Source organism: Mycobacterium talmoniae (genome assembly GCF_001854525.1).
Lineage (GTDB): Bacteria > Actinomycetota > Actinomycetes > Mycobacteriales > Mycobacteriaceae > Mycobacterium > Mycobacterium talmoniae.
In genome coordinates, this window is the sequence record NZ_MLQM01000003.1 from 56,590 (window position 1) to 103,470 (window position 46,881).

Here is a 46,881-nt window from a genome sequence, read left to right on the forward strand (position 1 = left end):
GTGACAGCGTGGCCCCCTTGGTTAGCCAAACGTCCGGCCCTCGCCCCGGTAGGACGGCACCGATTCGACGATGCGGTCCCGGTCGACGACGTGCACGGTGTCGAAGCGTTCCAGCAACTCGCCGGCCTTGGCGTGGCGCAGCCACACCCGGTCGCCGATACGCAATCCGGCGGCCCCGACGACGGGGGTTTGCACCTCGCCGGCGGCCTCGGTGCCGATCAGCTTCAATCCCGGGGTCGCCAGCTTGGGCAGCCGGGAGCGGCCCGGCGGCCCCGACGCGATGTAGCCGCCGCCGAACAACGTCGCGATCTTTGGTGTCGGCTTGCGGACGACCGGAAGCGCGAAGTACAGCGCCGGTCGCGACTCGAACGCGTCGTAGCGGTCGAAGATGCCGGACATGTACAGGCCCGACCCGGCGGTCACCTCGGTCACGCACGGGTCGGCGGAACTGATTTCGAGGCTGCCGGTGCCGCCGGAGTTGACGATCTGCAACGCCCCGGCGGCCTTCTCCACGGCCTCGACGACCACCGAGCGCCGCCGTGCGAGTTCGGCCGCCGACGCCTTCTTCATCAGCCGTATTGCTGCCGACGTGTCCTGCAGCCCGGCGATTTGGGCTTCATAGAACATCACCCCGACGACGCGGAAGCCTTGCGCCAGCGCGGTTTCCGCGAGCGCCCGGGCGTCCGCCGGGGTGCGGATCGGTGAGCGTCGCACCCCCAGGTGCAGCGGCCCGATGCGCAGCGAGGCGTCGACGTCCAGACAGACCCGCAGCGGCGCGGGCCCGGCGGCGGACCGGATCAGCGTCAGCTGGTCGGCGTCGTCGACCATCAACGTGATCGCCTCGCAAAGCGCGGCGTTGGCGCCCAGGTCGGCCAGCGCGCCGCGGTCGATGCTCGGATAGCCGAGAAGCACGTCGGGCACGCCATTTTCGGCGAGCCAGATCGCCTCGCGCACCGAGTACGCCATCACGCCGGAAAAGCCCGGGCACTCAAGCGCCTGCCCGAGCGCCCAGCGGCAGCGCACCGATTTGCTGGCCACCCGCACCGGCTTACCGCCGGCCCGGCGCACCAGGTCGGCGGCGTTTTGCCGGAACGCACCCAGGTCGAGCGCGGCCAGCGGCGGGTCCAGCGCAGCGGTGGCCCGGGTGAGCGCATCCAGATCGGTCACGCCGAGGCCTTTCGCCGCCGGCGGGTGGTCTTGGCATAGCCGCGCAGGTAGTCGGTGAACCGGGCGAGCCGTTCCCGCGCGGCCGTGCCGTCGCCGTCCACCAGCCAGCGCAGTGTGACGCCGTCGAGCATCGCGAGCACTTCGTCGGCGAGTTCGTCTACCGGGTGCAACCAGGTCGAGTTGGTGCTCGTCGCCGCCAGGGACAGCAGCGAGGACACCGCGGCCTGAGACACCTCGTACTGGCGTATTGCTACGTGGTTCAGCGCGGGATTGCGCAGCGCCGCGGTGGTGATCTCATAGGTCAGCAGCTGCGCGTCGCGGGTGGCCTCAATGCCCTCCCACAGCCCGTCCAGCGCGCACTGCAGGGCCGCGGCGAGGTCTTCGGCGTCGTCGAAGCCGCGCGCGCCGGACGCGGCGGCCAGCAGGTCGGTCACGATGCGCTCGGCCAACGCGACGAACAGGTCGTCTTTGTCCGCGAAGCAGTAGTGCACGACGCCCAGCGCGACGCCGGCCCGTTCGGCCACCCGCCGGATCGTGGTGGCCGCAACGCCTTCGGCGACCGCGATGTCGAGGGCGGCCGCGACCAGCTGGGCGCGGCGCTCGGCCTGCGGGAGTCGCGATCTCACGCCCTCCATCAAACATCTGGACGCACGTCCAAGTCAAGGCTTGACTTGGACGACTGTCCAACTCATAGTGGAGGCCGTGACCACCTGGACGAACTGGGCCGCCACCGCCAGCGCGCGGCTCGCCGGCGTCGAATCGCCGGGGACCGTCGCCGAACTGCAGGACGCGGTGCGCAGAGCGACCGAATGCGGGTTGCGCGTCAAACCCATCGGATCGGGTCACTCGTTCACGGCGATCGGGGCCACCGACGGCGTTCAGCTGCGACTGGACGATCTCACCGGCATCGTGGCCGCCGACCGCGATAGCGGGCTGGTCACCGCGCGCGCCGGCACCCGGCTCCGGGCGCTCAACGAGGCGCTGTGGCAGCGGGGTTTGGCGATGACCAACCTCGGTGACGTTGATGTGCAGACCATCTCGGGCGCGGTGTCCACCGGCACGCACGGCACCGGCGCACGGCTGGGCGGGATCGCCACCCAATTGCGCGCCCTGGACCTCGTGCTGGCCGACGGGTCGCTGCTGCACTGCAGCGCCGAGCAGAATCCGGATGTGTTCGCCGCCGCCCGCGTCGGGCTGGGTGCGCTCGGGGTGATCGCCACGGTCACGCTGCAGTGCGAACCGGCCTTCGCGCTGTCGGCCGTCGAGGCGCCGGAACCGCTCGATGCGGTGCTGGCCGGCCTTGACGCGAACATCGACAACAACGACCACTTCGAGTTCTACTGGTTTCCGCACACCCGCTGCGTGCTCACCAAACGCAACAACCGGGTGCCGCCGGGCACCCCGCTGCGCCCGCTGGGCCGGTTGCGGCACTACGTTGACGACGAGCTGTTGTCCAACAAGGTCTTCGACGGTATCCAGCGGATGACGACACGCTGGCCGGGCCTCATCCCGCGCGCCAACGCGCTCTCCGCGCACGCGTTGTCCGCCCGCGAGTACATCGACCGCTCCTATCGGGTCTTCGCCTCGGTGCGTTCGGTGCGGTTTCGGGAGATGGAGTACGCGGTGCCACGGGCGGCCGTTGCGCAGGTGCTGGCCGAGATCGACCAGTATCTGCGCCGCAGTGGGGAGCTCATCGGGTTCCCGGTCGAGGTGCGCTTCGCCGCGGCCGACGACATCTGGCTGTCCACCGCCACCGGGCGCGACAGCGCCTACATCGCGGTGCACCAGTACCACCGCCGCGACCACCGCGCGTATTTCGCCGCGGTCGAGGCGATCGCCCGGTCGATGGACGGTCGACCGCACTGGGGCAAAATGCACAACCGCACCGCCGAGGACCTGCGCCCGGCCTACCCGCACTTCGACGCGTTCGTCGCACTGCGCGACAAACTCGATCCCGCACGGGTATTCGGCAACGAGTACCTGACCCGCGTGCTGGGAGGTTGACCCGATGACCACCGAATACCGGGTGGGGCGCGGCATCGCCGACATCACCGGCGAACCCGCCGAGTGCGGCATGCTCGGCTACGGCGTACGCACCCAACAGACCACCGGGCTGCACACCCGGCTGCGCGCCCGGGCTTTCGTCATCGCCGCAACCGAGATGCGGGTGCTGCTGGTGGTGTGCGAGCTGCCGTTGATGCTGGACAGCGTGCACCGTGAGGTGCTGCGACGGCTCGCCACGACCTACGGCGAGCTGTACACCCTCGACAACGTGATGCTCACCGCGACCCACACCCACTGCGGTCCGGGCGGATACGCCGACCACTGGCTGTACAACTCCAACACCGGAGGCTTTCGGCCGCAAACCTTCGGGGCGATCGTCGACGGCATCCTCGAGGCCGTCACCCGGGCGCATGCCGACCTGGCGCCGGCCACCCTGTCCGTCGCTATCGGCGAGTTGCACGACGCCAGTATCAACCGGTCGCCGTCGGCGTTTGCGCGCAACCCGGCAGCCGAGCGGGCCCAGTTCCCGGACGCGATCGACCCGCAGACCACGCTGTTGCGCATCGAACGCGGTGGCCGACTCGCCGGCGTGATCAACTGGTTCGCCACCCACGGCACCAGCATGACCAACCGCAACACCCTGATCAGCAGCGACAACAAGGGTTACGCCGCCTACCGCTGGGAGCGGCTCGACCGCGGCGTCGACTACCTGGCCGACGATCCGCCCGACTTCGTGGCGGCGTTCGCCCAGACCAACACCGGGGACATGTCGCCGAACCTCAACCGCCGGCCCGGCAGCGGGCCCACCGAGGACGAGTTCGAGAACACCCGCATTATCGGCACTCGGCAGACCGTTGCCGCAGCCAAGCTGGCCGTCGACGTCGGCGTCGACGTCGTCGGCGGCCTCAACGCCCGCGCCACCTACGTCGATCTGTCCGACTTCGCGGTGCAGCCCGAGTTCAGCGGCGATGGGCGCGAACACCGCACCGGGCCGGTGATGGCCGGCGCCGCCGCGCTGGCCGGCACCGAGGAGGGACTCGGGCCGCTGTATCCGCTGTTGCGCCAAGGTCGCAACCCCGTCGTCGACGGCCTGGTCCGGCAGGTGGTGTACCGGCTGTCGCCGCGGCTGCGGGATGCTCACGCGCCCAAAGGCGTTGTGGTGGGCGGACGCCGACTGAACAAGGTGCTGCCGCTGATGGCCGAACGCGCTCCGGTGCAGCTGCTGCGCATCGGCCACCTGTACCTGATCGGCATCCCCGCCGAGGTGACCATCGTCGCCGGGTTGCGGCTGCGCCGCACCGTGGCCGACATCGTCGGCGCCGAACCGCGTGACGTGTTGGTCGCCGGCTACAGCAACGGCTATGTGCACTACGTGACCACCCCGGAGGAGTACGACGAGCAGCGCTACGAGGGCGGTAGCACCATGTTCGGCCGCTGGCAGCTGCCGGCGCTGCAGCAGGTGGTGGCCGACCTGGCCGCGGCGATGCGCGACGGGCGCCCGCCAGCGGCCGGCTCAGCCCCGGTTGATTTGTCCCGCAGGCGGCGGGCCCGGCGACGTCGCGCCGCGGACATGCCGGTGGATGGGCGCCGGTTCGGTGACATCCTCGAGGCCCCGCACGCCCGCTACCGCCCGGGCGCGACGGTCCGGGCGGTGTTCGCCGGCGCCCACCCGAACAACGACCTACGCCGCGGCGGCACCTATCTGCGGGTGCAGCGCGAAACCGACAGCGGCTGGAGCACCGTCGCCGACGACGGCGACTGGTCGACCACCTTCCGGTGGCACCGCACGCGACGACGGGCGTCGGTGATCACGGCGACCTGGACGGTGCCGGCGGACACCCCGCCCGGCCGATACCGGCTGCGCTACGACGGCGACGCCCGCGAATCCGACGGCGCAATACGGGCGTTCAGCGGGACGACCGAGCCGTTCGAGCTTCTGGCACCGCGTTAGCCCCACCGCGCCGAGCGTGCGCTGGTGGCGGGATTTCCGCGAAAACTCCGCCGTGGTTGCACGTTCGGCGCGTCGACGCTACGCCACGGCGACCCGAAAGCACCACACGTTATTGAACCGGGCGCAGCACCACCACCCCGGGCACGGTTTGCAGGTAGTCGTGCAGCGGGGTGTCGACGACTTTGTTGTTGGCCTGCAGTGAGGACGCGTTGCGGAACACCGGCCCGCCGGGCGTGTCGATGAAGATGCCGACATGGGTAACGTCGAGGCCGCCGTCTTGGGCGTACGCCCCAAGGTAATCACCGGTGCGTAGCCGGGCCAGCACGCCGCCGTCGACCTGCTGGCTAGGGATGTAGGACAGGGTGCGCGACACCACCGGCAGGCCGGCCAGGTACACCCCGCCCGAACCCTTCTGGTTGAGGTTCTTGGTCACCTGAATCGCGTGCGGGCTAACGCTCTTGGTGACGTCGGTGGCGACCGCCGGCGCAACCGCGGACCAGTCGGTGAAGAAGTGCTTGCGGTGCGCGAATTCGACAACCCCGTCCCGATACCGAACCCCGGCAAGGCTGTTGAGGAACTCGTCGCGGTTGCGGGATCGTTTCAGGGCTTCGACGTAGTCGGCGTAGGTGAAACAGTCCACCTTTTGCAGCTCCACGACAAACACCTCGAGTTCGGTCGCCGAACCGATGAGCGTGTTTGCGCCATAGGGGGTGCCCAGGAACTGCCGCGACAGTATGTCCGAGCGTTCGGTTGGGGCCGCGGCGGCGGCCTTCGTGCTGGCGACCAACAGATTTTGCAGGATCTGCTCGCTTTGCTGGGAGATGCGGACCGGCGGCGACGCCGCGGCGGTGGGCGCAGGCAGCGCGGTCACCAGCAGACTGATCACGACCACTAAACAGGGCAGCCACCCGGGGCTGCCTCGCCGGGTGCGCGTCCGGTGTGCGCGGACCGGCATAATGCTGCTCCTTACCGCGTGCGCCGGCTTTCGCGCTACTCTACGTCGTCGGGTCGAGAACCCGCCGACGAAAGCTGGGGCCGCTACGTGCAGGCCATCGCCGGGAAGTGAACACAAGTGAGCGACGATCGTGTCCACATAGCTGAAGCGGGGTCCGCCGCCCCGAGGAACCGCATCCGGCGGCACGCCACCCTGCTTGTCCTGGTCACGGCCATGATGACCGTCGTCGGCTGCGCGCACTCGGCCCGGCCCGCCACTCCGACGGCCACGACCACCACCGCCACGCTCGCGGCCGCGCCGCCGCGACCGGCACTCGACACCGCGCAACCGGGGTTGGCCTCCGACCCGGCGCGGCTCGCCGACGACCTGGTTGCCGACGAGCGGGCGCTGCGCAACCCGTCGTCGTCGGAGCAGGTGTTGACGGCCGCGGCGCGTCGTCAACAGGCGGCGTACCGTGCCATCGGCGCGCACCCCGACTGGGACCCGATCACCCGGCCACGCATTCCGGCGCCGCTGCTGGACAGCTACGACCGCAATGTCGACGCGCGCCGTGAGCTGCTGGTGATGAGCCGTCCCAAAGACACGCTGCCCGCCTGGCGCATCGTGGCCCCGACACCCGCTGAGGAACTCGTGGGCTACTACCGGCACGCGGAATCGGCGACCGGCGTCGGCTGGGCCTATCTGGCGGCGATCAACCTGGTAGAGACCGGTTTCGGCCGCGTCGCGGGGGTGAGCACCGCCGGCGCGCAAGGGCCGATGCAGTTCCTCCCGTCAACATTTGCCGCCTACGGCGACGGGGGCGACATTTACTCGCCGCAGGACAGCATCATGGCGGCCGGTCGCTACCTGGCCGCCAACGGCTTCGTCGACAACCCCGATAACGCGCTGTACCGGTACAACAACTCCAATCAATATGTGCGGGCGGTCGACGACTACGCCGCGGTGCTCGCCGCCGACCCCGCGGGGTTTGCTGGCTACTACCGGTGGGACGTCTACTACACCACCACCGCGGGTGACGTGGTGCTGCCCGTCGGTTACTCGGCGACCGCGCCGATCCCGGTCGCGGATTATCTGGCCACCCACCCGCAATAGATGGCAGTCAACCACCGTTACCGCCCGTGGGCGCACCATCAGCGAACTCACAGCGTCCAGAAAACCGGATACTGCCGCACCGCGTCGAAGCTGCCGGTTAAGGTCTGCTGGTGCGCAGAGGTTTGTTAGCCAGGGGCCGGGGGCGCTGGCTGGCCGTCGCGGTGTCCCTGGGCGTGTCCGCCGCCATGCTCTACGCCCAACACAAAGAGTCGCCGTGCTGCGCGCCGGCGCCGGCCGCACCCGCGGCCGCCCAGGCGGCCGGGCCGGCGAAGCCGCCGCACGTTGCGACTCCCGCGGCGAATCTGTTGGCGGCCAGCGCGCCGGTCATGGCCCGGGACTTTCAGTTCGAGTTGCCCCGCGGTGTCGCGCCAGAGCAGGGTCTGCAGGTCAAGACCATCTGGGTGGCGCGGGCCATCAGCGTGATGTTCCCCGAGATCACCACGATCGGCGGTGCCCGGCAGGATCCGCTGAAGTGGCATCCCAACGGGTTGGCGATCGATGTGATGATCCCGAACTACCACAGCGACGAGGGCATCGAACTCGGCAATCAAATCGCCGGGTTTGCCTTGGCGAATGCGAAACGCTGGGGTGTGCTGCATGTGATCTGGCGGCAGGGGTTCTACCCCGGCATCGGCGCACCCAGTTGGACGGCGAACTACGGTTCGGAAACCGCCAACCATTACGACCACGTCCATATCGCCACCGAGGGCGGCGGATACCCGACCGGCAACGAAACCTACTACCTGACCTCGATGAATCCGGCGCCGCCCGGCTGACCCCGGCGACCGCGCCACCGGCTCAGAGCGCGTCGGCCGCCGCACGTCCGGCGGCGCGTCCGGAGAAGATGCACCCGCCCAAAAAGGTGCCTTCCAGTGCGTTGTAGCCGTGCACGCCGCCACCGCCGAAACCGGCCACCTCACCGGCCGCATACAGGCCTTCGATGGCTTGGCCGCCGTGGCCCAGGGCCCGCGACGCCAGATCGGTTTGGATGCCGCCCAACGTCTTTCGGGTCAACACGTGCAGTTTCACGCCGATCAGCGGGCCGGCGTCGGGGTCGAGGATGCGGTGCGGCGCGGCGGTACGCCCGATCCGATCACCCAGGTAGCGCCGCGAGTTGCGGATCCCCTGCACCTGGGCGTCCTTGCTGAACGGGTTGCCCACCTGCAGATCCCGGGCCGCGATCTGCGCGCGGATACCTGCCGGGTCCAGCAGCGGCTCACTGGTCAGCGCGTTCATCCGGCCGACGAGTTCCTCCAAAGTGCTGGCCACCACGAAGTCGGCGCCGCGCTGTTTGAACGCCTCCACCGGCGCCGGCGCGCCCTTGCTCAGCAACCGCTCACGCAGGAAGGCTTTGCGGTTCTTCGAGGTGATGTCCGGGTTTTGTTCGGACCCCGACAGCGCGAACTCCTTCTCGATGATCTTCTGGGTCAAGATGAACCAGGAGTGGTCATACGGCGCGATGTCGGGGGTGGTGCGCAGATAGCGCAGCGTGCCCAGGGTGTCGTAGCCGGGCAGGAACGGCTCGGGCAACCGGCGACCCAGCGCGTCGAACCACATGGACGACGGCCCGGGCAGGATCCGGATGGCGTGGTTGGGCCAGATCGGAGCCCAATTCTGGATACCCTCGGTGTAGTGCCACATCCGGTCCCGGTTGACCAGCCGTATCCCGGAGTCGGCGGCGATGTCGAGCATGCGGCCGTCGACGTAGGCCGGCACCCCGGTGATCATCGACCCCGGCGGGGTGCCCATCCGCTCGGGCCAAAAGCGGCGGACGATCTCGTGGTTGCCGCCGATGCCGCCGGTGGTGATGACCACGGCCTGTGCCGACAACTCGAACTCCCCGACCACGTCGCGGTTGGACGCGACCCCGCGTGCGCCGTCGTCCGGCGCCAAAAGCGTGCCTTTGACTCCGGTCGCCGCGCCGGCGGTGAAGACCAGTTCATCGACGCGGTGCCGGTGATGAAAGGTCACCAGCCCGCGGGCGGCGGCTTGCTGCGCGGAGTTGACGAAGGGTTCGACGATGCCGGTGCCGGTCCCCCAGGCGACGTGAAACCGCGGCACCGAGTTGCCGTGTCCGGTCGCGGTGAGGTCCCCGCGTTCGGCCCACCCGACCGTGGGCAAAAACCTGATCCCCAGGTCGTGGAGATACCCGCGCTTGTCGCCGGCGGCGAACTCCACGTAGGCCCGCGCCCACCGGACCGCCCAGAGGTCCTCGTCGTCGAGGCGGTCGAACGCCGCGCTGCCCGACCAGTCATTCCAGGCCAGCTCGAAGGAGTCGTTGACCCCCAGGTGCCGCTGCTCGGGTGAGTCGACGAAAAAGATCCCGCCGAACGACCAGTACGCCTGACCGCCCAGGTTGGCGGCGTTCTCCTGGTCGACCAGGGCGACCTTCTTGCCACGGCGAGTCAGCTCATGGGTGGCGACCAGCCCGGCCAATCCGGCACCGATCACGATCACGTCAGCGTCCATCGACAACTTCTCCTCCGCTTCCGGCACCTGGTACCGCCACCGGCACGCTGTCGATACGATAATGTATCGGATACGGTTCTGCATATACGGGGTGAGCGATGGTATCGAAGATCACGTCCGCGGCCGGCAAGCCGGCCCGGGTCACCAAGCGCCGCGCCGAGACCCGGGCGCGGTTGCTGGAGGCCGCCTACCGGGTATTCGCCGACAAGGGATTCGGGAAGGTCCGCATAGACGAGGTGTGCACCGCGGCCGGCTACACCCGGGGCGCGTTCTATTCGCAGTTCGACACCCTCGACGAGCTGTTCTTCACCCTGTATGACGAGCGGGCGGCGCTGATCGCCGAGCAGGTCAGCGGCGCCATCGTCGCCACCGACGACGGGTTGGGTGTGGATTCGGCGATCGAGCGGGCCGCGGCCACCCTGCTGCTCGACCGGGACTGGCTCTTGGTGAAGACGGACTTTCTCATGCACGCCGCCCGCAATCCCGATGTCGCGCAACGGCTGATGTTGCACCGGCGGCAACTGCGCGAGGCGATCGAACAGCGCCTGGCCGGGGCCGGTGTCGAGCCACCCGAGCCGTTCGGCAGCGTGCGTGACGTCGCGCGCGCCGTGGTGGCCGCCTACGACGGGGTCACCGTGCAACTGCTCCTCGACAACGACCTCGCCGCCGCGCGGACGTGGCTCAGCCAACTGCTGACCGCGGTGCTGCACTGACCCAAAGCCTGATCATCTAGTCAGTACAGCCGCATTACCTCGTTGACAGTAGGACACAACACTGCCACAGTGTTTGATCGAGCGATCAGTTTTGGTCGAGGTGCGATCAGAGAGGCGGGTTATGGCGGGACGGGTCGAGGGCAAGGTCGCCTTCATTACGGGTGCGGCGCGTGGGCAGGGCCGCAGTCATGCGGTGCGGCTAGCGCAGGAAGGCGCCGACATTATCGCGATCGACGTCTGCCAGCCGATCAGCAGCAACACCGAGATTCCCCCGTCCACCCCCGACGACCTGGCCGAAACCGCCGACCTGGTCAAGGCGGAGAACCGGCGCATCGTCACCGCGGAGGCCGACGTTCGCGACTACGCCGCGGTGAAAGCCGCCGTGGACGGCGGCGTCGAACAGCTGGGCCGACTCGACATCATCGTGGCCAACGCCGGTATCGGCAACGGGGGCAACACGCTGGACAAGACCAGCGAGCGGGACTGGCAGGACATGATCGACGTCAACCTGTCCGGCGTCTGGAAGACCGTCAAAGCCGGTGTGCCGCACCTGCTGTCCGGCGGGCGCGGCGGGTCGATCGTATTGACCAGTTCGGTCGGCGGACTCAAGGCCTACCCGCACACCGGCCATTACATCGCCGCCAAACACGGGGTGGTCGGCCTGATGCGCTCCTTCGCGGTCGAACTCGGCCAGCACCACATCCGGGTCAACTCGGTGCACCCCACCAACGTCAACACCCCGATGTTCATGAACGAAGGGACGATGAAGCTGTTTCGGCCCGACCTGGACAACCCGGGGCCCGACGATATGGCGGTGGTCGCGCAGCTGATGCACGTGCTGCCCGTCGGCTGGGTCGACGCGGTCGACATCAGCAATGCGGTGCTGTTCCTGGCATCCGACGAGGCTCGCTATATCACCGGTGTCCCGCTGCCCGTCGACGCCGGGAGCATGTTGAAGTAACCGCTACGCCCGCTGCTTCGACGGGGAGGCGAACCGGGCGATGTAGCGCTCCATGAACGCGCGCAGTTCCTGGTGGCCGGCGGTGACACCGACCGCGGTTTCGTTGCACATGCTGCGCGCGGTCTGGGTCAGCAGCATCGAGATGACCACGGGCGGATACTCCTCGAGGTCGACACCGTTGGCGCGCAGCGCGACGGTGGCCGCGGCGGTCTCGATGTCGCGGACCCGCTCGGCATAGGCCTTGAGTTCGGCGCCGATCGCCTTGCGGTGGTTGGCCAGCGCCATGAACTCGGTGTACAGGCTGGAGAACCGCGCGTCGCTGTTGATCAGCCACAGCGCCCGCAGCGGGTCGTCGTCGGTGATCGCCTGGCGCATCTGGGCCAGGGAGGCGTCGGCGCCGGCGCGCAGCACCTCCACGAACAGGTCGTCCATGGTGGCGAAGTAGTAGTACACCAACGCCGGCTTGACGCCGGCCAGGGCCGCCACCCGACGTGACGTGGCCGCCGCGTAGCCCTCATCGCGCATGATTTGAGCGGTCGCCTCCATCAGGCGGCGACGGGCGCCCTCGTGTTTGTCATTGCCCTTCGGGGAACCAGCCATACCAGCATTGTGCCTGACAACAGCCGGATACCGGGAACGGCCGGACCGCCCTTGACCGGTCGTCACGGGGCATGATAGGCATGTCCTACGCTCGCAATTTGAGCAGTCGATCAGTTTTTTGAGGATCATCATGCGGCGGGAGCCCACCGCTGGATTCAGAAAGGCCCAGACTTCCGTGACCGATCTCGCGTCCGTGGACTACTTCTCCGACGAGGCCGTCGCCCAGGACCCCTATGCGTACTACGAGTACCTGCGCAGCCAGGGCCCGGTGTTTCGCGAACCGCACCACGGGGTGGTGGCCATCACCGGGTACCGGGAGGTGCTGGCGGCGTTCAAAGACACCGATTCGTTCTCGGCGTGCAATGCGATCGGCGGACCCTTTCCGCCGTTGCCGTTCGAGCCCGAGGGTGACGACATCACCGCGCAGATCGAGGCGCACCGCCACCTGTTCCCCATCTTCGAGCACATGGTGGTGATGGACCCGCCGGCTCATGAGCGTGCCCGTTCACTGCTGAACAAGCTGTTAACCCCGCGGCGGCTCAAGGAGAACGAGGACTACATGTGGCAGCTGGTCGATCACCAGCTCGACGAGTTCATCGCCAACGGGCGCTGCGAGTTCCTCGCCGAATACGCCAAACCGTTCGCCACCCTGGCGATCACCGACCTGCTGGGCGTGCCGGAGGAGGACCGCGCCGAAATCCGGCTGGCACTGGGCGCCGGCAAACGGCCGGGCAGCCGAGTCGGCGCGCTCAACGGTGAACCCGTGGGCGTGAACCCGTTGCAGTACCTAGACGACAAGTTCAGTGCCTATATCGCCGAACGGCGTCGTCAGCCCCGCGAAGACGTACTCAGCAGCATGGCGGCCGCCACCTATCCCGACGGGTCGAGCCCGGAGCTGCTCGACGTGGTCCGCCCGGCCACGTTCTTGTTCGCGGCCGGCCAGGAGACCGTCACCAAACTGCTCAGCGCCGCCGTGCAGACCTTGGGTGATCGACCCGACTACCAGCAACGGCTGCGCGACAACCGCGAGCTGATCCCGGCGTTCATCGAGGAAGCGTTACGGATTCAGAGCCCCACCAAGATCGACTTCCGGCTCGCCCGCAAGACCACCACGCTCGGGGGTGTACACATTCCGGCGGGCACGGTGGTGATGCTGTGCCTGGGTGCGGCCAACCGGGATCCCAACAAGTTCGACGAGCCGGACCAATTCCGCCTGGACCGCAAGAACGTTCGGGAGCACATCGCGTTCGGCCGCGGTATCCACACCTGCGCGGGCGCTCCCCTGGCCCGCGTCGAGGGGCGGATCACCATCCACCGCCTGCTGGATCGGATGCGGGACATCACTATCAGCGAGGCCGCGCACGGCCCGGCCGGCGATCGGCGCTACCGCTACGAGCCGACGTTCTTGTTGCGCGGACTGACCGAACTGCACATCGAGTTCACCCCGGCCTGACCGCCGGGACCCCGCCGTTGAGATTGCGGCCAGGGCTGTGCTTCGGCCCTCAGATCGCAGCCCCTGGCGCAATCTCAACGCCCCGGTCAGCGCATGGCGATACGAATGTTCTTGATCTGCATGAACTCGTGCAACCCCGCCAGTCCCCCGGTCCGCCCGAACCCGCTCTGCTTGTAGCCGCCGTACGGTCCTTGCGGTGCGATGTCGCTGAACTGGTTGACCCACACCGACCCGGCCTCCAGCTGGCGCGCTACCCGGTGCGCCCGGGTGAGGTCTGATGTCTGCACGAAAGCGTTCAAGCCGTACGGCGTGTCGTTGGCGATGCGCACCGCTTCGGTTTCATCACGAAACCGGATGATCGACAGCACCGGTCCGAACGTCTCGGTTTGGGCCAGCGCCGACGCGTTGTCGACTCCGCCAAAGACGGTTGGTTCGATGTAGTAGCCGTGCGCGAGTTCACCGGCCATCCGCTTGCCGCCGATCAGCAGCTCACCGGCGCCGTCGGCCACCGCCTCGTGGATGGTGGCGAGGATGCGGTCCGTGGCGGGGTGGCTGATCACCGGCCCGAACACCACCTGCGGGTCGAACGGATCGCCGACCTTCGCGGCGCCGATGATGCCGACGAACCGGTCGACGAACGCGTCGTACACCGAGTCGTGCACCAAAACCCTGCTCGCGCAGGCACAACTCTGCCCGGACTGCATGAGCGGTCCCTGATGCGCGGACAGCATAGCCGCGGCGTCCAGATCGGCGTCGTCGAAGATGATGTTGGCCGATTTGCCGCCGAGTTCTGTCACCACCGGGGTCAGATTCGTCGCAGCGGCCTGCAGAACCTTGCGGGCGGTTGCATCACCGCCGGTGAAGTGAATCTTGCGGATACCTCGGTGACGCACCAGGGCGTCGCCGCCATCCGGCCCGGCGGGGACCACGTTCACCAATCCCGGCGGCAGCCCCGCATCCAGGCACAGTTCGCCGAACCGCAGCGCCGCCAGTGGCGCCAACTCCGACGGCTTGAGGACGACGGCGTTACCGGCGGCCAGCGCCGGGGCGACGCAGGACGCCGTCACCGCCAGCGCGCCGTTCCAGGGGGTGATGACCCCGACCACCCCGTAGGGCTCCCGCTCGACCAGATTGACGTCGAAGGACCCGGTGACCGGTGTGCTCAGCCCGTGCGGCTTATCGACGTAACCGGCGAAATGGCGCAGGAACCGTTCCAGTAGCAAGGCGGTGCCGGCGAACGAAATCGGAACCGCATAGTCGTGCACGTTGAGCGCCGCAAGCTCGTCGAGGCTGTCATGCACGGCGTCGGCCACATCGATCAGCAGATCGCGGCGCCGGTCCACCGTCAGCGACATCCAGTGCCGATGCGCCTCCCACGCCGAGGTCACCGCGCGGTCGATCTCGGCTGCACCCGCCAGCACGACCGTCGCGTTGGGTGCACCGGTGGCCGGGTAGATGTGCTGGTGCGACGGGCCCGACGATGCGGTAACCCGCTCGCCGCCTATCAATAACCCGACCGGGTCCCCCGATAGCTGCGGCGGGGCGGTCGCGCTGCTGGTCATCGCGCTGCCTCGGCCTCGGCCGCCCACTCGGCGAGCACCCGTTGCTTCTGCTCATCGATCACCTGCAGCAGCCGCGAGGCCTTGGGCCAGCCGTAGTAGGCGCCGAATTGCAAAGCCACCTCGTCCATTTCGTCGAACGACACGTCGCGACTCTTGAGCGCGGCGTATACGTGGCTAAGGATTGGATAGGGGGCGTCCTGGAACGCCACGCACGCCACGGTGATCAGGCGGCGCTCTTTCATGCCCAACCCGGGCCGCAGCCACATCTCGCCGAACACGAAGTTCAGGATCCCCGCACCGGAATACGGGTTGTCGCGGATCGGTGCGAAGGGCAGGCAGTTGATGTCCTTGAACGACTGCTCACCCACCGCCAGCCGGGCCTCGGGGTCGCTCGGGGTCACCAGCGGCAGCAACGGTTGCGGCGGCGGCACCGCCTGACCACGCTCGGTATGGATGCGTTCCCACTGCGCGTCGACCGTCATGTTGAACTGCGACGCCTTGGGCCAGCCGCCGTACACCGCGAAATGCAGGACCGTTTCCTGCATCTCGGTGATCGACACCTCCCCGCTGTGTAGCGCGGCGTAGACGTGATCCCGCAGCGGCTCTTCGGCGTCGGCGGCGGCCACGCAGGGCAGCGTGACGAACCACCGTTCCCGACGGCTCAACCCCGGCCGCTGCCACACCTGGGCGAAGACGAAGTTGAGCAGGGTCGCGGTCACCGGTGTCGCATCGGGAGCCGGGACGGACATCAACTCGGCGTAGGCGCGCTCACCGCACCCCGCCTCACCGGATCGTGACACCGGCATCCACCTTGAACTCCAACCCGGTCACGTGTCGGGACTCGTCGGAGACCAGGAACAGCACCGCATTGCTGACGTCGCGGGCCTCTGTCATCACTATCGGCAGCGCGTTCTGGAAGATCGGGCCCAGATCGGCGCGGTCCCCATGCAGCAGCGCGTGCAGCGCGTCCGGCCGCATCCCGGTCTCCACCCCGGTGGGATGCACGGTATTGACCCGAACATTCGCCGCGGCAAGCTCATTGGCCAGCGCACGGCTCATGCCGACCACGCCGTGCTTGGACGCGGTGTAGGGGGTGTGCAGCGGGCTGCCCTTCAGCCCGGCCACCGAGCTGATGTTGATCAGGCTGCCACCGTGCTCGACCAGATGCGGCAGCGCGGCCGAGCAGGTGTTCCACACCCCGATCAGGTTGATGTCGACGACGGTGCGCCACTGCTCGGCGGTGGTGGTGTCCCAGGCTCCGCCGGTGATCACCCCGGCGTTGGCCACCGAAGCGTCCAGGCCGCCCAGTTGAGCGACGCCGTCGTCGACCGCGGCCCTCATCGCGGCCGCGTCACGCACGTCGACGACATGGGTGATCCCGCGGCGCCCCTGCTTCTCGACCAGCCGGGCCGTCTCCTCGAGGTCCTCGCGGGAGGCCAGCGGGTACTCCAGCTCGGGCAGCGACGCGCAGATGTCGACCAGGATGAGGTCGGCGCCTTCCTCGGCTAGCCGCACCGCGTGGCTGCGGCCCATCCCCCGCGCGGCGCCGGTCACCAGCACCCGTTTGCCGGCGACCCGACCCGTCGTCGCGCTCATAGCTTGTTGCAGAAGCCGGCGTCGACCGGGAACGTCACCCCGGTGACGTACTTGGCCTCATCGGATACCAGGTAGGCGATCGCGGCGCTGATGTCCTCGGGCTCAAGCAATTGCACTGGCAGCGGATTCTGCAGATGCGGGCCGCCGTCGGGGTAGTTCTCCAGGAACGACGTCATGGCGGGATTGACCGCCATCATCGTGTTCACCGCGGTCGGGTGCACGGTGTTGACCCGAATGCTGTGCGGCGCCAGCGCATTGGCCAGCGTGCGCATCAGCCCGACGAGGCCGTGCTTGGACGCCGCATACCCCAGCCCGCCGCCCTGCAGGCCGCCAAAACCCCGGAGCCCGGCCGTCGAGCTGGTGAAAACGATCGACCCACCCCGCTCCCCCGCGATCAGGTGCGGGATCGCCGCCTTGGCCGTGTGAAACGCGCCTACCAAGTTGACGTTGAGCACGTCCGTCCACTGTTCGAGATCTTCGTCGAGGGTCAGCTCGCGAAACGCCATGGACGCGATTCCGGCGTTCGCGCAGACGATGTCCAGTCGCCCGAAATGCTGTACCCCGGCATCGAGCGCGGCCTTGAGTTGGTGGAAGTCACGGACGTCGGCGACCGCGCCGACCATCTTGCCGCCGGCGGCCTCCACCAACGCGACGGTTTCGTCGAGTTCCTCGCGGCTGGCCATCGGGTAGCCGTTGGACGCGATGTCGGCACAGATGTCCACCCCGATGATGTCGGCGCCGTCGGCGGCTAACCGCTCGGCGTGGCTGCGGCCCTGCCCGCGCGCGACACCGGTGATGAAGGCGACCTTGCCCGCCAATGAACCCATGGATCCTCGCTTCGTTGCGGTGGCCGCCGCGGCGGCCGGACATGAGATGTGTAACCCCGTTACACCCCCGTACGGTAACCTGGTTACACGCCGACGGCAAGGGGGTACGTATGTCTACCGCTGAGGTGAGCAAGCGCGATGCGTCGGTGCCCTCGGACCGGATCCTCGATGCCGTGGTGGACCTGTTGGAGACCGAGGGCTACGACGCCGTGCAACTGCGCGAAGTGGCGCGTCGAGCCCGCACCTCGCTGGCCACCATCTACAAGCGCTACGCCACTCGCGACGAGCTGATCCTGGCCGCACTGGAGGCCTGGATGCAGCAGCACCGGTACGCAAAACTGGTCCGGCACACCCGGCTGCCGGACGAGTCCCTCTATGTCGGCCTGATGCGGCTGCTGCGCACGCTGTTCGAGCCGTGGGAGCGGCATCCCGGCATGCTCAAGGCCTATTTTCGGGCGCGCGCGGCACGCGGTGGGGAAAAGCTGGTGCGGCGCGGCCTGGATGCCGTCGTCCCCGCCGCCTTGGAGGTGCTCGCGGGCGTCGATGAGGGGTTCATCCGCGACCTCGACAACATCGTGTCCAGCCTGGTCTATGGCCTGTCGGGCCGCTTCGCCGCCGGGGAGATCGCCATCACCGAGATCCTGCCCAGCCTCGATCGCACCGTCTACTGGCTGACGACCGGCTACGAGGCCGCGCACCCGCGCCGCTGAGTCGGTTCAACGCAGCTCCTGGAGGCGGATTAGATTGCCCGCGGTCGCGAACCCGGCGCAGTCGCACGAGGTCATCAAGGCGCTGCGCCGAGACGGGTGTGCCGCTCACCTACGGAATCGTGCCACGCCGCGGCGGCTACCCGGGCCGGGCCATGCCAGCGCGGTCAGACCGCCCAGGTCGACGGGCGGGTGGCAGCGGAGCGGACCGGCTGGTGGCGGTGGCTGAGCAAAAATCGGAGCCAGCGAACGTCGATCAACATTTTTCCGTATTCCTTTGTTTAAGCGGTCTTGTGGAGTAGGGGCAGCAGCCGCCGGCGGGCGAGGATGCCGTCCAGGAAGTAGTTCAGCGCTTCGGGCACCGTGTCGGTGACCGCGTAGGTGTCCTGTTCACCGTGGGTGCGCAGCACCTCGTCGACCGGCTGGCCGGCGACCAGGCACCAGTCCACCCCGATCACGTGGCACGCCTCGTCGACGGCCCGCAGTAGTGAGATGGCCTGCGCCGGAAGGGCGCGCACGTTGCTGAGGTCGAGCACGAAAGGCTTCTCGGGAAGAACGAAGCGCGTGGCGTACTGGGTGACCCGGTCAAGGTTGGCCGGGTGAATGTCACCGCTGACCGTGACCACCGTGGCCAGTTGGCGGCACTGCGCCCGCATCTCGGCGCCGTCGCACTCGAAGACCGGGTTGCCGTATCGGTAGGCGAACCGCCGAGCTGTGTTGGCGTTCATGGACGTCATCACGATCCCCTCCCCTCCTGTCCCCGAGGCTGTCGCCTCGATCTGCAACCCAAGCTAAGGGGCCAATTTAAGGCGGCAGGGAGTAGCCAGTAATACTTCGGTAAGAACCGATTTTGGCCGGTCAGCAGAGCGTTGAAGGCCCGAACTGCTGTCTTGAAGGGCCGCCCCGTAAGGGATAATTTGCCTTTTGTGTCCACGCTGATGGAGATGGCCCGCGCCGAGCGCGGCGACCTTGCCGCGTTCCTGGCCACGCTGAGCCCCGAGCAGTGGACCGCACCCAGCCTGTGCGCGGGATGGACCGTCAAAGACGTTGTCGCCCATATGATCAGCTACGAAGAGCTCCACGTCCTCGGACTGATCAAGCGATTCGCCAAGGGCCGGGTGGTGCACGCGAACCAGGTCGGCGTCGACGAGTTCAGCTCGCTGACACCGCAGCAACTGCTCGAATTCCTCAATAACCACCTGCACCCGCGCGGGCTCACCGCCGGGTTCGGCGGCATGATCGCGCTGGTCGATGGCACCATTCACCATCAGGACATCCGTCGGCCACTCGGCCAGCCCCGCACCATTCCCGCCGACCGGCTGCAGCGGGTGCTGCAATTGGTGCCCGGCAATCCGCGGCTGGGCGCCGGGCGGCGCATCCGCGGCCTGCACCTCCACGCCACCGACGTCAACTGGACGCACGGCAGCGGCGGCCCCGAAGTCATCGGGACCGGTGAAGCGCTGCTGTTGGCGATGACCGGCCGGCGCAGCGTCGTCGACGAACTCAGCGGCGCCGGCGTACCGGTGCTGGCCGGGCGACTATGAGTGGCGCGGTTCACCAGCACCGGCCGCGTGCACCGCGCCGGCGGCCTTCCGGACCAACGGGTACACCGCGACCAGCGAGGCCACGCCCAACGGCCAACCCATGACCATCCTCGCCACGGCGAGCCAGTCAACGCTGCCGGCGTGGTACAGCATCCCCTGCACGGCGAAGCGCGCAACGTTGACGGCCGCTCCGATCAGGGTCGCCCAGCTGTAGGCCCGCACCGCGGCCTCCGTGCTGCGCCACCGTCCGCCGTGGCCGAGGACCCAACCCCACACGTAGCCGGCCAGCGGGCGGCGCACCAGCACCGAGCCCAACCCCGCGACGGCATTGCCCAGGCTCGACCAGATCCCCACCGCGTAATAGTCCTTGGCATCGCCCAGGCCCAGGGCGATCAGCAACGAGACGGTCACCATCGCCAAGCCAATCAGCGCACCCCGGGTGCGACGCCGCCGGACGACCTGCCACACCACCAGCGACGCCGACACCACAAATGCCGCCACCGCCGCCGCGAACAATCCGGCCATGGTCGTCAAGATCGCGAACACCGCCGTCGGGACCACGGCTTGGACCAGCGCGGCAACGCCGCCCATGCGGTCGACCGCCAGCCGCCACAGCGCCGGCTGGTCCCCGCCGTCGGTGGATTTGCGCCGCGCAGCGGCCAGGCCCGGCTTCATCACTCGGTGCGCGGTTCGAAGTCGCCGGCGAGGTATTGGGCTCGGCAGGCCTGGTGGGCCAGCTTGCCGCTGGTGGTGCGGGGAATCACGCCGGCGGGCACCAGCCGCACGTCGGCCAGCGCCAGCGCGTGGCGCCGCGACACCGCGGCCCGGATGGCGTCGACCACCGGTGCCTGCTGGATGCGGCCCGCGCCGGTGGCTCGCTCGGCGATGACGACCACCCGTTCACCGCCGTCGCCGGCGCCGGCAGTCGGCACCGCGTCGGCGGGCACCGAGAACGCCGCCACGTAGCCGGATCGCACCGCCGGCGAGGCCTGCGAGACGGTTTCCTCGATGTCCTGCGGATAGTGGTTGCGGCCGTCGATGATGATCAGGTCCTTGATCCGACCGGTGATATAGAGCTCGCCGTCGAGGTAGACGCCCAGGTCGCCGGTGCGGAGCCACAGGCCGCTCACCGCGGCGCCGTCGGCGTGACTGCCCTGCTCCAGCCGCACCTGCAGCTTGTTCCGGAACACCTGTTCGGTCTCGCGCTCCCGGCCCCAGTAGCCACGTCCGATGTTGTCTCCGTGCAGCCAGATCTCCCCGACCACCCCGTCGGGCAGTTCGGCCGCGGTCTCGGGGTCGGCGATCACCGCCCACTGGCTGCAGATCGGCTGACCGCACGACACCAGGGTCACCGCGCCCGGCGCGTCGGGCGCGACCGGCACCGCCCGGTCGGCGCCGAGCTGCTCGCGGTCGAGGTAGACCGCGCTGGGCCGAGCGTTGGCGGCGATGCTGGCGACGGACAAGGTGGCCTCGGCCATGCCGTACGACGGCTTCACCGCGGTCGGCGGCAACCCGTAGGGCTCGAATGCCTCGGTGAACCGGTCGATGGCCGCCATGGTCACCGGCTCCGAGCCGTTGAGCAGACCGACCACATTGCTGAGGTCAAGGGTGTCGCCCTGGGGCGGCAGGCCGCGCTGGGCGGCGAGCTCGAAGGCGAAGTTGGGCGCGGCGGCGAAGGTGCGTCCGTGCGCCGATTCGGCGGCCAGCTCCTTGATCCAGCGGTACGGGCGCCGCACGAACGCCATCGGGGACATCAAGGTGATGTAGTGCCCGAACAGCACCGGGTACATGATCATCATCAGGCCCATGTCGTGGTACAGCGGCAGCCAGCTGACGCTGCGGACGTTGAGGTCCAGGCCGCCGGCGATGATCATCTGCAGCACGTTGGTACACACCGCCCGGTGGGTGATCTCGACGCCGGCCGGGGTTCGGGTCGAGCCCGACGTGTACTGCAGGTAGGCGACGTCCTCGGTGTCCAGCGCCACCGGGGTGAACGTCGCCCCCACCGCATCCGGGACCGCGTCGACGGCGATGACGCGGGGACGTCGCTGCGGCGGCAGCTTGCGCAGGAAGGCCCCGACGGACTCGGCCGCGGCGGTGGTGGTGAGCACGACGGCGGGACGCGCGTCGGCCAACACCGCGTCGAGGCGCTCGGCGTGGCCGGCCAGCTCCGGTGCGAACAGCGGGACGGCGATGTTTCCGGCGTGGATGGCCGCGAAAAAGCTAACGACGTAGTCGACACCCTGGGGCGCCAGGACCGCCACCCGGTCACCCGGTTGGGTCACCTGCTGCAGCCGCGCCGCGGTTGCCCGCAGCCTGGCCCCGAACGCGGTCCAGGTCAGTTCGACGACCTGGCCGTCGCGCTCGCGGGTGTAGTCCAGATAGCGATACGCCGGGGTGTCCCCGAACGTGGCGATATGACGATCCAAGTAGGTGGTTAGCGTGGCGCCATCGGGCAAAACGATGTTTCCCGAGGAGTCAAGGACATTGTCGATTGTCATTTCAGCGACAGAGTCCTTGTCGCACACCGGAACCCGACCCATACCAGGGACAATAGTAGAGAAGCTAATAAGCTGCGCACCCCGCCGGACGTGGCCCTGATCACTGTCCCAGTCGGGTGTTAGCTGCATCTCCGGGGTATGGTCCCTGGTCTGTTGAAATCAAAACGTTAGATGTACTATTCAGCCCATGAAGATGAGGCTTGCCGCCGCGACCGCCGCTGCCTTTGCTGTCGCCCTCGCCGCACCCGCGCACGCCGACCCGGATACCGATTTCGCCGCGGAACTGCAGGGCTACGGCATCTACGGCCCCCGCGACTACAACGCGTGGCTGGGCAAGCTGGTGTGCAAGCGGATGGACCGGGGCGTCGACTCCGATGCCAACAAGTCGGTGCACTTCGCGCTCACCAACTTGCCGAAGGGCACCACCAACCCGCAGGCGTGGCAATTCGTCGGCGCCGCGGCCAACACCTACTGCCCCGAGCACTTGCCGGACCTGGGCAGGACTGCCGGCCCGCAAGGCTAGCCTCGACGCTGCCCGTAGCGGCGTCGGAACTTTTCGACTTGCCCCGCGCTGTCAACGATGCGCCGGTCACCGGTCCAAAACGGGTGCGAATCGGCGGTGATCTCCGCGACCACCAATGGATAGGTCTGCACACCCTGCGCCGCCGGCCAGTCGATGGTGCGGGTACTGGTCACCGTTGAGCGGGTGAGGAACTCCGCGCCGGTGGTGGCGTCCCGAAAGACCACGGGGTGGTAGTCGGGGTGAATGCCGTGTTTCATGGCTGGTCTCCTTCGTGGCCGGTGGTCAGCGAGCGGTCTTCTTTGGTGTCGGCGAGGGCGTCGCACGGGTCGGTGTGCCAGTCGCCGAACGGGTCCGGGTAGGCGGCCCACTCCTCGGGGGCCAGCAGTTCCTCGTCAGTGAGCAGCGCACCGCGCAGGCCGTCGAGGATCTCGGCGGGTCGGGCACCGCACACCAGGATGGTCATCGCAGTGTGTCGATCCCCGTGGCGGTACTCCCACATCAGGTCGGCGAAGATGCGGCGTTCCGGCTCGACGTAGGCGACCTCCGACGACGACATGGCGGCCAGCCATTTGCCCGCCGAGCTGACCCGCAGTCCTCCGCCGGCCGATTCCAGCCACATGACTTGGTCGTTTTGGCTGGCCAGCCAGAGCCTTCCGCGGCTACGGATTACCCCGTCCAGCAGCAGATCGATGGCGGTGTGCAGGCGCTGCGGATGAAACGGGCGGCGGGCGTTGAACTCGACCAATTGCACCGGGCCGTCGGCATCCAGGACTGGCTCGCCGGCCAGCAGCGGCGCGTGGGGCTGGTCGTTGCGGCCTTGCCGCGCGTTGGGGTGCAGGTCGGCCAGGGTGTGCTCGATGCGGTTGCCGTCCGGGCAGATCCGGGCGCGCGGCGCCAGGCGGCGCAGCGTTGCCAGCACGGTCGGGTCCGAATCGCTGGACACCACGACGTCGGCGAACTCGGTCTGGCCGACCACCACCTGAGCCACGGTCCGGCCGTCGCCGACGTCGTCGTCGCCAAGCACCTGATCGAGCCAGTGCACCGTGTCCAGACAGGTGACGACGGCGGCGATGGCCACATCCCGCGCGGCGGGGCCGTCGACGTAACCCGGCCCGACCCGCACCGGCACCCGGTTGATCGCCCAGCAGATCGGTTGCGGTTCCAGCCAGGGGGCCAGGTGCACGACGATCCGATCGACGTCGGCGCGGCGGTGCAGCTTGCGCAACAGGATCAGCAGGTCGTTACGGATCGTGCAGGACACGCAGCCGTGCGCGAGTTCCAGCGCCGCGTCGGTGGTCATCAACACCCCGTCGCGCAAGCGCGCCAGGGTTCGGCGCACGACCTGGCCGTCGAATCGGTGCTCGACCAGCAGCGTGCCCGGGCTGCGCACCAGCGCGCCCACCACGGGATCGGTTTCGGTCTGGCCGGCTACCAGGATCACCGGAGTCCGCATCGCCCTCCTTATTGAGAATGGTTTTCATTTAGCCGGGTTTCACGCTACAGTGCCGGACAGCTCTTGTCGAAAACGATTTTCATTAAGAGGGAGGTTCCGCGTTGTCCGCGCACTGTCAGGTCACCGGTCGCACACCGAGCTTCGGTAACCGGGTGTCCCATTCGCATCGCCGCACCCGGCGCCGCTGGACACCCAACATTCAGCTCAAGACGTATTACCTGCCGTCGGAGGATCGCCGGATCAAGCTGCGGGTCAGCACCAAGGGCATCAAGGTGATCGATCGGGACGGGATCGAAGCCGTGGTCGCGCGGCTGCGCCGCGAAGGGCAGCGCATCTGATGGCGCGCACCGACATCCGCCCGCTGGTCAAGCTTCGCTCGACCGCCGGCACCGGCTACACCTACGTCACCCGCAAAAACCGGCGCAACGACCCGGACCGGCTGGTGTTACGCAAGTACGACCCGGTGATCCGCCGCCACGTCGAGTTCCGCGAGGAGCGTTGAGGATGGCCAAGAAATCGAAGGTGGTCAAAAACGACCGGCGTCGCGCAATCGTCGCGCGTTATGCCGAGCGTCGCGCCGAGCTCAAAGAGATCATCCGCTCACCCGCCAGTACCGCGGCGGAACGGCAGGCCGCACAAGCGCAGCTGGCCCGGCAACCACGGGACGCCAGCCCGGTGCGGCTGCGCAATCGCGACGCCGTCGACGGCCGGCCCCGCGGTCATTTGCGCAAGTTCGGGTTGTCCCGGGTCCGGGTCCGCGAGTTGGCCCACCGCGGCCAGCTGCCCGGTGTGCGGAAAGCGAGTTGGTAGGTGGCCGGCAAATCACGGCGCGTCCCTCGCGGCGCCCAGCCCGACGTCAAACGCGCCAAGAATCTGCTGGACAGCCTCGGGCTGAGCGCTGTCGATTACAAGGACGTCCCGACGCTGCGAATGTTTGTGTCCGACCGCGGCAAGATTCGGTCGCGGCGGGTCACCGGGCTGACCGTGCGCCAACAACGACAGGTCAGCACCGCGATCAAGAATGCGCGGGAAATGGCGCTGCTGCCATATCCCGGGCCGGCCGCACGCGGTTAGCGCAGGCGGTCGGCCGGGGTCATTGCGCGTTGACGGTGAGGTTGCCGTCGGAGCTGTCCTGGATACGGGTGCCGAACGGTTGGCTGACGTGATCCAGGGTGGAGCGCAGCCATGCGACGTCGTCGCCCCCCACGCGTTCCAACCGCATGCGCCGCGCTCGCATCGGGGTCATCCGCAACGTGATCAGGTTGCCGCTGTCGCGGTCGACCGTGGCGAAGTACAACAGGCGCAACCCCGGGCGGAACGTGTCGAAACCCTCGATGCCTTCGTAGTCGTCGACGGTGTCGCCGCAGCCATACAGGATCAGCCTGCCGCGGTACACCTCGATCGGACGTGGGTGGTGCGACGAGTGGCCGTGCACCAGGTCGACACCGGCATCGATCAGCCGGTGCGCGAAACGCACTTGGGCGGCATCGATCTCGTACCCCCAATTCGAGCCCCAGTGCAGGGAGACGATCACGGTGTCGCCGGGTCGTTTGACGGCGAGGACGCGGTGCGCGACCTCGGCGGCGTGGCGGTCAGAGAGGTCTTTGACGAGGGCGACCCCGGGTCCGTGCTCGGTGGCCGCCCAACCGCGCGGAATCCCGCTGGATTGCAGACCGCGCGCGGTGATGACCACCTGCCCGCCGTCGGGACGCGGCACCGTGGCCGGCCACTCGGCCTGCTCGGCGGTCAGGCCCGCGCCGACACCCCGGATTCCGACGGCGTTCAGCGCGGTCAGCGTGTCGGCAAGGCCGGCGGGCCCGAAATCAAGGACATGATTGTTCGCCAGCGCGCAGGCATCCGGCCGGATCGCGGCGAGGCAGGCGATGTTGTCCGGGTGCATGCGGTAGTGCACGTGTTTGTGCGGCGCGAATGCGCCCCGCGCGGTGATGCTGGTCTCCAAGTTGATCAATCGGACGTCGGGGGCGGCTTCGTCGATGGTCGGTAACGCCTCACCCCATGGCCACGCGAAGTCGGTTGGCCAAGGGATCGGGCCGTTGGCATCCCGGGCGAGTTTGACGTAGGTCCGGGCGTCCGACACCACGGGCTCCCGTAGCCGGGGATCACCGGGGTGCGGCAGGATCTGATCGACGCCGCGGCCGGTCATCACGTCGCCGCACAGAAACAACACCAGTTCGGTGTCGGACTTCGTTGCCACAAGTCGTCCCTGTTCCGAAGGGTACCGCGGGCGACGGCTGGTTGTCCGGACGTTCTTAAGTGTCCGTCGGGTGCCGCGGCTTCCGACGACTATTGTGGCTGCGAAAGATGGTGTCCGACTAGGTCGTTCAGCTTCCTGGCTTGGGCATTTGCGACTAACCGCGCCGGGTTGTGATTGGTCTGGACTCAAGTGGCTGTTGCCGAGCCGCTATCGCCGTTAGGTTGGAAGCGGCAATGTCGCGACAAACCACAGAGAGGTAGATCCGATGGCAGACGGGATGTATCACCCCACCACTCCGGAGATCGCCGCCCGTCGTAAGGAGCTGGCCCCACACGCCCATGAGGCGTTCGAGGCGTTCAGCCGCGCGGTATTCGCCGAGGGCGCGCTGCCGGAAAAGACCAAGCAGCTCATCGCCGTTGCGGTCGCGCACACTACCCAATGCCCGTACTGCATCCAGGGCCACACCAAACTCGCCCACCGCAAAGGCGCCACCGATGAGGAGATTATGGAGGCCGTCTGGGTGGCCGCCGAGATGCGTGCCGGCGGCGCCTACGCACACTCCACGCTGGCGCTGGAGGTGCTGGACAAGTTCCACCACTGACGCCCTTTTCGGTCTGAGACATCCCGACGTCCGCTGGGATTGTTATCGTTTCGTGACCTTAACCTGGCGTGTTTTGGGCCTTTTCGGGCCAGGTTTTGTCGGACCCCGTCGCTAGCGTCGGGGGTATGGAATCGGCTAGCCGCGAACAGATCGTCGAAGCTTTCGACGCGTTGGCTGCCGATATGAACCGGTTGTTGGAGTTGGACTTTGAAGCCCTGACCACCCCGGAACGCCTGGACATGTTGGAGCGCTGCGAGGTGCTGCGCCGCCAACTGCCCGCCGTGGAGCACCCGTTGATCAACCAGCTCGCCGACTACGCCGACGCCTCGGAGTTAGGTGCCAAACTGCGCTGGGCGCTGGCCGATCGGCTGCTGATCACCCGCGGCGAAGCCGGCCGCCGCATCACCGAAGCCACCGACCTCGGGCCCCGGCGCTCGGTCACCGGACAACCCGTGGAACCTGTGTTGCCCACGGTGGCCGCCGCCCAACGCGCCGGACACCTCAACGCCGCCCACATCCGGGTGATCCGCGACTTCTTCAGCTACCTATCCGAGCGCGTCGACACCACCACCCGAACCCAAGCCGAAACCAACCTGACGCAGTGGGCCACCCAGATGCGCCCCGACCACCTCCAGAAACTGGCCGTGCGCTACGCCGACACCCTCGACCAAGACGGCGACTTCACCGACCACCAACGCGCCCAACGCCGCACCCTGGTGCTCGGCCCGCAAGGCCGCGACGGCATGAGCGCCATCAAAGGCTGGCTGACCCCCGAAGCCCGCGCCACACTCGAAGCCGTCCTGGCCCGCTGGGCCGCCCCCGGCATGTGCAACCCCGCAGATGAAACCCCCTGCGTGGACGGCACCCCCAACCAAGCCGCCATCGACAACGACCGCCGCGGCCCCGGCCAACGCAACCACGACGCCCTGCTCGCCATCTGCCGCGCCCTGCTGGCCTCCGGACAACTCGGCCAACACAACGGCCTACCCGCCACCGTCATCATCTCCGCCGCACTCCACGACCTCGAAACCGGCACCGGCAAAGGCTTCACCGGCGGCGGCAGCTGGCTGCCCATGACCGACGTGATCCGCATGGCCTCCCACGCCCACCACTACCTCAGGATTTATGACGGCGCCAAAGAAATCGCGCTCTATCACACCAAACGGCTGGCCTCCCCCGGCCAACGCATCGTCCTGTACGCCAAAGAACGCGGGTGCAGCCACCCCAACTGCCCCGTACCCGGCTACTGCTGCGAAGTCCACCACGACGACGACTACGCCCAAACCGGCGTCACCGACATCCACGGCCTCACCTTCCGCTGCCACCCCCACCACGAAATCATCACTTCTGGCGGCTGGAAAACCCGCAAAAACCACCACGGCCACACCGAAACACTGCCACCCCCACACCTCGACCACGGCCAACCCAGAACCAACAACTACCACCACCCCGACAAACAGCTACCCGACAACGAAGACGACGACGAAGTCCCCTAAAGTACTACGCAACATAGTATTTCGGCGTGGATGCCGCTTTCCCGCCACTCGGGCCGATCGAGTCGCGTCCTAGGCCGCAGGGGTTTGCACGCTCACGGTGCGGCGCCCACAGGCGCTAAGCAACATGAACCCCATCAGCCACACCAGCACCTCTAATACGTTGCAGGACAGTGGATCCGACGAATTTACGCCCGCTGGTGCGGGCGTTAGACAGGGCAGTAACGCCAGGCACGGCGACCCGATAATCCAAGTGACCCAATTGATAAGGAGAACACCTGTTAGGAGTCGATCATGTCATTTTCAGCCCGCACCAATCGAGTGCTGGCATCCCTCGGAGTTGGCGCAGCACTGACCTTCGCCGCCGTCGCCGGCGCATCCCCCGCCGCTGCCACCAATCCCAACAACCCCGGCGGGGGAATGGACCCGCACCTCCCCAACACCATGCAGGGCTGGTGCCCCGGCGGTGGAGCCGGCGGAATCTCCGGTGACGGCTACTGCGACGGCACCAAGTACCCAGATGGCTCGTTCTGGCACATCGTTCGGTTCGGTGTCCCGTTCGCGGGTGAGCAGATCAAGATGTCCTGCGTCGTCGACAACGGCAGCCCGCTGCCACCACTGGCGCCGCCCGGCGGCTGCAACGGTGCGGCCTGATTCTCCCGATCGGACACTAGCTTGGGCGACCGAAACGGGCCACCCCTACAGCGGAGTCACATAGGCCGAGCTGATTCCCCCGTCGACCAGGAACGTCGAGGCGGTGATGAACGACGCGTCGTCGCTGGCCAAAAAGGCGACGGCGGCGGCGATTTCCTCCGGCTCAGCGAACCGGCCCAGCGGCACATGCACCAGCCGGCGCGCCGCCCGCTCGGGATCTGCGGCGAAAAGCTCTTGCAATAGCGGCGTGTTCACCGGGCCCGGGCACAGCGCGTTGACCCGGATCCCCTGCCGTGCGTACTGCACGCCCAGCTCCCGGGACATGGCCAGCACACCCCCCTTGGAGGCCGTATAGGAGATCTGCGACGTCGCCGACCCCATCACCGCCACAAACGACGCGGTGTTGATGATCGAGCCCTTCCCCGCGGGCGCCATATGCCGCAGCGCTGCCCGGCAGCACAGGTACACCGACTTTAAGTTGACGTCCTGCACGCGCTGCCAGGCCGGCAGTTCGGTGTCCTCGATCAGGTCATCCTCCGGCGGGGAGATACCGGCGTTGTTGAACGCGATATCGACCGACCCGTACCGGTCGGCCGCGGTAGCGAACAGCGCATCGACGGCGCCCTGATCGGAAACATCCACCGGCACAAACAATCCGGACAGCTCCTCGGCGGCGGCCGCACCAGCATCAGCATCGACGTCGCCCACCACGATGGTGGCGCCCTCGTCGTGCATGCGACGGGCCGCGGCCAAGCCGATCCCGCCGCCGCCCCCGGTCACCACCGCCACCCGTCCGGCCAGCCGCTGGGTCAGATCGGTCACGGGGCCTCCTTCACGGCGATAAACACGTTCTTGGTGTCGGTGAACGCCAGCGGCGCATCCGGCCCCAACTCGCGCCCCAATCCCGACCGCTTGAAGCCGCCGAACGGGGTGGCATAGCGCACCGACGAATGCGAATTCACCGACAGGTTCCCGGCTTCCACCGCCCGCGCCACCCGCAACGCCCGGGACAGGTCATCGGTCCAGATCGATCCGGACAGGCCGAACATTGTGTCGTTGGCCAGGGCGATCGCGTCGGCCTCGTCGTCGAACCGCAACACGGTGACCACCGGGCCGAAGATCTCCTCGGTGACGGTGCGGTCGGTGCGGTTCGGGGTCAGCACCGTCGGCGCAAACCAGAAGCCGGGACCGTCGGGGGCGCCACCGCGGAACGCCACCGGCGCATCGTCGGGCACATAGGAGGCGACCTTCTCCCAGTGCGGCCGGGACACCAGCGGCCCCATCTCGGTGTCGCGGGAGGCCGGGTCGCCGACGACGACACCGCTGACCGCCGGCTCCAGCAGCTCCATGAACCGGTCGTACACGCTGCGCTGCACCAGGATCCGACTGCGGGCACAGCAGTCCTGGCCGGCGTTATCGAACACCCCGTAGGGTGCGGTGGCCGCCGCGCGCTCCAGGTCGCAGTCGTCGAACACGATGTTGGCGCTCTTGCCGCCCAGCTCCAGGGTGACCCGCTTGACCTGCGTGGCCGCCGCGGCCATCACCCGAGTGCCGGTGACGGTGGATCCGGTGAAGACGATCTTGCGGACATCCGGGTGGGTGACCAGCGCCTCCCCCACCACGGCCCCCTGGCCGGGCAGCACCTGCAGCAGGTCGGGGTCCAGCCCCGCTTCGGCGGCCAGTTCCCCCAGCCGCAGGGTGGTCAGCGGCGTCCACTCGGCGGGTTTGACCAGCACGGCGTTGCCCGCGGCCAGCGCCGGTGCGAAACCCCAGCAGGCAATCGGCATCGGAAAGTTCCACGGCGTGATAACAGCCACCACACCCAGCGGTTCGTGAAAGGTGACGTCGAGCCCGTCGGCGACCGGAATCTGTTGCCCGGATAGGCGTTCCGGGCTGGCCGCGTAGAACTGCAGCACGTCGCGGACGTGACCGGCCTCCCACTCGGCGGCCGAGACCGGGTGCCCGGAGTTGGCGACTTCCAACGCGGCCAACTCGCCGACGTGGGCGTCGACCACCGTCGCGAACGCGCGCAACCGCTCCGCCCGCGCCGCGGGTGCCAGCCGCGACCACCGTCGCTGCGCCGCGTGGGCCCGCGCCACCGCGTCGTCGACGGCGGCGGCCTCGGTGTGCTCGACGCGGTCCAGCGGTTGTTCGGTGGCGGGGTTGACCAGCTGCGCGGCGCTCATCGCACCGCCCCGGCATAGGCCCGCGCGGCATCCACGATCGCGGCGAACAACCGCAAATCGTCGAGGGATTCCTCCGGGTGCCATTGCACCGCCAGCACGAACCCGTCGCCGGGCAGTTCGATCGCCTCGATCACCCCGTCGTCGTCGCGGGCGCTGACCACCAGACCGTCCCCGACCTCGGCGATGGCCTGGTGGTGATAGCACCGCACGGCCGCGGCGTCACCGAGCAGCGCGGCGAGCCGGGTGCCCGGCACGGTGCGCGCCGTGAGCGTGGTGAACACCGCGTTGCCGGCGCGGTGCCCGTTGTGGCCGATCACCTCGGGCAGGTGCTGGTGCAGCGTTCCGCCGAGCGCCACGTTGAGCACCTGGGCGCCGCGGCAGATGCCCAGCACCGGCAGCCCGCGCCGCAGCGCCGCCGCCAGCAAAGCGAATTCCCACGTGTCGCGCAGGCCGCCGGGTTCGTCGGTGGTCGGGTGCCGGGGCTGACCGTAGGCGGCCGGGTCGACGTCCTTGCCGCCGGTGATCACCAGGCCGTCCAGCCGGTCGAGCACCCGATCGGCGATCTCGGGGTCCACCGGCTGCGGCGGCAGCAGCGTCGCGATCCCGCCGGCCGCGGTGATGCCCTGGAAATAGCTGGCCGGCAGGAAACTGGCCGGGACATCCCAAATCCCGGTCTGCGCCTGGTCCAGGTAGGTCGTCATGCCGACGACGGGCCTATAGCCGCTCAAAGCCTCGCACTCTCTCCCAGTCGGTGACCGCGGCGTTGAACGCCTGCACCTCTACCCGTGCGTTGTTGAGGTAATGCGCGACGACGTCGTCACCGAATGCCTTACGCGCCACCGCCGAGTGTTCGAACAGGGCGGCAGCCTCCTCCAGGGTAGTCGGGAGCCGCGGCAGCTCGCTGGCGTAGGCGTTGCCGGCCACCGGCTCCGGCAGCACCAGGCCGTTGTCGAGCCCATGCAGTCCGCCGGCGATCAGCGCCGCGAGCGCCAGGTAGGGATTCACGTCCCCGCCGGGAACGCGGCACTCGACTCGCAGCCCGGCGCCGTGACCGACCACCCGCAGTGCGCAGGTGCGGTTATCCCGCCCCCACCCGACGGCGGTGGGCGCAAAGCTGGCCTCGGCAAACCGCTTGTAGGAGTTGATGGTCGGCGCGTAGCACAGCGTCAACTCCGGCAGTGTCGCCAACTGACCCGCCACGAAGCTGGCAAACAGCGACGACATCCGACCATCGGGGTCGGCGAACACCGGCCTGCCGTCCTCGCCGCGCAGCGACAGATGGATGTGGCAACTGTTGCCTTCGTGTTCGTCGTATTTCGCCATGAACGTCAGGCTTTTACCGTGCTGGTCGGCGATCTCTTTCGCGCCGCTTTTGTAGATGCAGTGGTTATCGCAGGTCTGCATCGCGGGGCCGTAGCGAAAGGTGATCTCCTGCTGGCCGGGGTGGCATTCACCCTTGACGCTCTCCCACGCCAGCCCGGCCTCGGCCATCTGCAGACGGATGTCGCGCAGCAGCGGCTCGAGCCGAGATCCGGCCGCCAGGCCGTAGTCGGCGTTGTAGTCGGTGGCCGGGGTCAGGCCGCGGTAGCCCTGCGCCCACGCCTGCCGGTAGCTGTCCTCGAACACCAGAAATTCCAGTTCGGTGGCGGCGTCGGGCACCAGGCCCCGCTCGGCGAGCCGGTCGATCTGCGCGGCCAGGATCCGGCGCGGTGCGACCGCCACCGGACCGCCGTCGTGGTGGCGCAGGTCGGCCAGCACCAGCGCGGTGCCGGGCAACCAGGGGATGCGTCGTAGCGTGCCGAAGTCCGGGATCAGCACCATGTCGCCGTACCCGGTGTCCCAATTCGACAGGGCGTAGCCGGGCACCGTGTTCATTTCGACGTCGACCGCCAACAGGTAGCTGCAGCACTCCACCCCGTGGCTGGCCACCTCGTCGACGAAGTGGGCGGCCGCGATCCGCTTGCCCGTCAGCCGGCCCTGCATATCGGGGAACGCGACGATGACGGTGTCGATATCGCCGGCCGCGACCAGCTGCTGCAGGTCGGTAACCGTGAGCACCTCTCCGATCCTATCCGCGCCTGGCGCAGGAGCCGGTCAGGTCAGTAAGTCATCATCCCAGTCGACGTCGCGAACCCGGTTCTCGGCGGCGTACCGGACGCCGCGGACGATGGTCGCGGGGTCGAAGTCGGTTTCCAGATCGTCGAGCCCGACGACGAAGCCTGGCGGCGACGTCAGGTGCGCAGGGTAGGGACGGCCACCGACACGTTTGGCGCGGCTGCGCGGCGAGTGGCGGATGCGTCGCCGCAGCTAACTCTCATACGAAACAGCAGGCGCAGCAGTCACTTCTGCCTCTTGCGAGCGTGCGGAATAACGGTGATTGGCTCGGCGTGTCGACCGGGGACACGCACCCTCGCGGAGAAGGGCGGGGAAGGCGAGGATCACCAGGTGCTGGTGCGCAACACGATTTCGGCGGCCAGCTGAGCGGTGGATTCCTGGGCGCTGCGACGACCCAGCAGTTCCACCACCCGGAAGTCGCCGTAGACGTAGCGCTGGCTGGCGCGGGCCACCTGCTGCGCGCCCCGGCCACTCACCAACACGGTGGTATTGATCTCCACCGGCGGGCAATGCTCATCGCGCACCATGCCGTTGAGGTCGGGCACCCGCGGATGGCCCCGGTCGATGGCCACCAGGCCGGTGAAGCGATCCAGCCGGGTCGCGGCCAACTCCCAGGCCAGCTCGCCGCCGCCGAGCCGATCGCCGACCACCACCCCCCACTGGATGTCGAGCGAGTCGAGAATGCCGACCACCGACTTGACCGTCAGCCGGGGATCGGGACCGACGACGACGGTCCGCAGGTGGGCGGTGTGCAGGCGTTCGCAGACGGCGTCGTACGCGGCGACGGTGCGCTGGGCGGCGCTGAGCACCACCACGACAGGACTCCCTTCGGGGCCGGCCACGCTGACCGGGATGGGGAATCCGTCGACGGTTGTCATCGTCGAAGGCATTTTCAGCACGCTACAACCAGACGGCGCCTGGCGGGCCATTTTCGACGCGGTCTCAGCGACCTTTCAGGCAGGCCGACTTGCTGGGCCGATGGTACGCAGAAAACCCCTGCGTGCGTGGCGGTTTGAGTCAAGCGGCAGTGCCAACGGTTTTCGGCATCACCGCGATCACGACGAACGCCGCCACCGGCGCCAGCGCCCCGACGGCGAAACCGACATCGCCCGTCGCCTGGTACAGCGGCACCCAGAGCGCGGGCGCGAGTGCGCCGCCGAAGAACTGGAACGCCAAGGCCAGCGAGGCCGCCCCACCCCGGTTGGCCGGCGCACTGGTGATCGCGAGGCTGTTGATGACCGGGCGCAGCCCGGTGACCGCGATTCCGGCCAGCACGATGCCCAGCGCCAGCATCGCCACCGTCGCCGAGAACGCCGCGGTCAGGATCCCGGCGGCCAGCACGGTGGTCATGGCCAGCCCGAGTATGCGCGCGCCGATCCGGTCCATCAGGGCGCCCAGCAGTCCCGCGCAGACCAGTCCGGCGATGCCGAATCCGGCGGCGACCAGCCCGCGCGGGGTCGGCCCAAGGCCGAACACCTGTTGCGCGCGCAGGCTTCCGAGCACGGTGAGCCCGACGGCGGCGAGGTAGTACAGGAACGACAGCGCACACGCCCGCGCGAGACCTTTCGTTTTCAGGGCGCGCCACGACGCCGGCCCCGACGCGTGGCGCGCCACCACCGCTTCGCCGGGCGGCCGCGCCACCAGCAGCACCGCAAGCGCCGCCGGGAACGCGAACGCCAACCGCCAGTGCACCGCGGTCACCATCCCGCTGACCAGTGGGCTGAAGGCTTGGCCGGCGGCCTGCATGGCGGCGAACCAGCCCAGCGCCGCACCCAGTCGGTGCCGCGGCACCTGGTCTCCGATCGCCGCCACCAACAGCGGAGTGATGAAGGCGTTGGTGGCGCCTTGTACGACGCGACCGGCCAAGAACCACGTCATGTCCGGTGCGAGCGCACACCAGGCGCTGGCCACCACGAACAGCAGCAGCGCCACCTGGATGGTGCGACGGCGGCCCCACCGTTCGGCGAGGGTGCCCGACACCAGCATCAGCCCGGCGAACGGCACCATGTAGGCGCTCACGGCACCGGCCGCGGCCCGCTCGGTGCCACCGAGACCGAGGGCAACCTCGTGGATCATCGGTGTGACCATGGTGCTGCCGAACGGGCCGAGGAACCCGCCGGCATACAGCGGCCAGACCCGCTCGGCGGTGGAGGTGGCCTCCGAACGGGTCGGCACCCGTCAGTTGGTGATCAGATTGCGGACCAGCTGGTTATAGCGGGAGTCGTCGGCGATCAGCCCCCAGCTCAGCATCCAGTCGTAGGTGCGCTGGAACTGATCTTGGGGGTAAGGCTGTTGCTGCATGAACCGAAACCGGCTGAGCGGGAAGTCATCTGGGTGCAGCTCGCCGAGTTCCGGCGGCACTTCGGCGATCAGGTGGTGCAGGTAGGGCCGCGGGTTGTCGTTGAGTTTGACCACCGCGCGGTTGACCGCCCGGCCGATCGCCTCATAGGTCTCGGTGGCCAGATCGGGGCTGGCCACCTCGGAACCGATGTAGAACGCCTCGCCCAGCAGCTTGTATCCCTGCTTTTCGGCGAGGGTAATCCACGGCTCCATCAGCGCGGCGGCCGCAACCCGTCCGTCGCGCAGCGCTTCAAACCGCTGCTGTGGTCCGCCGAGGTGCACCACCTTGATCTCCTCGCGCGGCAGGAAACCTTCGAGCAACTGCAGCGCGACGTAGTGCGAACCGTGGTGGAAGTTGACCGCGACCTCCTTGTTCGCCAGGTCGGACGGATGGACCTCGGGGGCGTCGGGCGCAACGACCAGCGCCTGGCCGGCGACCGCTGCGCGCTTGCTCACGATCCGGCCGCCGATCGTGCTGTCGTGCGACCGCCGGATTTGGCCCCACTCGCAGGCGCGGTACAGGGTGGCCTCGCCGCTCTCGAAGTGGGATTTGGTGGCCCCGAAGGCGCTGAGCAGTTCGTGGTTGTCCAGGTAGGTGACGGCCGCGTATTCCTTGGGGACGAAGGTGACCTCCAGGCCTTCCTCGGCGAAGTAGCCTTCATCGTGGGCGACGAGCTGGGGCAGCGAAAACACCAGTGACAGTAGTTCCATGGTGACCGGAGTCGGCATTAGGACTACACCTTTCTTTTGTGTTGGGAAATCAGAGCAGGTCGGCGACGATGCGCCGGCTGGCGTCAAAGAGGGCGGGATCTTCCGGCGAGCGCGGCCGGGGCAGGTTGATGACGTATTCCCGGGTGACGAAGGCGGGCCGGCCGGAGAGCACGATCACCCGGTCGGCGAGCAGCGCCGCCTCCAGCGGGTTGTGGGTCACCAGCAGGCCCGACAACGGGCGCTGCAGCCACAATTCCTGCAGTAGGAGTCGCAGGCGTCGTCCAGTGATCTCGTCGAGGGCGCTGAACGGCTCGTCGAGCAGCATCAGCTCCGGTTGCACCGCAAACGCCCGCGCGACGGCGACCCGCTGGCGTTGGCCGCCGGACAGCAGCGACGGGAACGTGTCCGCGTACCCGCCAAGCCCGACCGAGTCCAAGATCGCGTCCACCCCATCGGTATTCAGTGCGGCCGCCTCGACGGCGAGTTCGACGTTCTTGCGCACCGAAATCCAGTCCAGCAACCGCGGCTGCTGAAACACCACGCCCAGGCGCGGCGCCCCGCCGGCCGTGTGCACCACGCCGGCATCGGGGTGCTCGAGTCCGGCGATCAGATGCAGCAAGGTGGTCTTGCCGGTGCCGGAGGCGCCGACCACGGCGACGAACTCACCGGTGCTCACCGTCAGCGAGAACTCGCGGAAGATGGCCGTCCCCGCGAAGCTCTTGGAAACCGCGTCCAGGACCACTGCCGTGCTCATACCGCGCTGGCCTTCCGCCAGCGGGTCAGGTACCGCTCCAGCCCCTGCAGCACACCGTATTCGAGGATCGCCATCACGACCGCAAACAGCATCGTCCAGCTCAGCACGCCGGCGACGTCTTGCGCACCGAAGGCGTTGTTGAGCTCGTAGCCGACGCCGCTGGACATGCCGAACACTTCGACCAGCACAATCACCTTCCACGACAGGGAAAGTCCGATCCGGGCACCGGAGAACAGGGCAGGCTGGATCGCGGGCAGCCACAGGTAGCGCAGCCTTCGGCGCAGCGGGAACCGGTAGACGTGCACCATCTCCGCCAGTTCCCCGGACAGCGACGCGACGCCTTGATAAACGTTCAAGGTCAGCGCCGGCGCGGCCGACAGCGCCACCGCGATCACCGGGTTGGTCAAGCCGACGCCGAACCAGATCACGCACAGCAGCGCCCAGATCAGGCTCGGCACCGTAAGGCCGAGCAGCACAGCGGGTTCGAAAAAGCGGCGGGCCACGGCGTTGCGCCCCATCCCGATCCCGACGGCAAGCGACACGACGAACGCCAGCGTGAAGCCCAACGCCACCCGCAGCAAGGTGATTCCCAACGCGGACAGGAAATGCCCGCCCGCGACGGTGGTGACCAGCGCCCTGGCGATCGCGGGCAGGCCGGGTACCAAGACGTTGTCCAGTTGCATGGCCATCAGCTGCCAACCGGCGGCTAGCGTCGCCACAAACAAGGCGGGCGGCCAGATCGCTTGCGGCCAGGCCCGGCGGGTGCGGCGCCGGGCCGGCTGCGGTGCCGTGTTCGGCAGTGCCTGTGGCGCGACGACGCTGCGGACCGTCATGAGGTCAGATTCGAGTAGATGGGCGCCGCCGGCGCTTTGGGTAGCAGCCCGTACTGCACGGCGGTCGCTATCTGGGTGTCCATGCTCGACGCCGCGGCCCGACCCCATTCGACCGGGTAGAGGTCGACGAGGCGCTGCGGCAGCAACCTGATCGCCTCCTTCTCGGTGGCCGGGATCCCGTAGTAGTCGGCCAGCTCCGCCAGGATCTGCGGCCGTTCGTGGATTTTGCGATGGGTATCCAGCCGGAGTTCGGCGAGCGCCACGGCGACGTCGAGGTTTTGCTTCACCCACTCCGACTGGGCGCCTTGCCCGTTGAGCAGCAACGGCTCCGAGCGCCCAGTCCCCTGGCGCCAGAGGTCGTCCACGGTCGCCAGTTGCCGCGCTCCCTTGGCCACCAGACGGGTCGCGTTGGGCTCGATGGTGAGAATGCCCTCCACGTCGCCGCGATTGAACAGCGCCAGGCCCGCCAGCACCGCCCCCTGGTGGATCTCGTAGTCCTTGTTGAACTCGATACCGTTCACGGCCGCGGCCAGCTGCGCCGAACGGTAGGCGTCGCTGTTGTTCGGTGGTGTCGCGATGGGTTTGCCGCGCAGATCGGCCGGGGTGCGATACGGGCTGTTGTCCGGGACGAGCCATCGCACATGGTTGTTCAGGCTGGTGCTGAACACGGTCAGCGCGGCGCCGGCGTTGTTGGCGACGACGGCGCCGATCGGTCCCATGCTCGCGGTGTTCAGCGCGCCCGACAGCAGCTTGTTTTGGACATCCCCCGGACCGGTGCCGGCCACGTAGGACACCGCCAGCGAGCCAAGCAGGCCGTACCGCTCCGCAATCGGCCGAATCACCGCGCCGGCGGTCCCCTTCTGGGTGTCTTCGACCTTGGCCCGCTTCTCCCGCGCGGTGGCGGCGCCGCACGACGCCAACACCGCGCTCAGCGCCACTCCGCCGAGCCCGGCGACACCGGCACGCAACAGCGTGCGGCGGTCAACCATCCCGTCCGACACCCGCACAACTCCTCGAACTCGTCGCGCGACGTCACCGCACCCGAGCAGGTTCTAGTTACCGAAATCCGACCGGGCGAAGGGGATTTCCCAGTTCCCGGCTATCAGACGCCACGGTAGAAGCGCGCCACCGCACCGTCAACGGATGTTGAACGTCCTACCGGGCACAAAAGCCGAGGCGGCCGCGCATGATCGTGCGGAATTGCAGTGCTTTGCCGCCGACCCGCGCCGTGGTGCGCGGTTTACTTCCGGCTGAGTTAAACGGGCCGGTGGATCAGCCCCGGCGGTGGGCTGCAAGCGATTGGCGGGCAGCAGATATCGTCAGCTAGGCCACGGGTGACACACGCTGGACACCGCGTTGTCCTGGTCGACCAGGCCTACGACGGTGTCCCGGTAGATGGCTTGCCGACGAGCCACCTCCGATGCGGCCATGCCTGCCGGGCTCTCGCGGATATCACGCACCTGCGCCACCGCTTGTTTACCCAGCGCGGCGATACGCTGCGCGTGCGGCGCCAGCTCAGCGACAGATATCCGCGATGAGTAGGACTGGAGGTGATCGGACCAATCCTGGTAGTCGCCGAAAGTCGGCTCGTCCCGGGTGATCGACTGCGGATCGAGCAGGGCCTGGTGCTCGAAGAGAAACCTCACCAGGCCGTCGGCGGTGCGACAGTCCGCCCTGAATTGCCGTGACGGCCATAAATAGATCGGGAGCCCAAAGGCCGCGGTGAAGACCACCAGCAGGGCCACCATCGGCACGGTGCGCGGCGGCGACGCCGCGCTGACATCCTGGTCGAGCGCCGGCGCACGATCGGGGCCGACCGCCGCGCGCAGCAATTCCAGGCGGTGTTGTCGGCGGCGCCGGGCGTTTCGCGTCCGCAGCGATACGGCGACCACGGCCACCGCCACCGCGGCGTACACCCAGCGTTGTCGCAGGCCGCCGGCGAAGGCCACAGTCAGCGCGCCGAGCGCCAGAGCCGATAACCACCACGGCGATGTCCGCTGCAACCACGACATGCGCTGCCGGTAGGCGTCCAGCAGCGCCCCGAGACGCAGCGCGGCCGCCACGACCGCGGGATCGTCGGGAATGCCACCGCGCCGCAGTGACCGGACGGCTTGCCGCCGCTGCGGTCCGCTGAGCCCGGCCAGCGCGGCGCGATACCCGCGTGATGTCGGTGCATACAGCGCGGTGACGGCCGCGCCGAATGCCAGGCTGACGCCGGCCAGCCAGACCGTTGCCCCGCCCCATCCCATCGCGCGAGGGGTCAACGGAAAGAGCAACGCGTAGTAGGCGCTGACGCCGATCACCGTCACCAGCGACCGCACCAACCAGCGCAGCCACCATGGCCCGTCGAGCAACCGATCTCGCACGGTTAGTCAGTGTCGCAGCACCGGTGCGGCACCCCGGCGCCCACCTGCACTGTGGTCGCCACGGTGGGTCGCGCCGGTGGCCCGGTGTCGAGCAACTCGGTGATCGCATCGATGTCGAGGTGGGCGATCAGCAGATCGGCCATCACGTCCAACTGCGCATCCCGGCGGGCGGCCACGTCGACGTCGTCGGCGACCACGAAGCCGTCCCGGCCCGCGGCGACCGCCGCGGCGGTTAACCAGTCCCGCCGAAACGCGTCGTTGTCGAACAGCCCGTGCCAATGGGTCCCGAATACCGGGCCGCGGCGATAGCCGTGCGGGGACCCGGCCGCCTCGAACCACGCCGACTCGGCGCAGCGCGCCAGCCGACCATGGTGGATCTCGTAGCCGGTGAACGGTTGCTGCCAATGCCGGAGCACCTTGTCGGCGGTGAACACGATGTCGGCGTCCAGCAGGCCCAGCCCGTCGACCCGGCCGGCGCGGGTTTCCACCGGATCGTCGATGGACCGACACAGCATCTGGAAGCCGCCGCAGATGCCCAGCACCGGCCGGCCCGCCGCGGCGTGCGCCACGACCGGTTCGGCCAGGCCCGTCTCGTGCAGCCAGGCCAGATCGGCGACGGTGGCCTTGCTGCCCGGCAGCACGATCACGTCGGCGTCGGCGAGGTCGGCGGGATCGGTCACCCACCGCACCAGCACCCCCGGTTCGCAGGCCAGCGCCTCCACATCGGTCGAGTTGGAGATCCGGGGCAGCCGCAGTGCGGCCACCCGCAGCCACTGCCGGCCGCGGGGTGGCTGCGGGGTGCCCAGCACCCGGTGCGCGCGCACCGACACCGAATCCTCGGCGTCCAGCCACAGCTCCTCGGCGTAGGGCAGCACCCCGTAGGTGGGGCGGCCGGTGAGTTCGGCGAGCTGGCGCAGACCGGGCGCCAACAGATCCGGGTCGCCGCGGAACTTGTTCACGATGAACCCGGCGATCAGCCGCTGGTCGGTGGGGTGCAAGATCGCGACCGTGCCGAACAGATGCGCCAGCAGCCCGCCGCGGTCGATGTCGCCGACCAGGAGCACCGGCAGCTCAGCGGCCTGTGCCAGCCCCATGTTGGCCAGATCGGTTGCACGCAGGTTGATTTCGGCCGGCGATCCGGCGCCCTCACAGATCACCGCGTCGAACTCGGTGCGCAGCGAGGTCAACTCGGCGGCGACGACGTCGGCCAGCTTGGACCGATGGGTGTGGTAGTCGGCGGCGCTGACCGAGTCGGCGACGCGTCCGCGGACCACCAGCTGGGAGGTGCGGTCGCTGCCCGGTTTGAGCAGGATCGGGTTGAACCGGATGCTGGGCGCGAGTCCGGCGGCCCGGGCCTGCATGGCCTGCGCGCGGCCGATCTCGCCGCCGTCGACGGTGACCACGGAGTTGTTGGACATGTTCTGCGCCTTGAACGGCGCCACCCGAACCCCCTTGCGCGCCAACAGCCGGCATAGCCCCGCGACCACGAGCGACTTGCCGGCGTCGGAGCTGGTGCCGGCCACCAGCAGCGCGCCCGCGGTCACGTTGGCGCGGCGAGCAGACGCGGGGAAAGCGTCACGGCAGGGTCAGGATCTCGGCGCCGTCGTCGGTCACCACCAGGGTGTGCTCGAACTGGGCGGTCCACTTGCCGTCGGTGGTGGCCACCGTCCAGCCGTCGTCCCAGATCTCGTAGTCCAACGCGCCGAGGTTGATCATCGGCTCGATGGTGAACGTCATCCCCGGCTCGATGACCGTGGTGACGGCCGGCTGATCGTAATGCAGAATCACCAGCCCGTTGTGAAACGTGGTGCCGATCCCGTGCCCGGTGAAATCACGAACGACGTTGTAGCCGAACCGGTTTGCGTACGACTCGATGACCCGCCCGACCACCGACAGGGAACGCCCGGGTTTGACCGCTTTGATAGCGCGCAGCGTCGCCTCGCGGGTGCGCTCGACGAGCAGCCGATGCTCCTCGGACACGTCACCGGCCAAGAACGTCGCATTGGTGTCACCGTGCACCCCGTCGATGTAGGCGGTGACGTCGATGTTGACGATGTCGCCGTCCTCGATCACCGTCGAGTCGGGGATCCCGTGACAGATGATCTCGTTCAGCGACGTGCAGCACGACTTGGGAAAGCCCTTGTAGCCCAGCGTCGACGGATAGGCGCCGTGGTCGACCATGTAGTCGTGGGCGATCCGGTCGAGCTCGTCGGTGGTCACCCCGGGCGCAACGGCCTTGCCGGCCTCAGCCAGGGCGCCCGCGGCGATCCGTCCGGCCACCCGCATCTTCTCGATCACCTCGGGCGTCTGCACCCAGGGCTCGCTGCCCTCGCGGGCGGTGGGTTTGCCGACGTATTCCGGGCGTTCGATGGATTTGGGCACCGGCAGCGTCGGGGAGAGCACGCCGGGCGACAGCGCAGAGCGGGTGGGCATTCTGCCAGCTTAATAGGCACCGCTACCGGCTAGATTCACTCTATGGCCCGTGACGACGTCGACGCCGAGTTCGCCACACGCTTCGCCGAGCGGTTCGCCGACACCTGGCGCACCCCCGACCTGGCCAAGCACGAAGCGTTGTGGGACGACGACATCGTGCTGATCCAGCCGCTGATGGGCACGCTGCGCGGCAAGCAGGCCTGCCGGGAGGCGTTTCAGCGGCTATTCACGCTGGTCCCCGACCTGCACGCCGAGGTGCACGCCGTCGCCCACGACGAACACCGGGTGTTCATCGAGTTCACGCTGAGCGGAACCTATGGCGGCAAGCCGATCGCGTGGGATGCGGTCGATCGGTTCACTTTCACCGGCGGTCGGATCGCCGAACGGGTGTCCTATTTCGACGCCAGCCCACTGGTGGTCAAGCTGCTGGGCCGCCCCCGCGGATGGGACCGACTGGCGCGGGCCGGGACGGCGTTGTTCGGCCGCTAGCGGCGAGGTCGGCGGCGGCTGAGCCAGGACCGGCGACGCGGGCCTTTGATGTCGACCGAGCCACCCACCACCCGTCCGGTCAGCACCACATGGGGTGTGCCTTCCGCCGGCGCATTCGTGCGGTGCTCCCGCGCGCTGCCGAGGTAGACCTCTACGTCGTCGATTGAGGCGCTGGCACCGTCGGGCAGCCGGATCTCCACCGAACCGAACCGCATATCGAGTTCGATGACGACGACGGGGCCGGCGAAGCGGGCGTTGACCAGATCCAACTCCACCGAGCCCAGCCGGCGCACCAACGCCAACCGGGTCGGGACAATCCACTCGCCGTGCCGTTTGAGCGAGCCGGCCCAGCCGCGCAGCTCCACCCGGTCGGCGGCCGAGGTGACGATCGAGCGCGGCCCGGGCAGATCCCCGACCAGGGTGTCGAGTTCGGCGCGCATCCGGGCCTGCGACACCTGCGCCGAGCGTTCCTCGAATTCACCGATATCGATCAGCCCGAGCGCGACCGCGTTGTGTAGCCGACGCAGCGTGCCGTTGCGGTCGGCGTCCGAGATGCGCAACGCGGGGGCCGAATCCCCGTCGAATGCTGTCATGGCCGTTCCTGTCGTCGATCTCCCCCGCAACTTACCGCTGCCGACGCCGGTGTGGGGTGCGAGGAGCTGGTCGGCGGGGCCGGCCGGCCGCGGGTTACGCCAGGTAGTCGCCCGGCAGGCTTTGCAGCATCACCTTGGTCATCCGGACCGCGTACTCCGAGCTGCCGCCCCCGACGATCAGCGCCGCGAACGCCATATCACCGCGGTATCCGGCGAACCAGGAATGCGAGCCGCCGTCGAATTCGGCCTCACCGGTCTTCCCGTACACCTCGCCGCAGTCGGCAATGTCCTTCGCGGTGCCGTTGGTCACCACCAGCCGCATCATCGGCCGCAGCCCGTCGAGGATTTTGTCGGTGATCGGGGTGGCCTCCCCGGTGAGCGTCGTGGGCCGCCCCTCGATGAGCTGGGGCACCGGGGTCCTGCCGGCCGCGACCGTGGCGGCCATCAGTGCCACACCGAACGGGCTGGCCAGCACCTTGCCCTGACCGAAGCCGTCCTCGGTGCGCTCGGCCAGGTCCACCGTCGGCGGCGCCGAGCCGGTCACCGTGGTGATGCCCTCCACCTGATAGTCGAGCCCCAGCCCGTACTGCGCGGCGGCCAGCGACAACGCCCGCGGCGGCATCCGGCTGGCCAATTCGGCGAACGTGGTGTTGCAGGAACTGGCGAAGGCGCGCGCCATCGGCACCACCCCCAGGTCGAAGCCGCCGTAATTGGGAATCGTGCGCTGGCCGATGTCGATCTCGCCGGGGCAGCCCAGCAGGGTGTTCGGGGTGGCCATATCGCGTTCCATCGCCGCGCCCGCGGTCACCATCTTGAACGTCGATCCCGGCGGGAACAGCCCGGTGGTGGCCAGCGGGCCGTCGGCGTCGGCGCCGGCGTTCTGCGCGACGGCCAAGATCTCCCCGGTCGACGGGCGGATCACCACCATCATCGCCTTGCCGCCGCGGGTGTCCACCGCGTGTTGGGCGGCGTTCTGCACGGCGCGATCCAGGCTGATGGTGATCGACGGCGCGGGCGAGGGCGCCACCTCGTGCAACACCGCCACGTCGACGCCGTTCTGGTTGACGCTGACCACCCGCCAACCCGCCTCACCGTCTAGTTCGCTGGCCACCTGCTCCTTGACCTGGTTGACCACCGTGGGCGCGAAGTGGTCGTCGGTGGCCAACATCGCTTCTTGCGGGGTAACCACCACGCCCGGCAACTGACCGATCGCCGGGGCGACCCGGTTGTTGTCGTCGGTGCGCAGCGTGATCAGGTCCACCGGATGGGTCGACGAACTGGCCTCTTCGGCGAGCCGCTGCGGGTCGTTGAAGGCGTCGTCGAACGGGTGCAGCGCCTCGACCACCGCGCGCGCGGTGTGCATCAGGGTGCGGCCCGCCCGGGTGGCATCCAGTTGGTAGTGGTACAGGTAGCCCGGCACCAGCACGTCGGTGCCGCCAACCTCGTTGACCGAGGCTCGCCGCGGCGGGTCGGCCCGCAACGCAAACGTCTGGCGCTCCCCCAGCCGAGGATGCAGCCCGGTGGTGGTCCAGCGCACCTGCCAGCGCCCCTCGTTGCGCACCATCTTGAGCTGACCGTCGTAGGTCCAGGCCCGGTTCTTGGGCAGCTGCCAGGTGTAGCGGTAGTCGACGCTGCCGGTGTCCTCGCTGTATTTCGCGCCCTGTACCTGCGCGTCCAGCCGGTTGGCTTGCAGCCCGGCCCACGCCGCGTTGAGCGCCTCGCGGGCCGCGCCGGGGTCATCGGTGAGCTGGGCCGCGGTCGCGGTGTCGCCGGTGGCCAACGCCGCAAAGAACTGCTCGGCGGCCGGCGCGGGGCCGTCCGGGCGCGGGGTGCAGGCCGCCGCGGCGGCCACCGTCACCAGCACAACCACCAGACCCGCGACCCGTGATGCCCATGAGGTTTCTGTTGTCATTGTGGCTGATGTTAGAAGGCGGGGCGGCTCGACCAGCGGAGGCGCACCGAGACCGAACCGTTACGTGTGACGGCTTGGCTCGGTCCTAGCCGTCCCACCAGCATTGGCTGGCGACGATATATTTGCCCGATGACCGCCCTCCGCCCGTCGCCGTCCCCCCGGTAGCGCATGCTCGCCGTCGGATCACTGATCGCCGGATACCGCATCGAGCGAGTCCTCGGCGAGGGCGGCATGGGTGCGGTCTATCTGGTGGCCAACCCCGAACTCCCCCGCCGTGAGGCAATGAAACTGCTGTCGGCCGAGTTGTCGCGGGATAAGGGGTTTCGGGCCCGGTTCATCCGTGAAGCCGACGTGGCCTCCCAGCTGGACCATCCCAACATCGTGTCGATTCACCGGCGCGGCCAAACCGAAGACGGTCAGCTGTGGATCGCCATGCAGTTCGTCGACGGCACCGACGCCGACGCCGCGCTGCGCGCCGGGCAGATGACCCCGGAGCGGGCGGTCCACATCGCCGGCGAGGTCGCCAAAGCGCTCGACTACGCCCACCGGCACAACGTGCTGCACCGCGACGTCAAACCCGCGAACTTCCTGCTGTCGGGCGAGGTCGGCCCCGAGGAGCGGGTGCTGTTGGGAGACTTCGGCATCGCCCGGGCGTTTGACGACGCCAGCCTGACCGGCACCGGCCAGGTGATGGCCACCGTCTCCTACGCGCCACCGGAGGCGCTGAGCGGCGCCACCGTGGACCGCCGCGCCGACCAGTACTCGTTGGGCTGCGCGCTGTTTCGGATGCTGACCGGCAAGACGCCGTTCGGCGATGCCGGCGGGCAGGCCGCGGTGATGAAGGCCCACCTGCATCAGCCGCCGCCGCGGGTCAGCGAGATCGCGGGATGGTTGTCACCGGCGCTGGACGGCGTGCTCGCGACCGCGCTCGCCAAAGACCCGGGCCGCCGTTTCGCCAGTTGCAGCGAGCTGGCCGCGGCCGCCAAAGCGGCGCTGCGCCAACCCACTCCGAATAGCGAGGCGACCCAGCGCATTGCGCCGCTGATGGCGCTGGCTCTTAGAGACATCTGGCGCGGGCGAGGAGTTGCGGGGGGTGGGGGGTGGGGGG

The 46,881-nt window shown here is 68.5% G+C and carries 50 protein-coding genes (1 of these 50 only partly in view); 19 read left to right on the forward strand and 31 right to left on the reverse strand.

Going from position 1 to position 46,881, the window contains the following annotated elements; genetic code table 11:
- The 3 genes in view from BKN37_RS01340 to BKN37_RS01350 are tightly spaced (each overlapping or abutting the next) and all read right to left on the reverse strand, a layout consistent with a single transcriptional unit that may run on beyond the window.
- A protein-coding gene (locus BKN37_RS01340; protein WP_071020075.1) for an amidohydrolase crosses the window boundary here: on the reverse strand, nucleotides 1-29 show its 5' portion. 1,654 nt of this gene lie to the left of the window's left edge; 29 of the gene's 1,683 nt are visible here — the first part of the coding sequence; the start codon lies at nucleotides 27-29; the stop codon falls past the left edge of the window.
- Nucleotides 22-1,167, reverse strand: a complete 1,146-nt coding sequence (locus BKN37_RS01345; protein WP_071020079.1) for a type III PLP-dependent enzyme domain-containing protein — start codon at nucleotides 1,165-1,167, stop codon at nucleotides 22-24. The genes BKN37_RS01340 and BKN37_RS01345 overlap by 8 nt, the downstream gene beginning before the upstream one ends.
- A complete protein-coding gene (locus BKN37_RS01350; RefSeq protein ID WP_165618280.1) occupies nucleotides 1,164-1,793 on the reverse strand; it encodes a TetR/AcrR family transcriptional regulator in 630 nt (209 codons plus the stop codon). The genes BKN37_RS01345 and BKN37_RS01350 overlap by 4 nt, the downstream gene beginning before the upstream one ends.
- A gap of 67 nt (nucleotides 1,794-1,860) precedes the next feature.
- Between BKN37_RS01350 and BKN37_RS01355 the strand changes: the two genes are divergently transcribed.
- A complete protein-coding gene (locus BKN37_RS01355; RefSeq protein WP_423212750.1) occupies nucleotides 1,861-3,171 on the forward strand; it encodes a D-arabinono-1,4-lactone oxidase in 1,311 nt (436 codons plus the stop codon).
- A 4-nt stretch (nucleotides 3,172-3,175) separates the two neighbouring features.
- The gene (locus tag BKN37_RS01360; protein WP_071020085.1) at nucleotides 3,176-5,122 is read left to right on the forward strand and encodes a neutral/alkaline ceramidase; all 1,947 of its coding nucleotides are present in this window, start codon (nucleotides 3,176-3,178) and stop codon (nucleotides 5,120-5,122) included.
- 109 nt (nucleotides 5,123-5,231) lie between these two features.
- Here BKN37_RS01360 and BKN37_RS01365 read toward each other — a convergent pair whose 3' ends face one another.
- Complete coding sequence (locus tag BKN37_RS01365; RefSeq protein ID WP_071020088.1) at nucleotides 5,232-6,077, reverse strand: DUF1460 domain-containing protein; 846 nt, start codon at nucleotides 6,075-6,077, stop codon at nucleotides 5,232-5,234.
- A gap of 213 nt (nucleotides 6,078-6,290) precedes the next feature.
- On the opposite strand from BKN37_RS01365, the gene BKN37_RS01370 reads away from it, so the two are divergent.
- Entirely contained in the window at nucleotides 6,291-7,169 is an 879-nt protein-coding gene (locus BKN37_RS01370) for a lytic transglycosylase domain-containing protein (RefSeq protein WP_071020090.1), read from the forward strand.
- A 104-nt stretch (nucleotides 7,170-7,273) separates the two neighbouring features.
- Entirely contained in the window at nucleotides 7,274-7,945 is a 672-nt protein-coding gene (locus BKN37_RS01375; RefSeq protein ID WP_242657042.1) for a VldE C-terminal domain-containing protein, read from the forward strand.
- 22 nt (nucleotides 7,946-7,967) lie between these two features.
- On the opposite strand, the gene BKN37_RS01380 is transcribed toward BKN37_RS01375, so the two are convergent.
- A complete protein-coding gene (locus BKN37_RS01380) occupies nucleotides 7,968-9,638 on the reverse strand; it encodes an FAD-binding dehydrogenase (protein ID WP_071020250.1) in 1,671 nt (556 codons plus the stop codon).
- Between the two features lie 98 nt (nucleotides 9,639-9,736).
- On the opposite strand from BKN37_RS01380, the gene BKN37_RS01385 reads away from it, so the two are divergent.
- On the forward strand, nucleotides 9,737-10,351 hold the full coding sequence (locus tag BKN37_RS01385; RefSeq protein ID WP_071020094.1) for a TetR/AcrR family transcriptional regulator: 615 nt from the start codon (nucleotides 9,737-9,739) through the stop codon (nucleotides 10,349-10,351).
- Nucleotides 10,352-10,472: 121 nt separating this feature from the next.
- The gene (locus BKN37_RS01390; RefSeq protein WP_071020097.1) at nucleotides 10,473-11,312 is read left to right on the forward strand and encodes a mycofactocin-coupled SDR family oxidoreductase; all 840 of its coding nucleotides are present in this window, start codon (nucleotides 10,473-10,475) and stop codon (nucleotides 11,310-11,312) included.
- A 3-nt stretch (nucleotides 11,313-11,315) separates the two neighbouring features.
- Here BKN37_RS01390 and BKN37_RS01395 read toward each other — a convergent pair whose 3' ends face one another.
- Nucleotides 11,316-11,912 carry a TetR/AcrR family transcriptional regulator gene (locus tag BKN37_RS01395; protein ID WP_071020101.1) on the reverse strand — a complete coding sequence of 199 codons (597 nt, stop codon included), beginning with the start codon at nucleotides 11,910-11,912 and terminating at the stop codon, nucleotides 11,316-11,318.
- A 175-nt stretch (nucleotides 11,913-12,087) separates the two neighbouring features.
- Between BKN37_RS01395 and BKN37_RS01400 the strand changes: the two genes are divergently transcribed.
- On the forward strand, nucleotides 12,088-13,365 hold the full coding sequence (locus BKN37_RS01400) for a cytochrome P450 (RefSeq protein WP_071020104.1): 1,278 nt from the start codon (nucleotides 12,088-12,090) through the stop codon (nucleotides 13,363-13,365).
- Nucleotides 13,366-13,451: 86 nt separating this feature from the next.
- On the opposite strand, the gene BKN37_RS01405 is transcribed toward BKN37_RS01400, so the two are convergent.
- The 4 genes from BKN37_RS01405 to BKN37_RS01420 are packed head-to-tail and all read right to left on the reverse strand — an operon-like array spanning nucleotide 13,452 to nucleotide 17,350.
- A complete protein-coding gene (locus BKN37_RS01405) occupies nucleotides 13,452-14,927 on the reverse strand; it encodes an aldehyde dehydrogenase family protein (RefSeq protein ID WP_071020254.1) in 1,476 nt (491 codons plus the stop codon).
- Nucleotides 14,924-15,733: a carboxymuconolactone decarboxylase family protein gene (locus BKN37_RS01410; protein ID WP_071020107.1), complete on the reverse strand. Its 810-nt coding sequence runs from the start codon at nucleotides 15,731-15,733 to the stop codon at nucleotides 14,924-14,926. Before BKN37_RS01410 ends, BKN37_RS01405 begins: the two co-directional genes overlap by 4 nt.
- The gene (locus BKN37_RS01415; RefSeq protein WP_071020109.1) at nucleotides 15,711-16,523 is read right to left on the reverse strand and encodes a mycofactocin-coupled SDR family oxidoreductase; all 813 of its coding nucleotides are present in this window, start codon (nucleotides 16,521-16,523) and stop codon (nucleotides 15,711-15,713) included. Before BKN37_RS01415 ends, BKN37_RS01410 begins: the two co-directional genes overlap by 23 nt.
- Nucleotides 16,520-17,350 carry a mycofactocin-coupled SDR family oxidoreductase gene (locus tag BKN37_RS01420; RefSeq protein ID WP_071020111.1) on the reverse strand — a complete coding sequence of 277 codons (831 nt, stop codon included), beginning with the start codon at nucleotides 17,348-17,350 and terminating at the stop codon, nucleotides 16,520-16,522. Before BKN37_RS01420 ends, BKN37_RS01415 begins: the two co-directional genes overlap by 4 nt.
- 110 nt (nucleotides 17,351-17,460) lie before the next feature.
- On the opposite strand from BKN37_RS01420, the gene BKN37_RS01425 reads away from it, so the two are divergent.
- Entirely contained in the window at nucleotides 17,461-18,060 is a 600-nt protein-coding gene (locus tag BKN37_RS01425) for a TetR/AcrR family transcriptional regulator (protein ID WP_071020114.1), read from the forward strand.
- Between the two features lie 278 nt (nucleotides 18,061-18,338).
- Here the strand turns inward: BKN37_RS01425 and BKN37_RS01430 are convergent, their stop codons facing one another.
- Nucleotides 18,339-18,794 (reverse strand): STAS domain-containing protein, encoded by a 456-nt coding sequence (locus BKN37_RS01430; RefSeq protein WP_071020117.1) that lies wholly within the window; start codon nucleotides 18,792-18,794, stop codon nucleotides 18,339-18,341.
- Nucleotides 18,795-18,995: 201 nt separating this feature from the next.
- On the opposite strand from BKN37_RS01430, the gene BKN37_RS01435 reads away from it, so the two are divergent.
- Nucleotides 18,996-19,601, forward strand: coding sequence for a maleylpyruvate isomerase family mycothiol-dependent enzyme (locus BKN37_RS01435; protein WP_071020121.1), 606 nt, complete (start codon nucleotides 18,996-18,998; stop codon nucleotides 19,599-19,601).
- On the opposite strand, the gene BKN37_RS01440 is transcribed toward BKN37_RS01435, so the two are convergent.
- On the reverse strand, nucleotides 19,596-20,276 hold the full coding sequence (locus BKN37_RS01440; RefSeq protein WP_071020124.1) for a DUF3159 domain-containing protein: 681 nt from the start codon (nucleotides 20,274-20,276) through the stop codon (nucleotides 19,596-19,598). The two genes, BKN37_RS01435 and BKN37_RS01440, sit on opposite strands and share 6 nt — an antisense overlap.
- Nucleotides 20,276-22,102: a fatty acyl-AMP ligase gene (locus tag BKN37_RS01445; protein ID WP_423212751.1), complete on the reverse strand. Its 1,827-nt coding sequence runs from the start codon at nucleotides 22,100-22,102 to the stop codon at nucleotides 20,276-20,278. Before BKN37_RS01445 ends, BKN37_RS01440 begins: the two co-directional genes overlap by 1 nt.
- Nucleotides 22,103-22,289: 187 nt before the next feature.
- Between BKN37_RS01445 and BKN37_RS01450 the strand changes: the two genes are divergently transcribed.
- Complete coding sequence (locus tag BKN37_RS01450) at nucleotides 22,290-22,625, forward strand: DUF732 domain-containing protein (protein ID WP_071020130.1); 336 nt, start codon at nucleotides 22,290-22,292, stop codon at nucleotides 22,623-22,625.
- Here the strand turns inward: BKN37_RS01450 and BKN37_RS01455 are convergent.
- Complete coding sequence (locus BKN37_RS01455) at nucleotides 22,622-22,882, reverse strand: type B 50S ribosomal protein L31 (protein WP_071020134.1); 261 nt, start codon at nucleotides 22,880-22,882, stop codon at nucleotides 22,622-22,624. The genes BKN37_RS01450 and BKN37_RS01455 overlap by 4 nt on opposite strands.
- Entirely contained in the window at nucleotides 22,879-24,078 is a 1,200-nt protein-coding gene (gene mrf, locus BKN37_RS01460; protein ID WP_071020137.1) for a ribosome hibernation factor-recruiting GTPase MRF, read from the reverse strand. The genes BKN37_RS01455 and mrf overlap by 4 nt, the downstream gene beginning before the upstream one ends.
- Nucleotides 24,079-24,179: 101 nt before the next feature.
- Here mrf and rpmB point away from each other — a divergent pair, with 101 nt between their 5' ends.
- The 4 genes from rpmB to rpsR are packed head-to-tail and all read left to right on the forward strand — an operon-like array spanning nucleotide 24,180 to nucleotide 25,152.
- Complete coding sequence (rpmB, locus tag BKN37_RS01465) at nucleotides 24,180-24,416, forward strand: 50S ribosomal protein L28 (protein WP_071020139.1); 237 nt, start codon at nucleotides 24,180-24,182, stop codon at nucleotides 24,414-24,416.
- Nucleotides 24,416-24,580, forward strand: a complete 165-nt coding sequence (gene rpmG, locus BKN37_RS01470) for a 50S ribosomal protein L33 (protein ID WP_071020143.1) — start codon at nucleotides 24,416-24,418, stop codon at nucleotides 24,578-24,580. Before rpmB ends, rpmG begins: the two co-directional genes overlap by 1 nt.
- Nucleotides 24,581-24,582: 2 nt before the next feature.
- Entirely contained in the window at nucleotides 24,583-24,888 is a 306-nt protein-coding gene (rpsN, locus tag BKN37_RS01475; protein WP_071020148.1) for a 30S ribosomal protein S14, read from the forward strand.
- Complete coding sequence (gene rpsR / locus BKN37_RS01480) at nucleotides 24,889-25,152, forward strand: 30S ribosomal protein S18 (RefSeq protein ID WP_071020150.1); 264 nt, start codon at nucleotides 24,889-24,891, stop codon at nucleotides 25,150-25,152. It begins immediately after the preceding gene.
- 19 nt (nucleotides 25,153-25,171) lie between these two features.
- Here the strand turns inward: rpsR and BKN37_RS01485 are convergent, their stop codons facing one another.
- The gene (locus BKN37_RS01485; protein WP_071020154.1) at nucleotides 25,172-26,293 is read right to left on the reverse strand and encodes a CapA family protein; all 1,122 of its coding nucleotides are present in this window, start codon (nucleotides 26,291-26,293) and stop codon (nucleotides 25,172-25,174) included.
- Between the two features lie 265 nt (nucleotides 26,294-26,558).
- On the opposite strand from BKN37_RS01485, the gene BKN37_RS01490 reads away from it, so the two are divergent.
- From BKN37_RS01490 to BKN37_RS01500, 3 genes are all read left to right on the forward strand, one after another.
- On the forward strand, nucleotides 26,559-26,894 hold the full coding sequence (locus BKN37_RS01490; RefSeq protein ID WP_071020159.1) for a carboxymuconolactone decarboxylase family protein: 336 nt from the start codon (nucleotides 26,559-26,561) through the stop codon (nucleotides 26,892-26,894).
- 125 nt (nucleotides 26,895-27,019) lie between these two features.
- Nucleotides 27,020-28,390: an HNH endonuclease signature motif containing protein gene (locus tag BKN37_RS01495; RefSeq protein WP_071020162.1), complete on the forward strand. Its 1,371-nt coding sequence runs from the start codon at nucleotides 27,020-27,022 to the stop codon at nucleotides 28,388-28,390.
- Nucleotides 28,391-28,681: 291 nt separating this feature from the next.
- A complete protein-coding gene (locus BKN37_RS01500) occupies nucleotides 28,682-29,041 on the forward strand; it encodes a hypothetical protein (RefSeq protein WP_071020165.1) in 360 nt (119 codons plus the stop codon).
- Between the two features lie 45 nt (nucleotides 29,042-29,086).
- Here the strand turns inward: BKN37_RS01500 and BKN37_RS01505 are convergent, their stop codons facing one another.
- The 13 genes from BKN37_RS01505 to map form a co-directional block, all read right to left on the reverse strand.
- Nucleotides 29,087-29,863, reverse strand: a complete 777-nt coding sequence (locus BKN37_RS01505) for a 3-oxoacyl-ACP reductase (protein WP_071020168.1) — start codon at nucleotides 29,861-29,863, stop codon at nucleotides 29,087-29,089.
- Nucleotides 29,860-31,227: an aldehyde dehydrogenase family protein gene (locus BKN37_RS01510; protein WP_071020171.1), complete on the reverse strand. Its 1,368-nt coding sequence runs from the start codon at nucleotides 31,225-31,227 to the stop codon at nucleotides 29,860-29,862. Before BKN37_RS01510 ends, BKN37_RS01505 begins: the two co-directional genes overlap by 4 nt.
- Complete coding sequence (locus tag BKN37_RS01515) at nucleotides 31,224-31,928, reverse strand: gamma-glutamyl-gamma-aminobutyrate hydrolase family protein (RefSeq protein WP_071020177.1); 705 nt, start codon at nucleotides 31,926-31,928, stop codon at nucleotides 31,224-31,226. Before BKN37_RS01515 ends, BKN37_RS01510 begins: the two co-directional genes overlap by 4 nt.
- Nucleotides 31,929-31,941: 13 nt before the next feature.
- Nucleotides 31,942-33,285 carry a glutamine synthetase family protein gene (locus tag BKN37_RS01520; RefSeq protein ID WP_423212752.1) on the reverse strand — a complete coding sequence of 448 codons (1,344 nt, stop codon included), beginning with the start codon at nucleotides 33,283-33,285 and terminating at the stop codon, nucleotides 31,942-31,944.
- Nucleotides 33,286-33,665: 380 nt separating this feature from the next.
- Nucleotides 33,666-34,232, reverse strand: coding sequence for an alpha/beta fold hydrolase (locus BKN37_RS01525; RefSeq protein ID WP_071020258.1), 567 nt, complete (start codon nucleotides 34,230-34,232; stop codon nucleotides 33,666-33,668).
- A gap of 127 nt (nucleotides 34,233-34,359) precedes the next feature.
- Complete coding sequence (locus BKN37_RS01530) at nucleotides 34,360-35,517, reverse strand: MFS transporter (protein ID WP_071020184.1); 1,158 nt, start codon at nucleotides 35,515-35,517, stop codon at nucleotides 34,360-34,362.
- Between the two features lie 3 nt (nucleotides 35,518-35,520).
- Entirely contained in the window at nucleotides 35,521-36,411 is an 891-nt protein-coding gene (locus BKN37_RS01535) for an ABC transporter substrate-binding protein (protein ID WP_071020188.1), read from the reverse strand.
- A 31-nt stretch (nucleotides 36,412-36,442) separates the two neighbouring features.
- Complete coding sequence (locus BKN37_RS01540) at nucleotides 36,443-37,147, reverse strand: ABC transporter ATP-binding protein (protein ID WP_071020191.1); 705 nt, start codon at nucleotides 37,145-37,147, stop codon at nucleotides 36,443-36,445.
- Nucleotides 37,144-37,980, reverse strand: coding sequence for an ABC transporter permease (locus tag BKN37_RS01545; protein ID WP_207547197.1), 837 nt, complete (start codon nucleotides 37,978-37,980; stop codon nucleotides 37,144-37,146). Before BKN37_RS01545 ends, BKN37_RS01540 begins: the two co-directional genes overlap by 4 nt.
- A complete protein-coding gene (locus BKN37_RS01550) occupies nucleotides 37,977-38,981 on the reverse strand; it encodes an ABC transporter substrate-binding protein (RefSeq protein ID WP_131823505.1) in 1,005 nt (334 codons plus the stop codon). The genes BKN37_RS01545 and BKN37_RS01550 overlap by 4 nt, the downstream gene beginning before the upstream one ends.
- Before the next feature lie 318 nt (nucleotides 38,982-39,299).
- Nucleotides 39,300-40,346: a hypothetical protein gene (locus tag BKN37_RS01555; protein WP_071020197.1), complete on the reverse strand. Its 1,047-nt coding sequence runs from the start codon at nucleotides 40,344-40,346 to the stop codon at nucleotides 39,300-39,302.
- A gap of 2 nt (nucleotides 40,347-40,348) precedes the next feature.
- Entirely contained in the window at nucleotides 40,349-41,890 is a 1,542-nt protein-coding gene (locus tag BKN37_RS01560; protein ID WP_071020201.1) for a cobyric acid synthase, read from the reverse strand.
- Between the two features lie 31 nt (nucleotides 41,891-41,921).
- A complete protein-coding gene (gene map / locus BKN37_RS01565) occupies nucleotides 41,922-42,779 on the reverse strand; it encodes a type I methionyl aminopeptidase (protein WP_071020204.1) in 858 nt (285 codons plus the stop codon).
- 42 nt (nucleotides 42,780-42,821) lie between these two features.
- On the opposite strand from map, the gene BKN37_RS01570 reads away from it, so the two are divergent.
- Nucleotides 42,822-43,268 carry a nuclear transport factor 2 family protein gene (locus BKN37_RS01570; protein ID WP_071020207.1) on the forward strand — a complete coding sequence of 149 codons (447 nt, stop codon included), beginning with the start codon at nucleotides 42,822-42,824 and terminating at the stop codon, nucleotides 43,266-43,268.
- Here the strand turns inward: BKN37_RS01570 and BKN37_RS01575 are convergent.
- Complete coding sequence (locus BKN37_RS01575) at nucleotides 43,265-43,861, reverse strand: DUF1707 SHOCT-like domain-containing protein (RefSeq protein WP_071020212.1); 597 nt, start codon at nucleotides 43,859-43,861, stop codon at nucleotides 43,265-43,267. The two genes, BKN37_RS01570 and BKN37_RS01575, sit on opposite strands and share 4 nt — an antisense overlap.
- 94 nt (nucleotides 43,862-43,955) lie before the next feature.
- The gene (locus BKN37_RS01580; RefSeq protein ID WP_071020215.1) at nucleotides 43,956-45,773 is read right to left on the reverse strand and encodes a penicillin-binding transpeptidase domain-containing protein; all 1,818 of its coding nucleotides are present in this window, start codon (nucleotides 45,771-45,773) and stop codon (nucleotides 43,956-43,958) included.
- A gap of 168 nt (nucleotides 45,774-45,941) precedes the next feature.
- On the opposite strand from BKN37_RS01580, the gene BKN37_RS01585 reads away from it, so the two are divergent.
- A partial coding sequence (locus BKN37_RS01585; RefSeq protein WP_131823506.1) for a serine/threonine-protein kinase occupies nucleotides 45,942-46,881 on the forward strand: 940 nt, incomplete at its 3' end.

Excerpts from the sequence above, each read along its gene's own strand:
- BKN37_RS01455 (WP_071020134.1), bottom strand. The coding sequence starts at position 22,882 with ATGAAACACGGCATTCACCCCGACTACCACCCCGTGGTCTTTCGGGAC.
- BKN37_RS01370 (WP_071020090.1), top strand. The coding sequence starts at position 6,291 with ATGATGACCGTCGTCGGCTGCGCGCACTCGGCCCGGCCCGCCACTCCG.
- BKN37_RS01535 (WP_071020188.1), bottom strand. The coding sequence starts at position 36,411 with ATGCCGACTCCGGTCACCATGGAACTACTGTCACTGGTGTTTTCGCTG.
- BKN37_RS01510 (WP_071020171.1), bottom strand. The coding sequence starts at position 31,227 with ATGAGCGCCGCGCAGCTGGTCAACCCCGCCACCGAACAACCGCTGGAC.
- BKN37_RS01525 (WP_071020258.1), bottom strand. The coding sequence starts at position 34,232 with ATGCCTTCGACGATGACAACCGTCGACGGATTCCCCATCCCGGTCAGC.
- BKN37_RS01540 (WP_071020191.1), bottom strand. The coding sequence starts at position 37,147 with ATGAGCACGGCAGTGGTCCTGGACGCGGTTTCCAAGAGCTTCGCGGGG.
- BKN37_RS01365 (WP_071020088.1), bottom strand. The coding sequence starts at position 6,077 with ATGCCGGTCCGCGCACACCGGACGCGCACCCGGCGAGGCAGCCCCGGG.
- BKN37_RS01380 (WP_071020250.1), bottom strand. The coding sequence starts at position 9,638 with ATGGACGCTGACGTGATCGTGATCGGTGCCGGATTGGCCGGGCTGGTC.
- BKN37_RS01440 (WP_071020124.1), bottom strand. The coding sequence starts at position 20,276 with ATGAAGCCGGGCCTGGCCGCTGCGCGGCGCAAATCCACCGACGGCGGG.
- mrf (WP_071020137.1), bottom strand. The coding sequence starts at position 24,078 with ATGCGGACTCCGGTGATCCTGGTAGCCGGCCAGACCGAAACCGATCCC.
- rpsN (WP_071020148.1), top strand. The coding sequence starts at position 24,583 with ATGGCCAAGAAATCGAAGGTGGTCAAAAACGACCGGCGTCGCGCAATC.
- map (WP_071020204.1), bottom strand. The coding sequence starts at position 42,779 with ATGCCCACCCGCTCTGCGCTGTCGCCCGGCGTGCTCTCCCCGACGCTG.
- BKN37_RS01415 (WP_071020109.1), bottom strand. The coding sequence starts at position 16,523 with ATGAGCGCGACGACGGGTCGGGTCGCCGGCAAACGGGTGCTGGTGACC.
- BKN37_RS01500 (WP_071020165.1), top strand. The coding sequence starts at position 28,682 with ATGTCATTTTCAGCCCGCACCAATCGAGTGCTGGCATCCCTCGGAGTT.
- BKN37_RS01430 (WP_071020117.1), bottom strand. The coding sequence starts at position 18,794 with ATGACGTCCATGAACGCCAACACAGCTCGGCGGTTCGCCTACCGATAC.
- BKN37_RS01390 (WP_071020097.1), top strand. The coding sequence starts at position 10,473 with ATGGCGGGACGGGTCGAGGGCAAGGTCGCCTTCATTACGGGTGCGGCG.
- BKN37_RS01445 (WP_423212751.1), bottom strand. The coding sequence starts at position 22,102 with ATGACAATCGACAATGTCCTTGACTCCTCGGGAAACATCGTTTTGCCC.
- BKN37_RS01580 (WP_071020215.1), bottom strand. The coding sequence starts at position 45,773 with ATGACAACAGAAACCTCATGGGCATCACGGGTCGCGGGTCTGGTGGTT.
- BKN37_RS01420 (WP_071020111.1), bottom strand. The coding sequence starts at position 17,350 with ATGGGTTCATTGGCGGGCAAGGTCGCCTTCATCACCGGTGTCGCGCGC.
- BKN37_RS01495 (WP_071020162.1), top strand. The coding sequence starts at position 27,020 with ATGGAATCGGCTAGCCGCGAACAGATCGTCGAAGCTTTCGACGCGTTG.
- BKN37_RS01575 (WP_071020212.1), bottom strand. The coding sequence starts at position 43,861 with ATGACAGCATTCGACGGGGATTCGGCCCCCGCGTTGCGCATCTCGGAC.
- BKN37_RS01515 (WP_071020177.1), bottom strand. The coding sequence starts at position 31,928 with ATGACGACCTACCTGGACCAGGCGCAGACCGGGATTTGGGATGTCCCG.
- BKN37_RS01385 (WP_071020094.1), top strand. The coding sequence starts at position 9,737 with ATGGTATCGAAGATCACGTCCGCGGCCGGCAAGCCGGCCCGGGTCACC.
- BKN37_RS01395 (WP_071020101.1), bottom strand. The coding sequence starts at position 11,912 with ATGGCTGGTTCCCCGAAGGGCAATGACAAACACGAGGGCGCCCGTCGC.
- BKN37_RS01410 (WP_071020107.1), bottom strand. The coding sequence starts at position 15,733 with ATGCCGGTGTCACGATCCGGTGAGGCGGGGTGCGGTGAGCGCGCCTAC.
- BKN37_RS01450 (WP_071020130.1), top strand. The coding sequence starts at position 22,290 with ATGAAGATGAGGCTTGCCGCCGCGACCGCCGCTGCCTTTGCTGTCGCC.
- BKN37_RS01570 (WP_071020207.1), top strand. The coding sequence starts at position 42,822 with ATGGCCCGTGACGACGTCGACGCCGAGTTCGCCACACGCTTCGCCGAG.
- BKN37_RS01405 (WP_071020254.1), bottom strand. The coding sequence starts at position 14,927 with ATGACCAGCAGCGCGACCGCCCCGCCGCAGCTATCGGGGGACCCGGTC.
- BKN37_RS01425 (WP_071020114.1), top strand. The coding sequence starts at position 17,461 with ATGTCTACCGCTGAGGTGAGCAAGCGCGATGCGTCGGTGCCCTCGGAC.
- rpmG (WP_071020143.1), top strand. The coding sequence starts at position 24,416 with ATGGCGCGCACCGACATCCGCCCGCTGGTCAAGCTTCGCTCGACCGCC.
- BKN37_RS01360 (WP_071020085.1), top strand. The coding sequence starts at position 3,176 with ATGACCACCGAATACCGGGTGGGGCGCGGCATCGCCGACATCACCGGC.
- BKN37_RS01490 (WP_071020159.1), top strand. The coding sequence starts at position 26,559 with ATGGCAGACGGGATGTATCACCCCACCACTCCGGAGATCGCCGCCCGT.
- BKN37_RS01545 (WP_207547197.1), bottom strand. The coding sequence starts at position 37,980 with ATGACGGTCCGCAGCGTCGTCGCGCCACAGGCACTGCCGAACACGGCA.
- BKN37_RS01435 (WP_071020121.1), top strand. The coding sequence starts at position 18,996 with ATGGAGATGGCCCGCGCCGAGCGCGGCGACCTTGCCGCGTTCCTGGCC.